Below are 57,671 nucleotides of genomic sequence, written 5' to 3' on the forward strand. Positions count from 1 at the left end.
GCGGCGCCGCGGCGGTGTGGATTGCGGGGCGGCGCCGGAGTGTGAAACAAGCCTTGAACAGTGTGCCTATTGTCTCACCAACACCCCACGGTGCCGCAAGTGGCGCGGGACTGGTTTGATGGATGACATGGGAATTGATGTGGTTCTTCTGGGATATGGCGCAATCGGCCGGGCTGTCCACCGGATGCTGGCGCCTCATGCGCAGGACGTGCGGGTGCTCGGGGTGCTTGACCGGGCCGCGCTGGAGGGCCGGACCGGAGCGACCCGCGTGGCCGGGCCCGACGGGCACTTGGTCCCGGTGATGGATCTGGAAACCGCCACGGAACGGGCCGATGTCATTGTTGAATGCGCCTCCCCGGCGGCGGTGCGCACCTATGGCCCCGGGATTCTCGGGGCGGGCACCGACCTGCTCGTCGCCTCCCTGGGGGCGCTTGTCGATGACCGGCTGCGCGCCACGTTACTGGAGGAAGGGCCCGGACGCTGCCACCTGTCCACCGGCGCCATCGGCGGGCTGGACCTCGTCCGGGCCTCGGCGGGGACCATCGAGCGCATCGCCCTGGGCACGCGCAAGGCGCCGGCGGCACTGTTGCACCCGGGACTGGCGGATGAACTGCGGGAATCGATTGCCGCGGCGGGGGCCGCGGGCGTGCCCCGCCACGTCTTTGGCGGTTCCGTGGCCGATGCCGTCCGGCATTTTCCCTCCAACATCAACGTTGCGGCGGCGCTGGGGCTGGCGGCCGGGGACATGGGCCTGGTCCGCGTTGACATCGTTGCCGATCCGGGCGCGACGCTGACCAGCCATGTGATCGAGATGCGCGGGCACGGCGGGAATTACAGGTTCGCGATCGAGAATTTCCCGGACCCTGCCAACCCCGCCACCAGCGTCCTGACCGCGCGCTCGATGGTCTCCGGCCTGCTTCGGTTGGGCGGGCGGGGGCCGCACTTCATCTAGCGGCCGCACCCCCGCACTCGCTCGCCTTGCGGGTTTCGGCTTCGTCATCGTGGTGGATCGCCGGCGCCCGGCGGGTCATCGACTTAGTGCCATGCTGCACCCGGGGCTAGGCTTGTGCCTGCATCTTCCCCCTCCACGGTCTAAGGACACAACACATGCGCGTTCACATTGCCACCGACCACGCAGGCCTCGAGCTCAGCGCCCACCTCATCGAACACCTCCGCGCCAAGGGCTACGAGATGGTCGACCACGGTCCCACCGCATACGACGCCGAGGACGACTACCCCTCCTTCTGCATCAATGCTGCCCTTGCCGTTGTTGCCGACCGGGCCGCCGGCCTGGACTCGCTGGGCATCGTGCTGGGCGGCTCGGGCAACGGAGAGCAGATCGCCGCCAACAAGGTCGTGGGCATCCGCGCCGCACTGGCCTGGAACCTCGACACTGCGCGCCTGGCCCGCGAACACAACGACGCCAACGTCGTGGCGGTCGGCGGTCGCCAGCACTCGTTGGTGGAAGCCACCGGCATCATCGAGGCCTTCTTGTCCGAGCCGTTTTCCAATGTCGAGCGCCACATTCGCCGCATCGGCAAGATCGCCACCTACGAAACCACCGGCGAGGTCGTGGCCTAACGTCGCCACGGAACACCACCATGCCCGAAGGCCACTCCGTACACCGACTCGCCCGCCAATTTGACGACGTCTTTGGCGGGCAAGTCCTTGCCGTCTCCTCCCCGCAGGGCCGCTTCGCACCAGCGGCCAGGCTGATCGACGCCCAACGACTCATCTCCTCCCACGCGCACGGCAAGCAGCTTTTCCTGGGTTTCGAAAACGACCTGGTGCTGCGGGTGCACCTGGGACTCTATGGCGCCTGGAGTTTTGGCGGGGACGAACACTTCTCCGGCGCCTCCTCGATCGGCGCCCCGCGCAAGGTGGGGGAGAGCGAGCAGGGGCCCGACGAAGAGGCGGGCCCCTATGCCGGCCCGCCCGAGCCGGTGGGCCAGGTGCGCGCTCGTCTGGTGTCCGAGCACGGCTGGGCGGACCTGCGCGGGCCCAGCGCCTGCGAGGTGCTCACCCGGGAACAGGTGCTGGCGGTGCGTGCCAAACTTGGGCCCGACCCTCTGGTGGCCGCCGCCGGCGAATTCAACCTGGCCAAGGGCAGGGGCTCCACGGAGGCGAACGAAGCCGCTGCGCGTGCGGCGCGCAAGGACTTCGTGGCGCGCCTGGCACGCAAGAGAACCCCGATCGGAACCACCCTGATGGACCAAGGCGTGCTGGCGGGGGTGGGCAACATCTACCGCGCCGAAACACTCTTTCGCACCCGGATCGACCCGTATCTGCCCAGCAACGAGCTGTCCTCACGAAAGGCCGGGATCCTGTGGGACGACATCGTCTCGATCATGGGCGATGGGGTCCGCGACGGAAAAATCATCACCACCCGGGCCGAACACCGCGACGAGTCCGGACCGCTGTGGCCGGAGAACGCCTACTACACCTACCAGCGGCAGGGACGCGGGTGCCGCATCTGCAGCGCCACCATTTCGCTGGCCGAGGTCGCGGCACGCAAGCTCTACTGGTGCCCGGGCTGCCAGCCGCCGGCACGGTCCCGGAACTGAACGGCTCGGCGGACATGGCCCCGTCCGATTCGCGAACAAGCGGATTGACAAGGATCTGTGCAGTTTCGGACCCTGATTTGCGCAGCGTGGAATGGTGGTGCTAAGGTTTTATCCGTTGCCACCGACGAGGTGGGCAAATGCGGGGATGTAGCTTAGTGGTAAAGCCTCAGTCTTCCAAACTGATGATGCGGGTTCGATTCCCGTCATCCCCTCCAATGTGATGTCGCGGGACATGGTTCATATATGTCCCGCGACATCGTTCGTTAAGATGGGTCTCCGGTTTTTGCCGGGGACTTTTTCTTTTTCCCTTGGATGTCCCGCGACATCGTTCCTTAGGTTTGGTCTTCGGTTTCTTCCGGGGGCTTTTTCTTTTTGCCTTGGTAGTCCTTGGTGGCGTCCAGGGCATACTCGCCGAGAATTATTCCGCTGCCGGTTTCGAACACGGTGGCGTCGTTGTCGGCCACGAGAATCGTGACGCTCTTCCCGATGCCTTCCCGGCCCAGGCCCAGGTGCAGCAGCCTGCCGTGGTGGCGCAGGGAGACCTTGCCGGTGGCATCGATCCTGTCGGTTCGCACGCGGTAGTGCTGCCCCGCGTGGTGGCCCTGCGGGATGGCCTTTGGCCTGGCCGTGTAGGCCTGGTCCGGGGTTCGCCTCTCCAGCGCTCGGTGGGGCCGCTCGGTGTTGTAGATCCGGGCGAAGAGCTCCAGGTCCGTGTTGAGCTGCTCCAGCGTCCCCGCGGGGTCCCGGGTGGCCAGCCAGCGCTTGAGCGTCTGGTGGAACCGCTCGATCTTCCCCTGGGTTTGCGGGTGGTTGGGCATGCCGTTCTTCTGCACGATCCCCAGGTCCCGCAGCGTCCGCTCAAAGCCGTTTAGCCCGCCCCGGCCCCCGGCGAACCGGGCGGTGTAGACCAGGCCGTTGTCGGTCAGCGTGGAACCCGGGAATCCATGGGTGTCGGCGGTCTGCAGGAACGCTTCGAGCACCACGGGCCCGGTCACCGGCCGGTGGGCCGTGCAATAGAGCAGGAAGCGGGAGTGGTCGTCCAGGAAGTTCAGGATCTCCACGTCGCTGCCGTCGGCCAGCGTCCAGTGGGTGAAGTCGGATTGCCAGGTCTCGTTGGGTTGCTCGGCCTCGAAGCGGTGCCAAGAAGCGCGCGGGCGCTTGCGTGGCTGGTCCGCCACCAGGGACTCGGCGCGCAGGATGCGGTGGATGGTGGAGGCCGCCGGCACCGCGAGGCCTTCCCGGCGCAGGTGCCAGGCGATGGTCTGGGCCCCGGAGTCAAGACCCCTGGCCGTCAGCTCGCGGCGCAGGGCCAGGATGCGTTCCTGCACGGCGCCAGTGGTGGTTTGGGGGCTGGAGAGCGGGCGCCTGGATCGTGGTTCCAGCCCCTCGTCCCCCTGAGCGCGGTGCCGGCGCATCAATTCGTAGACCCAGCGCCGGCTGACCCCGAAGTGCTCGGCTGCCTGCGCGGGGGTGAGGCGACCCTGGACGATGGACTGGATGATGAGGTTGTTTTTTCCCATGGTCCATCGTCTCCGCGTATGAACGATGTCGCGAGAGATGGGCGGGGATTATTGGTAGACCCATGTCGCGCCACAGCGGCCCACCACCAGAATGGGCTTCATGTCCCGCGACACCGCTGCACTGTCACTGTGCACGATGTCCCGCGACATGTGGGAACGATGTCCTCGCTTCAGACACCGTCATCCCCTCCAATAAAGAGTGATTTGGTTCCCCGGGAACCAGGTCGCTCTTTTTCTTTCCCCGAGCAATGGGGTCCCGCCCCCAGTGCCGAATTGTGACGTCGGTCCCTTTTCGCCCGGCGGGGCGGCGACACGTAGGTTTTTTGGTTTCCCCCCAGGCATCGCGACCCCCGAAAACTGTGGCGATCCGGGGCTTTTCCCCATGCGAAAGCACGAATTTTGTTTTCCCGCGTTTGCTTGTATGGTTGTTCCGCGCCGTCGACGAAATCCAAACTTCTGGTTGACGGGCCGATTAGTGAAAACTTGTTTATTTTGCATAGACTGTTTCAGCACTTATCGGGGTGTAGCTCAGCTTGGCTAGAGCGCGCGCTTTGGGAGCGTGAGGTCGCAGGTTCGAATCCTGTCACCCCGACTCTGTACCTTCAACCCCGTAACGGTTACCGTTACGGGGTTGAAGTCCAGCTCAGACCAAACATCACACACCAGGAGTACACCGCTGTGAAGAGCGCCGTCGAAACCCTCACCCCCACCCGGGTCAAGCTCACCGTTGAAGTTCCCTATGATGAACTGAAGCCGCGCATTGCTGAGGCCTACAAGACCATCGCCAAGCAGATCCAGGTTCCCGGCTTCCGCGCCGGAAAAGTCCCGTCCCGCTTGATTGATCAGCGCGTTGGCCGTGGCTACGTCCTGGAAACTGCCATCAACGAAGGCATGAACACCTACTACCAGCAGGCCGTCACCGAGAACGAAATCGTTCCGCTCTCGCGCCCCGAGGTCGAAATCACCGAGCAGCCTTCCGCCGAGGTTGCAGGCGAAGGCCAGCTGGCCTTCCAGGTCGAGATCGACATCCGTCCGAGCATCGAACTGCCGGACTACAAGGGCCTGGAAGTCACCGTTGAAGCCGCCGAAGCCGGTGACGCCGACATCGAGAAGGCACTGGATGACCTGCGCGGCCGCTTCGGCACGCTCAAGACCATCGAGCGCCCGGCAGCCGACCAGGACTTCATCACACTGGACCTGACCGCATCGGTCGAGGGCGAAGAGGTCGACTCGGCCACCGGCCTGTCCTACCAGGTTGGCTCCGGCACCATGCTCGAGGGCATGGACGAGGCAGTCACCGGCCTGTCCGCAGGCGAAGACGCCACGTTCGTCACCAAGCTGGCCGGTGGCGAGCACGCAGGTGCCGACGCACAGGTCAAGGTCACCGTCACCGCCGTCAAGGAGCGCGAGCTTCCCGAGGCCAACGACGACTTTGCCCAGCTGGCTTCCGAATTCGACACCATGGCCGAGCTGCGCGAGTCCCTCGCCAAGGATGCCGCCGAGTCCAAGGTCATGGACCAGGGGGTTGCTGCCCGCGACCTCGTCCTGGACAAGCTCATGGAGCTCGTCGAGGTTCCGGTTCCGGAATCCGTCATCACCGAGCAGGTCGAGCAGCACTTCGAGCAGGGCGCCCACAACGAGGGTGAAGAGCACGACACCGAAGAGCACCGCACCGAGGTTCGCGAGAACACCGCCAAGGCCTTCAAGAACGAGATCGTGCTCGACGCCGTCGCCGAAGCAGAGAAGATTGGCGTTGCCCAGTCCGAACTGATCGACTACATCGTCCAGACCGCCGGCCAGTACGGCATGGACCCGAACCAGTTCGCCCAGATGCTCGACGGCGCCGGCCAGGTCCCGATGCTGGTTGGCGAAGTCCGCCGCCGCAAGGCCCTTGCCAAGGTCCTGGAGCTGGCTGTTGTCACCGACAGCAACGGCAGCGTCGTTGACCTGAGCGACTTCGTGCGCCCGGCAGGCGAAGAAGAAGAGGGCTCCGCATCGTCGGCCTCCTCGGCTTCCTCCGCCTCCTCGGCATCGGCAGCATCCGCCAAGTAGCGCGGCGCCGCTGACGCGGCATTGGATTCCCAGGCGCGGAGCCACCTGCAAAAGGTGGCTCCGCGCCTGCTTTTAACCCCTCTTTTAAGCCCACGGCGATGGCTGCCCCGCGCACCATGCGCCGACAGCGAACAGCTGCCCCTGCGCCGCCAAAGTCGCTGGCCAAGGCAGTAATGTTCAAGGAAGTAAAGAGCCAGTGGCCCGACGGACAGAACATCGGGGCACGGCATCACGGAGAGGTATCAGAACATGTCCAGTGACTCCCGCACTCCCACGATGGCTTCGGTAGATCCGGCCAATCGCGAGGACTACATCTACAATCGACTCCTCAAGGAGCGGATCATCTGGCTCGGCTCGGAAGTCCGAGACGACAACGCCAATGCGATCTGCTCGCAGTTGCTCCTGCTCTCCGCGGAAGACCCGGAGAAGGACATCTACCTGTACATCAACTCCCCGGGTGGTTCCATCACCGCGGGCATGGCGATCTACGACACCATGCAGTACATCCCCAACGATGTCGTCACCGTGGCCACCGGCCTGGCAGCTTCCATGGGCCAGTTCCTGCTGTCCTCGGGCACCCCGGGCAAGCGCTACGCCACCCCGAATGCCCGCATCCTGATGCACCAGCCGTCCGGCGGCATTGGCGGCACCGCTTCGGACATCCGCATCCAGGCCGAGCTGATCCTTCACATGAAGAAGATCATGAGCGAGCTGACCGCTGCGCAGACCGGCCAGACCGTCGACACCATTCTGAAGGACAACGAGCGCGACAAGTGGTTCACCGCCACAGACGGCCTCGAATACGGCTTCTTTGACCACATCGCCCAGTCCTCCGGCATCGTCTCCGGTGGCGGCGGGGTCGCGAAGTAACGCGACGGAACCCGGCAGACCTAACTGATTTCCCAGGAGATACGATGAATTTCACCCCGAATGCCACCTCCGGCGAAATGCCGTCGGCACGCTACATCCTCCCGCAGTTCGAGGAGCGGACCCCCTACGGGTTCAAGCGCCAGGACCCGTACGCGAAGCTGTTCGAAGACCGCATCATTTTCCTTGGTGCCCAGGTCGACGACGCTTCCGCCGACGACGTCATGGCCCAGCTGCTCGTCCTGGAGTCCATGGACCCCGAGCGCGACATCACCCTGTACATCAACTCGCCCGGCGGCTCGTTCACGGCGATGACGGCGATCTATGACACGATGCAGTTCGTGCGCCCCGAGGTGCAGACCGTGTGCCTGGGCCAGGCAGCCAGTGCCGCTGCGGTGCTGCTTGCCGGCGGCACCCCGGGCAAGCGCCTGGCGCTTCCCAACGCACGGGTGCTGATCCACCAGCCCGCCATGGGCGGCGGCGAACGCGGCACCGCGTCGGACCTGCAGATCCAGGCCGAAGAAGTCATGCGCATGCGCGCCTGGCTCGAGACGACCCTGGCCGGGCACAGCAACAAGACCGCAGAAGAGGTCGGCAACGACATCGAGCGCGACCTCTACATGACCGCGGCCGAGGCCAAGGTTTACGGATTGATCGACGAGGTCCTGACCCCGCGCAAGATCAAGTCCCAGGGCAGCATCGCCCACTAAGGCGGGACACGGCGAACGGGCTGCTGTTGCGGGGCGCGAAATAAGCGCACCACGGGCCGCCCGTTCGCCCATTCTGTCGGCACTCTGTCATAGAGTTAAGGCAGTTCAGCATTTCCGGTTCTCTCGGGCCGGTCTTACCGGTACCAGATAAGGGGACCAAATCGATGGCACGCATGGGTGAAGGGTCTGATCTGCTCAAGTGTTCCTTCTGTGGCAAGAGCCAGAAGCAGGTTCGCAAGCTGATCGCCGGCCATGGCGTCTACATCTGCACCGAGTGCATTGAACTCTGCAACGAGATCATCGAGGAAGAGCTCGCCGAGGTCGAAGAGGGCGTCGACTTCGAATTGCCCAAGCCGAAGGAAATCTTCGACTCCCTGCAGGAATACGTCATCGGCCAAGAGGGCGCCAAGCGCTCGTTGGCGGTGGCCGTCTACAACCACTACAAGCGCATCCAGGGCGGCGCTGCAGCCAAGTCCGTTGCGGCGCTTTCGGACTCGAACTCCCTCGACGAGGTCGAGGTGGCCAAGTCCAACATCCTGCTGATCGGGCCCACCGGCTGCGGCAAGACCTACCTGGCCCAGACGCTGGCCCGCCGGCTAAACGTCCCCTTCGCCGTCGCCGATGCCACCTCGCTCACCGAGGCCGGATACGTCGGCGAGGACGTCGAAAACATCCTGCTCAAGCTTATCCAGGCAGCGGACTATGACGTCAAGAAGGCCGAACAGGGCATCATCTACATCGACGAGATCGATAAGATCTCCCGCAAGAGCGAAAATCCCTCAATCACCCGGGACGTCTCGGGCGAAGGGGTCCAGCAGGCACTGCTGAAGATCCTCGAGGGCACCGTTGCGGCGGTTCCGCCGCAAGGCGGCCGCAAGCATCCGCACCAGGAATTCATCCAACTGGACACCACCAACGTGCTGTTCATCGTTGCGGGCGCCTTCGCAGGTCTCGAGGAGATCATCTCCTCGCGCGCAGGACGCAAGGGGATCGGCTTCGGCGCACCGCTGTCGGCGTTGAAGTCCGAGGCTGCGTCATATGCCGACGTCCGCCCGGAAGACTTGTTGAAGTTCGGCCTCATCCCGGAATTCATCGGCCGGCTGCCGGTGATCAGCACGGTGGAAAAGCTGGACCGGGAGTCCCTTATCAAGATCCTGTCGGAGCCCAAGAATGCGCTGATCAAGCAATACCAAAAGATGTTCCGCATGGACGGTGTTGAGCTGACCTTTGAGCTGGGCGCCTTGGAAGCCATCGCAGACCTCGCGCTTGCCCGGGACACCGGTGCCCGCGGGCTGCGCGCAATCCTGGAGGAAACCCTCAGCGCCACCATGTTCGAAATGCCGAGCCGCGACGATGTCGTCGAGGTCGTCATCACCAGCGACGTGGTGCTCAACGGGGCGGATCCGTCACTGATTTCCGCGCAGGTCGCCGACAAACGCGGCAAAAAGTCCGCTTAGTACTTGACTTGTTCACTCCGGGCTCCGCACCAACGCGATGTCCCGGACCTTGAACCCTTGCCATTGATTTAAAGGAGATGCACGTTGTCCGAGAAGACTCACGTTGATTTTTGGTTTGACCCGGCCTGCCCCTTTGCCTGGGCGACGTCCCGCTGGGTCCTCGAGGTTGAGAAGGTGCGTGACATCGAGGTTGCTTGGCATGTGATGTCGCTTTCGGTGCTCAACGACGGTCGCGAGGGCCTGAGCGACGATTACCGCGATTTCGTGGCCAAGGGCTGGGGCCCGGTCCGCGTGCTCATCGCCGCCGCCCAGAAGCACGGCGACGCGGTGCTCGGCGATCTCTACACCGCCATGGGCGAGATGCTGCACCACGAAAAGGTTGCGGACTACAGCGAGGTCATTTCCCGCGCACTGGCCAAGGCCGGGCTGGAACCGGAATTGGCCGATGCGGCGAACGGGACCGAGTTTGACGAGGCACTGAAGTCGAGCCACGAAGACGGGATCTCCCGAGTCGGCCAGGACGTCGGCACGCCCGTCATGGCGCTAAACGGCACCGCATTCTTCGGTCCGGTCATTACGCGGGTTCCCTCCGGCGAAGAGGCCGGCAAGATCTTCGATGCCGCCGTCGGCCTGGCGTCGTACCCGTACTTCTTCGAAATCAAGCGCAGCCGCACCGAGAGCCCGCAGTTCGACGTCGAAGCCAACTGACCTGAAAATCCTGTCAATGGCCCCAAGGACCAATGTTTTCAGCAGGGGACCGGAGCAAACCTCAAAGTTTGCCCCAGTCCCTTGCCGGTCTCCGGGGCAGGGCGTATAAAAGTAATACGCATCACTACCGGAATGATGCTGAACAAAAACCGAATTCGCGGTGACGAGCTATTGGAATCTCTTCTAGCTCGGCTGCAGCAGCGAAGCAGCAAGACCCACGCAACGAGGATTTTGTTCGGTTCTCTAAATCAACGCTGTACGAGAACCAACACCGAGTCGAAGCCCCTCCGACATTAGTTTGTCAGCCGAAGGGGCTTCCCCTCTGTCTGCCGCCAGGTGCGATGTCGGAGGAGGGGACGGTCCCGGATGAAAGGACGAGGGCGCCGTGCCCCACCCGCGGGGTGGGGCACGGCGCCCTCGTTGCCGGGACCCCGGCACATGGAAGCTAGGCCTGCACGGTGTCCTCGGCCGGTGCCAGCACCACGTCGCTGACCGTCAGGTCCCCGTCGGCGGCAACCAAGGTCATGTCCTTGGCGTTACCGGCGGCCAACAGGTCGCCCAGTCCGCTGCGCAACAATTCCAGGGTGGCCTCGGGCGCGGAAATCACGCCGGAGAGCACCTCGGTGCGCTGCTTGACCTTGGCCTCGGACTTTGCCTTTCGGATGCCCGAGAGAGCCTCGCCGACGATCGGCAGCACTGCGGTGTTGGCGCCTTCGACGGCGCCGACCAGATGGGCGGAACCGGGCCATGGGGCGCGGTGGACAGATCCGGCACGCCACCAACCCCAGACCTCTTCGGTGGCGAAGGGCAAGAACGGGGCAAAGAGGCGCAGCACCGAATCCAGCGTGGTGGCCAGGGTGGCAAGCACCGATGCCTGTTCCGCGTCGCCGCGGGCACCGTAGGCACGGTCCTTGATCAGCTCCACGTAGTCGTCGGTGAACGACCAGAAGAACGACTCGGTGATGTCCAGTGCACGCGCGTAGTCGTAGGCATCGAAGGCGCGGGAGGCGTCGTCGATGACCTGGGACAGGCGGGCGAGCAGGGACTTGTCCAGCCCGTTGGTGATGACCGAGGCGTCGCCGGCGATGACGTTCGCTTCGGTGGCGCCCAGGTTCAGCACGAACTTGGAAGCGTTGAGGATCTTGATCGCCAGGCGGCGGCCGATCTTCATCTGGTTGATCTCGTACGCGGTGTCCGCGCCCAGCTTGGCGCTGGCCGCCCAGTAGCGAACGGCGTCGGAGCCGTAGTCGTTGAGCACGTCGGTGGGGACCACCACGTTGCCCTTGGACTTGGACATCTTCTTGCGGTCCGGATCCAGGATCCAGCCCGAGATCGCCGCGTGCTTCCACGGGGCCACGTCGTGCAGCGCGTCGGCGCGCACTGCGGAGGAGAAGAGCCATGTGCGGATGATGTCGTGGCCCTGCGGGCGCAGGTCGAACGGGAAGACCTTGTTGAAGAAGTCCGTATCGCGGGACCAGCGGCCCACGATCTGCGGGGTCAGCGAGCTGGTGGCCCAGGTGTCGAGCACGTCGGCGTCTCCCACGAAGCCGCCGGCTTCGTTGCGCTGGGATTCCTCGTAGCCCGGTGCCACGTCCGCGGCCGGGTCGACCGGCAGCATTTCGTCGGTGGGCAGGATCGGGTTCTCGTAGTCGGGTTCCCCGGCCGCATCCAGCGGGTACCAGACCGGCACCGGCACGCCGAAGAAGCGCTGGCGGGAGACCAGCCAGTCGCCGTTCAGGCCCGAGATCCAGTTCTCGTAGCGCGAGCGCATGAAGGCTGGGTGGAACTCGATCTGCTCGCCGCGCTTGATGAGGCGCTCGCGGCGTTCCTCGTCGCGCCCGCCGTTGCGGATGTACCACTGGCGGGAGGAAACGATTTCCAGGGGCTTGTCGCCCTTTTCGAAGAAGTTCACCGGGTGGCTGATCTTCTTCGGCTCGCCGTCGAGCAGGTTGGCGGCGATGAGCAGCTCGACGACGCCCTCCTTGGCGGAGAACACCGTCTTGCCGGCGATCGCGGCGTATGCCGTACGTCCGGCCTCGGTGGTGATCCACTCCGGGGTCTCGGCGATGACGCGGCCGTCGCGGCCGATGATGGCCCGGGTCGGCAGCTGCAGTTCGCGCCACCAGGTCACGTCGTTCAGGTCGCCGAAGGTGCAGACCATCGCGATGCCCGAGCCCTTGTCCATCTTGGCAAGTGCGTGCGGGAAAACCGTAACCGGAACGTCGAAAAGCGGGGAGGTGACGGTCTTGCCGAAGAGCGGCTTGTAGCGCTCGTCGTCGGGGTTTGCCACCAGGCCGGCGCAGGCAGCCAGCAGCTCGGGACGGGTGGTCTCGATGAAGACCTGGGTGCCGTCCTCGGCGGTGAACGGGTAGCGGTAGTAGGCGCCGGGCACTTCCCGGTCCTCCAGTTCCGCCTGGGCCACCGCGGTGCGGAAGGTGACGTCCCACAGGGTGGGTGCCTCGGCCATGTAGGCGTCGCCCTTGGCCAAGTTGGCCAGGAAGCCGCGCTGCGAGACGGAACGCGACACGTCATCGATGGTGCGGTAGGTCAGGTCCCAGTCCACGGACAGGCCCAGGGTGGAGAAGAGGTGCTCGAAGACCTTCTCATCCTCGACCGCGAGTTCCTCGCAGAGTTCGATGAAGTTCTTGCGGCTCACGACGTCCCAGTCGCGCTGGTTCTTCGCCGGGGTCGCCGGGGGACGGTAGCCCTCCACGTGGGCGTACGTCGGGTCGCAGCGCACACCGTAGTAGTTCTGCACACGGCGCTCGGTGGGCAGGCCGTTGTCGTCCCAGCCCATCGGGTAGAACACGTTCTTGCCGCGCATACGCTGGTAACGGGCCAGCACGTCGGTCTGCGTGTAGGAGAACATGTGCCCCACGTGCAGCGAGCCCGAGGCCGTCGGCGGGGGAGTGTCGATCGAGTAGACCTGCTCGCGCGTGGTCTCTGCGTTGAATTTGTAGGTGCCCTGCTCGCGCCAGCGGGCGCCAAGGCGTTCCTCCAGGCCCTCAAGAGCGGGCTTGTCCGGAACGGAAACGATGACGGGCGTGTCTGTGCCCAAGGTGTCTTCTGCCATGGGCCCCATTCTTCCATGAGCCCGGGCATTACCCCCAGTCGACCGCGGTTGATGCACGCCACAGGCACACCACAGGCACACCGGGCGGCGCCCCCGGCGATGCGGTGTGCGCCACCTGCGACGTCGGGGCGGGGTTCAGGGTGCGAACCAGAGGGTGGTTTCCCCCGGGACCAGCCCGGACAGCACGGGCAGCGCACCGCTGGTGACGACGATCCTGGCCGGGTCCAGGCCATCGGGCAGGTCCGTCGGAGCGGTGCCGAAGTTGGTCAGCACCTCCCAGCCGTTGGGCCGGCGGTAGTGCGCGAGTGCGGCATCGGGTGCAGACACCCAGTGGAGGGACTCGGTGGTTTGCAGCTTGCGGCGCCACGCCAGGGTGCTGCGGTAGAACTGAAGGGTGGAGCCCTCCGCCGCGTCCTGGGCGCTGACGGCATGCTCGGCAAACCAGGCAGGCTGGGGCAGCCACGGCGGGCCGCCGAAGCCCAGGTGCTCCTCCTGCGCGTTCCAGGGCAACGGCACGCGACAGCCGTCGCGGCCCTTGAGCGTCTTCCCGGTGCGGAACCACGTGGGATCCTGCAACGAGTCCAGGGGCAGGTCCGCCGCCTCAAAGAGACCCAGTTCCTCGCCCTGGTAGAGGTAGGCGGATCCCGGCAGGCCCAGCATGAACAGCGTTGCGGCCCGGGCCCGGCGCAGCCCGCGTGCCGGATCGGCGACAGGTTCCCTGCCGCCGGAGCGCAGCCACGCATCCTGGGCCGCCGCGTCGGTGCCGTCGGGCAGGGAATAGCGCGAGGCATGGCGCACCACGTCGTGGTTGGAGAACACCCAGGTGGAGGATGCCCCGGAGACCTCGGCCTCCTCGAGGCACCGCGCCACGATCTCGCGGAACTCCGTGGCCGCGAAGGGGGCCTGCAGCAAGTCGAAGTTGAAGGCCTGTCCGAGGCCGGTGGGCCGGGCGTAGCGCAGGCGCCGGTTGGTGAAGGGCACCCATGCCTCCGCCACCGCAATGCGCGGCGGGTCGTATTCGTTGAGCACCGAGCGCCAGCCCGCATAGATCTCGTGGACCTCGTCGCGGTCAAAGAGCACGTCGGTGCCGTCATCGACCAGGATCTCCAGCGAGGTCTTGGAGCGCAGCGGATGGGCCATGTCCTTGACCAAGGCGTGGGCAACATCGACGCGGAACCCGTCCACGCCGCGGTCCGCCCAGAAGCGCAGCGTGGTGTGGAAGTCCTCGCGGATCTCCGGGTTGTTCCAGTTCAAGTCCGGCTGCTCGGGAGCAAAGAGGTGCAGGTACCACTGGCCCGGCGCCCCGGCGTTTTCCCCGGTGGTTTCGGTGATCCGGGTCCAGGCGGGTCCGCCAAAGTGCGATGGCCAGTCCGAGGGCGGGAGTTCGCCGTTCTCGCCCAGCCCGTCACGGAAATGGTAGCGGGCGCGTTCGGGAGAGCCGGGTGCCGAGGCGAGGGCGGCGGTGAACCATTGATGGCGGTTGGAGCTGTGGTTGGGCACCACGTCGGCGATGACCTTGATGTTTGCCGCATGGGCAGCGGCGATCATGGCGTCGAAGTCCTCCAAGGTGCCCAGGCGTTCATCGACGTTCCGGTAGTCGTCTACGTCGTACCCGCCGTCGGCAAGGGCCGAGGGGTAGAACGGGGACAGCCAGATGGCGTCGATGCCCAGCTCGGCGAGGTAGCCCATGCGCGAAGTCACGCCGGGCAGGTCGCCCAGGCCGTCACCGGTGGCATCGGCAAAACTGCGCGGGTAGATCTGGTAGACGGCGGCCTGGCGCCACCATTGCGCGGCGGGCACGGGAACTGGAACATGGCTGTTCATGGGCGGGTGGATCCTCTCGGACTGCAGGTGGGCCGGGTCGGTGCCTTCAGTATGTCTGGACGGGGCGGGGAAGTCCCGTCATGGCGGCCCACGGGTCCCGCCTGTCGCCACGGACCGGGTCTTGAACGGCTGGAAGATGCGCTGCGGCGGTCCTACGCTGTTGGCATGGGTAACTTTCGATTGTTGCGCGCCTACGAACCCGCCGACGGCGGCTACCGGGTCCTGGTGGACAGGCTCTGGCCCCGCGGGCTGGGCAAGGAGCGGGCGGCGCTCGATGACTGGGCCAAGGACGCGGCACCCTCAACCGGGCTACGCGTCGCCTTCAGCCGCAAGGCCGAGCGGTTCACCGAGTTCACCGACCACTACCGCCACGAGTTGGAGGCCGGGGCCGCCGCCGAGGGTGCCCACCGCCTGCTGGGGATCGCCCGCAAGCACGAGGACGTGGTGCTGCTCTACGCCGCCCGCGACACCGTGCACAACCACGCGGTGGTGCTCCTGGACTTCCTGCGCGAGGCCCAACAGGGGACCGTGGACGCCCCGGGCGACGGGGCCTGAGGCGTTTGTCCCCCCCACCCCCCCGGTGCCACGAAGCGACATCGCTGTTGGGGCCGGGCCACCGTGCTGGATAGGCTTTGCTCATGTCATCACAGAATCAAGTCACCCAACATGCAGCCGTCGTCACCGGGGCCTCCAGCGGGATCGGCGAGGCAACCGTCCGCGCCCTTGCTGCCGCCGGATGGAAGGTGTTCGCCGTGGCCCGCCGCGCGGAGCGGCTTGCGGCGCTCGCCGAGGAAACCGGCGCGGTGCCCGTTCCCGCCGACGTGACCAACGACGCCCAGGTCGCCGGCCTGCTGGCAGCCGTGGAGGCCGGCGGCGGCATTGACACGCTGATCAACATCGCCGGCGGCGCCCGCGGCGCCGACTACCTGGCCGAGGCGAAGAACGAGGACTGGGACTTCATGCTCCAGGCCAACGTCATGGGCACCATGAAGGTCACCCGCGCGTTCCTGCCGATGCTCCGCGCCCACGGCGAGGGCACCGTGCTCAACCTGACCTCGACCGCCGGAATGGTCAGTTACGAGGGCGGCTCCGGCTACAACGCCGCCAAGGCCGCCCAGCGCGCGCTGACCCAGGCGCTGCGCCTGGAGGAAGTCGAGCACAATGTGCGGGTCATCGAGGTGCTGCCGGGCCTGGTGCACACCGAGGAGTTCGCGTTGCGCCGGATGGGCGGGGACCGCGAGCTGGCCCAAAAGCCCTACGCCGGGGTGGCCAAGCCGTTGCTGGCGGAGGACATCGCCGACATCGTCGCCTATGCCGTCAACGCCCCGCACCATGTGAACCTCGACGAGATCGTCGTCCGCCCGGTGGCGCAGGCAGCAGCCCACAAGCTGATCCGCGGCCAGGCGTGATCGGCCCCGCCGGCGGCCCCGGGCCGCGGCGGCTGCACATCGTGGCTTGTGCCCACGGCACCGACAACCCCGACGGGCGTCGGCTCATTAACGGCCTGCGCGGGGACTTGGCCGACGAGCTCGCGCTCCAGGGCATCGACGCTGTCGTCCACGAGGCCTACGTCGACGTGCAGGAACCCCGGCTCGAGGCGGTCCTGGCCGCACTGCCGCCCGGCGAGGACGCCATCGTGGCGCCCCTGCTGCTCTCCGAGGGCTTCCACAGCCGCGTTGACATCGCCGATGCGGCGGCCGCGCGCCCGCACACGGGCGTGAGCGCGCCGGTGGGCCCCGACCCGCGCCTGGCCGCGGTGCTGGCCCGCCGGCTGGCCGAGGCCGGGCACCAACCCGGGGACGCCGTGGTGCTTGCCGCGGCGGGCACCCGCATCGAGGCAGGACAGCGGCAGGCGGCGCGGATGGCGGAGCTGCTGGCCGCCGAACTGGGCCACCCGGTGGCCGTCGCCTTCGGCTCCGCCGCCACGCCGTCGGTGACCGAGGCGGTGGGCGCGGCACGGGCCGCGGGGGCGCCGCGGGTGGGCGTCGCCTCCTTCCTGCTGGCCCCCGGGTTCTTCCACGACCGACTGGCCGAAGCCGGCGCCGACTATGTGTCAACGGCGTTGCTCCCGGGCGTCACAATCGCGAAATGTGTCGCCGGAAGACTCGCTGAAGCCATCTCAGCGGGACCCGCCCACACCGAATAGGTCGCCGGGTTACGGCATGACGTTGCGGGTAGGAGGTCGTTGGCGGGCCCCCGCCGGCCCGCCCTAGTGTCGAAGCCATGACACAGGCAACCGACACCCAGGCAAGCACCCGGCCCGCCCGGCCGGCCCGCCCGGCGGCCAAGCCGCACGGACAGTGGAAGATCGACGGCACCACGCCGCTGAACGCCAACGAGGCGTTCAAGGCGGACGACAACGGGCTGAACGTGCGCGAGCGCATCGAAACCGTGTATGCCCGGGGCGGGTTTGATTCCATCGACGCCACCGACTTGCACGGCCGCTTCCGCTGGTGGGGCCTCTACACCCAGCGCAAGCCGGGCATCGATGGCGGGCGCACCGCCACCCTGGAGCCGCACGAGCTCGAGGACCGCTACTTCATGCTCCGCGTCCGGATCGACGGCGGAACCCTTTCCACTCGGCAGCTGCGCACCATCGGGGAGATCTCCCGCGACTTCGCCCGCGACACCGCCGACGTGACCGATCGGCAGAACATCCAGCTGCACTGGATCGACGTCGTGGACGTCCCGGAGATCTGGCGGCGGTTGGAGGCCGTGGGCCTGGACACCACCGAGGCCTGCGGGGACGTGCCGCGGGTCATCCTCGGCTCCCCGGTGGCGGGGATCGCGAAGGACGAGATCCTGGACCCGACCCCGGTGATCCGCGAGATCCGCGAACGCTTCATCGGCGACCCCGAACTGGCCAACCTGCCGCGCAAGTTCAAGACCGCCATCTCCGGGCACCCGTCCCAGGACGTGGTGCACGAGATCAACGACATCTCCCTCATCGCGGTCAACCACCCCGAGCACGGGCCGGGATATGACCTGTGGGTCGGCGGAGGCCTGTCCACCAACGCCCGGCTGGCCGAGCGGCTCGGCGCGTTTGTGCGCCCCGAAATCGCGGCCGAGGTGTGGCTGGGCGTGGTCTCGATCTTCCGCGACTACGGCTACCGGCGGCTGCGCAACAAGGCGCGGCTGAAGTTCCTGATGGCCGACTGGGGACCGGAAAAGTTCCGCAAGGTGCTCGAGGAGGAATACCTCGGCTACGCGCTGCCCGACGGGCAGGCACCGGACAAGCCGACCACCCCGGGGGACCACGTGGGCATCCACGAGCAGAAGGACGGGCGCTTCTTCATCGGCGCGAGTCCCAAGGCCGGCCGGCTCTCCGGGACGCTGCTGCTGGAATTGGCGGACCTGCTGGAGCGCCACGGTTCGGCGCGGCTGCGCACCACCCCGCACCAGAAGCTGCTCGCTCTGGACATCCCCGCCGAATCGGTGAGGGCCGCAGCCGCTGAACTCGATGCGCTGGGCCTGGCCACGGCGCCGAGCATCTTCCGCCGCTCCGCGATCGCCTGCACCGGCATCGAATTCTGCAAGCTGGCGATCGTTGACACCAAGGACACCACCATCGCCGCGGTCGCCGAACTCGAGGAGCGTTTCGCGCAGAAGTCGGCCGTGCGGCTGCCGCCTTCGCTGAGCCTGCACGTGAACGGCTGCCCCAACTCCTGCGCCCGCATCCAGACCGCCGACATCGGCCTCAAGGGCCAGCTGCTTCCCGACGGGCACGGCGGGCAGACCCCGGGCTTCCAGGTCCACCTGGGCGGGGGACTGGCCTCCACCGAACGCGGAGAGGCCGGCCTGGGACGCACCGTGCGCGGGCTCAAGGTCACCGCCGATCAGCTGCCCGACTACATCGAGCGGGTGCTGGAAAATTATTCGGCCGGCTCCGAGACGGGCGAATCCTTCGCGGCGTGGTCGCACCGTGCCGCGGACGAGGACGTCGAATGAGCACCGAGACCCACACCGTGGACCAACTCGCCGCCGACCGTGCCCTTGCCGAGTCAGGCGCCGCCGAACTGGGCTTCGACGCCTCGGCCACCGACGTCATCGCCTGGGTCAAGCGGAACTTCGACACCGCAGAGGTCGCCGTCGCCTGCTCCATGGCCGATGCCGTGCTGCCGTCGGTCGTCGCAGAGGCGCTGCCAGGTGTCGACGTGCTCTTCCTGGAGACGGGCTACCACTTCGCCGAAACCCACGCCGCGCGCAACGAGGTTGCAGCTTCGCTGGACGTGCGGATCATCGATGTGCTCCCGGTGCGCACAGTGGAAGAGCAGGACGCCGAGCACGGGTCCCGGCTGCACGAGCGCGACCCTGCCGCCTGCTGCCGGATGCGCAAGATGGAGCCGCTGGCCAGGACCCTGGCCGGCTACCGGCTCTGGTTCACCGGGGTCCGGCGCGACGAGGCACCCACCCGCACCAACACGCCGTTGGTCACCTGGGACGAGGCCCACGGGCTGATCAAGGTCAACCCGCTGGCCGGATGGAGCTTCGACGAGCTGATTTCCCACGCCACGGCCAACAGCGTGCCGGTGAACCTGCTGCTGTCCAACGGCTACCCGTCGATCGGATGCGCCCCCTGCACCCGGCCGGTGGCCGAGGGCGAGGACCCGCGCGCCGGCCGGTGGGCAGGGGTCGCCAAGACCGAATGCGGCATCCACCGGTGAGCCCGGCACCGCCTGCCCGGCCGGCACCGCCTGCCCGTCCCGAACGCACCACCACACCCCTCCCACCGACGAAGGAGCAAGAGATGAGCACCACCGCGCCCACCGCAGCCCCCGAGCGACCACGCACCGCCACCGCCACCGCGCCCGAGATCGACGTGCTCGACGCCCTTGAGGCTGAATCCATCCACATCCTGCGCGAGGTCGCCGCCGAGTTCGAGCGTCCCGCGATGCTCTTTTCCGGGGGCAAGGACTCCGTGGTGATGCTGCACCTGGCCACCAAGGCCTTCTGGCCAGGGGCCGTCCCGTTCCCGGTGCTGCACGTGGACACCGGACACAACTTCGAGGAGGTCATCGCGTTCCGCGACAGCACCGTGGAGCAGCTGGGCCTGCGCCTGGTGGTCGCCAGCGTGCAGGACTACATCGACGACGGGCGGCTCACCGAACGTGCCGACGGAACCCGCAACCCGCTGCAAACCACGCCGCTGCTGGACGCCATAGCCGCCAACCGCTTCGACGTGCTCTTCGGCGGCGGGCGCCGCGACGAGGACAAGGCCCGGGCCAAGGAACGCATCCTGTCGCTGCGCGACGAGTTCGGGCAGTGGGACCCGCGCAACCAGCGCCCCGAGCTGTGGAACCTGTACAACGGACGCCACACCCCGGGTGCGCACGTGCGGGCCTTCCCGATCAGCAACTGGACCGAACTGGACATCTGGCGCTACATCGAACGCGAGAACATCGCGTTGCCGCCGCTCTACTACGCCCACGAGCGCGAGGTCTTCGAGCACTCGGGCATGTGGCGGGCCGTCGGGGAATTCAGCCGGCCGGGCGACGACGTGGCCGTGACGCGGCGCACCGTGCGCTACCGCACCGTGGGGGACATGTCCTGCACCGGGGCGGTGCTCTCCGAGGCGTTCACCACCGCGGAGGTCATCGCCGAAGTGGCCACCACCACCATCACCGAACGCGGCGCCACCCGCGCCGACGACCGCATCTCCGAGGCGGCCATGGAAGACCGCAAGAAGGACGGGTATTTCTAAGATGAGCACCACCAACCTGGACACCAGCACCCTGGACACCGCCGCTTTGGACACCCTCGCACCGGCACTTGGCCGGCGCGGGCTCTTCCGCTTCGCCACGGCAGGATCCGTCGACGACGGCAAGTCGACGCTCGTTGGCCGGCTGCTGCACGACGCCAAGGCGGTGCTCGCCGACACCCTCGAGGCACTGGCCCGCACCTCCGCGGAGACCGGCTTCGGCGGAGGGGACGGCACCCTGGACCTGGCCCTGCTCACCGACGGGCTGCGCGCCGAACGCGAACAGGGCATCACCATCGACGTGGCCTACCGCTACTTCAGCACCGGGGAGCGCTCCTTCGTGCTGGCCGACTGCCCCGGACACGTGCAGTACACCCGCAACACCGTCACCGGGGCCTCCACCGCCGACGCCGCGATCGTGCTCATCGACGCCCGCAAGGGAGTGCTCGAACAGACCCGCCGGCACCTGGGCGTCATCGGCCTGCTGCGCGTGCCCAACGTGGTCGTCGCGGTGAACAAGATCGACTTGATCGGATACGACGGCCAGCGCTTCGCCGACATCGCCGCCGACGTGGCGCGGGTCGCCGCCGGGCTCGGCCTGCGCCCCCCGCACACCCTGCCGGTCTCCGCGCTGGTCGGGGACAATGTGGTGGAACGCTCGGCGCACACCGGCTGGTACACCGGGCCCACGCTGCTGGGGCTGCTCGAAACCCTGCCCACGCGCGACGAGGCGGACACCGCTGCCGAGGCCTTCCGCTTCCCGGTCCAGCTGGTGCTCCGGCCGCAGGGCGCGCTGGCCCCGGGGCTGGATGCCGCCGCCTTCCGCGACTACCGCGCCTACGCCGGGGCGATCGCCGCCGGCTCCATCGCCGTGGGGGACCCGGTCACCATCGCCACCCCGGGGCAGCCTCGCCGGGAAACGACCGTCATCGGAATCGACGCCGCCGGACGGGACTTGGCCTCCGCCACCGCACCGGCCTCGGTGGCGCTGCGGCTGAAAGATGAGCTGGACATCGCCCGCGGAGACACCATCGCCGCTGCCGGGACCCTGCCGGACTCCTCGGCGGACCTGTTCGCCGAGCTGTGCTGGCTCGCGCCCGCACCGCTGCGCCCCGGCACCACGGTGCTCATCAAGCACGGGACCGCGACGGTCCGCGCGAAGGTCACCGCCATCGAGGGACGGCTTGACCTGGAGGACTTCGGGCTCCTTCCCGCCGACGGGCTGGAACTGAACGACATCGGCTCCGTCGTGTTGCGGCTGGCTGCCGAACTGCCCACTGAGCCCTACGTGCGACACCACCGCACCGGGGCGTTCCTGGTCATCGACCCGCAGGACGGCAACACGCTCGCCGCCGGGCTCGTGGGCGAACGCCCCGCCGCCGGCTAACCCCGCCGCAGGCCAGTGCCAACCCCCACCCACACCCACAGAGAAGGACACCTCAGCCATGGAGAACATCCGGTACACCGCCGCCGGTCCGCACCGCGGGCCAGGACGGCGGGCGCTGCTCGCCGGCGGCACCGGGCTGCTGGGCCTGCTGGTGCTCGGGGCGGCGGCCACCACCACGGTGCCGCGGCCAGGGGCGGCCGGCAGCGTTCCCGCGGGGCCGGCCGGCGCCCTGCGGCTGGGGTTCTTCGCCAACCTGACGCACGCGCCGGCGCTGGTGGGCACCGCCATGGGGTTCTTCGCCGCCGAGCTCGAGGGATCCGGAACGCAGCTGGCCACCAGCGTGTTCGGGGCCGGTCCGGCGGCCGTCGAGGCGCTGAATGCCGGGGCCATCGACGCCGCCTACCTGGGGCCGAACCCCGCCATCGCCGCCTTCGCCGCCAGCGGCGGGCAGGGGGTGCGCGTGCTGGCCGGGGCCGCAGCCGGAGGCGCACAACTGGTGGTCCGCGCATCGCTGGCCAACGCCGCGGCGCTGCGCGGCACGACCCTGGCCACCCCGCAGCTGGGAGGCACCCAGGACGTCGCGCTGCGGACCTGGCTCGCCACCCAGGGACTGGAAACCGACCTGGCCGGCGGGGACGTGGGTATCACCCCGACGGCCAACGCCCAGACCCTCGAACTGTTCCGCGCCGGAAAGATCGACGGGGCGTGGCTGCCCGAACCCTGGGCCTCCCGGCTGGTGCTGGAGGCCGGGGCGAAGGTGCTCGTCGACGAGGCCGAACTGTGGGACGGTGCCGACACCGGGGCCCCCGGACTGTTCCCCACCACGGTGCTCGCGGTGTCCCCGGACTTCGCAACCCGCCACCCGGACACCGTCGACGCGTTGCTGCGCGGCCACCTGGCCGCCCTTGACTGGATCAACACCGCCAGGGAAACCGACGTGCTGGCCACCTTGAACGCCCGGATCGCCGAGACCGCCGGCGCCGCTTTGGCTCCCGCCGTGATCAAGCGCGCGCTGGGAAAACTCAGCTTCACCGCCGACCCGCTGGAAGGGGCCTACCCGCGCCTGCTGGGCAACGCTGTCGCAGCGGGCCTCGCCGAACCGGCGTCCCTGGACGGGCTCATCGACACCACCCCCCTGGCGCGGGCACGTGCCGCAACATCGACCGGGACGGAGGCGGGTGCATGAGCATCGTCATCGAGAACCTGTCCAAGGACTACGGCGCGGCCCCCGTGCTCTCCTCGATCACCACCACGATCGCCGACGGGGAGTTCGTGGCGATCCTCGGTGCCTCGGGGTGTGGGAAGTCCACGCTGCTGAACGTCATCGCCGGGCTTGAACCGCCCTCCGCCGGCTCCGTGAGCGTCCCGGCGGGAGGCGCGGCGTTCATGTTCCAGGACGCTGCCCTGCTGCCCTGGCTCACTGCCCGGGCCAACATCGAACTCGCCCTGGAGCTGCGCGGGGTGCCGCGCGCCGAGCGCCGGGAACGCGCGGGGGAGCTGCTGAGGCTGGTCCACCTGGGCGATGCCGGGGCCAAGCGCCCGCACGAGCTCTCCGGGGGCATGCGCCAGCGCGCCTCGCTGGCCCGCGCGCTGGGGCAGGACCGCCCGGTGCTGCTGATGGACGAACCGTTCGCCGCGCTCGATGCAATCACCCGGGACCTTTTGCACGAGGAACTTGAGCGGATCTGGCGCGCCCACCGGCGCACCGTGGTGTTCGTGACCCACAACGTGCGCGAGGCCGTGCGGCTGGGCCAGCGGGTCCTGCTGCTCTCCTCGCGGCCCGGACGGGTCGCCGCCGAGTGGGAGATCCCCGAGCACGTCCGCACCGATCCGGCCGAGCAGGCCGCCCTGACCCGCGACATCACGCAGAGGCTACGCGAGGAGATCCGCCACCATGCCCACTAGCATCACTTCCGCCACGGCCATCGCCCGCGAACGCGCCGCGGAACCGGCACCGCCCGAGGACATCGACGGTAGCGACGGCCCGGGCGGTAGCGACGGCCCGGGAGGCCCCGACAGCCTCGGCGAAATCGAGGCCGGCTTGGACAGGTTGCAGGACTCCGCCGCCACCTCGCGGCCCACCGTCGGCCGGATCCTGCTGCCCCTGGGCACCCTCGCCGGCCTGCTGGGCCTGTGGCAGCTGGCCGCTTGGTTCGGCTCCCCGCGCGCCGACCTCTTCCCCGGCCCGCTCGATGTGCTGGGCACCGCCGCGTCCCTGGCCGCCGACGGACGGCTGGTCGAGGCGGTGTTCACCTCGCTGCAGCGCGGGGTGCTCGGCTTCCTGCTGGCCCTGGCCATCGGGACGCCACTGGGGCTGCTGCTCTCGGCCTCCTCGACCTTGCGCCGCGGCCTGGGCCCGCTGGTCTCCGGCCTGCAGGTGCTGCCCAGTGTGGCCTGGGTGCCCGCCGCCATCATCTGGTTCGGGCTCACCGACGCCACTGTCTTCTTTGTGGTGCTGATGGGCGCCACGCCCTCGATCGTCAACGGGTTCCTCTCGGGCGTCGATACGGTCCCGCCGCAATACCGCCGGCTGGGCACCGTGCTGGGGGCCGGCCGCACCCAACAGCTGCTGCGGATCGTGCTGCCGGCTGCCCTGCCCGGCTACGTGGCGGGACTCAAGCAGGGCTGGGCGTTTTCCTGGCGTTCGCTGATGGCCGCCGAGATCATCGCCGTCGGCGGGTCCATCGGCTTCGGCCTGGGCTCGCTGCTGCAACAGGGTCGCGACCTGTCGCAGATGGCCGTGGTCGTCGCCGCGATCCTGGCGATCCTGGCCGTCGGCATCGCCGTCGAGCTGCTGGTCTTCGCCCCGCTGGAGCGCAGCCTGCTGCGCCGCCGGGGACTGGCCCCCGGAGCAGGACGATGAGCCACCCGCGGCCCCCGCGCCACACACCCACCACCTTCCACCACCGTCAGGAGTCGAGCATGTTCGAGCCAACCGCCCCTCGCGAGGCGCCCATCCATCCGCTGGCCCTGCGCCTTTCCGGCAAGGCAGTGCTCTGCGTCGGGGCCGGGGCGGTGTCCGAACGCCGGGTCAACCAGATGCTCGAGGCCGGGGCACAGGTCACCGTCATCGCCCCGGCGGCGGTTCCGGGGATCGAGGAGCTGGCCGACGCCGGTCGCCTCACCTGGCTGCGGCGCGGCTACGGGCCCGGGGACCTGGAGGGCATGTGGCTGGCCCACACCGCCACCGGGGACCGGGAGCTCGACGCGCGGGTTTCCGCCGACGCGGAAGGTCTGCGGATTTGGTGCGTCAACGCCTCGGACCACGCCGCCTCGAGCGCCTGGACCCCCGCCGTCGCCCGGACCGGGGAGGGGATCACCGTCGCGGTCACCGCCGGCGGAGACCCGCGCCGCGCCGCCGGGCTGCGCAACGCCATCGCGCTGGCGGCCGACACCGGGCTGCTGCCGCTGCGCCGGCGCCGCGCCGGCACCGGCTCCGTCGCCCTGGTCGGGGGAGGCCCCGGTGACCCGGGGCTGATCACCGTCACCGGGCGCCGGCTGCTGGCCGCCGCGGACGTGGTGGTCGCCGACCGGCTCGGTCCGCGCGACCTGCTGAAAGAGCTCGACCCTTCGGTGCGCATCATCGAGGTCGGCAAGGCCCCCGGGGACCACCTGGCCTCCCAGGACGAGATCAATGCGGTGCTGGTGCGCGAGGCGCGTGCCGGGAACCGGGTGGTCCGGCTCAAGGGAGGGGATCCGTTTGTGCTGGGCCGCGGCGGCGAGGAAGCGGCCCACTGCCGCGAAAACGGCATCGCCGTCGAGGTCGTGCCGGGGGTGACCAGTGCGGTCTCCGTCCCGGCCGCCGCCGGCATCCCCGTCACCCACCGCGGAGTGGCCGCCGGATTCTCGATGGCCACCGGGCACGACGAGCTCACCGAGCTGCCGGCCCGGCCGGACCACACCCTGGTCCTGCTGATGGGCGTGGCCCGGCTGGGGCGCAACACCGCCACGCTGCTGGGGCGCGGGCTGCGGCCCGACACCCCGGTCGCGGTCATCGAGCGCGGCTGGACCCCGGACCAGCGGGTCACCATCGACCGGCTCGACTCGATCGCCGCCACCGCCGAAGCCATCGGCGTGGCAAACCCCGCCGTGGTCGTCATCGGCGACGTGGTCCGGCTCAGCCCGCACGCCGCCGGCAGGCTGGCGCCGGCGGTTCCCGCACCCGGGCGGCAGCCGTTGCCCGTCGCCTGAGGATGCACCCGCACTTCAACCCCTTTCGCACCCACTTGGCAACCCCCTAGCAACCCCAGGAGAACCCATGACCGAGAAGAACACGCCGGCCGCCGCCGCGACACCGGACGCCTTCAGCTCACGCCCGCTGCGCGTCGCCATCATCGGGGCCGGCCCGGCAGGCGTCTATGCCGCCGACATCCTCACCAAGGCGGAGCGCGACTTCGAGGTCGCCATCGACCTCTTCGACCGCTACCCGGCGCCGTACGGGCTGATCCGCTACGGGGTCGCCCCGGACCACCCGCGCATCAAGGGCATCGTCAAGGCCCTGCACAAGGTGCTGGACCGCGGGGACATCCGCTTCTTCGGCAACGTCGACTACGGCACGGACCTGGACCTGGAGGAGCTGCGGGTGCATTACGACGCGGTCATCTTCGCCACCGGCGCCATCAACGACGCCGACCTGAACATCCCGGGCATCGAGCTACAGGGCTCTTACGGGGCTGCGGACTTCGTCTCCTGGTTCGACGGGCACCCCGACGTGCCGCGCACCTGGCCGCTGGAAGCCACCGAGATCGCCGTCATCGGCAACGGCAACGTGGCACTGGACGTCGCCCGGATGCTCTCCAAGCACGCGGAGGACCTTTTGGTCACCGAGATCCCGGAGAACGTGTACCGCGGCCTGGCCGAATCCCCGGTCACCGACGTGCACGTCTTCGGGCGCCGCGGCCCCGCCCAGGTCAAGTTCACCCCGCTGGAGCTGCGCGAGCTGAGCCACAGCCGCGACGTGGACATCGTGCTCTACCCCGAGGACTTCGAGTTCGATGCGGCCTCCGACGCACTGATCAAGTCCAACAACCAGGTCAAGACCATGGTCGGCACCCTCACCAACTGGCTCATCGAGCAGGAAGAGCGCGAGGAACGCGGCGAGGCCGGGGAGGCCGGGGAGGCCGGGGGGCGCGCCAGCCGCCGGCTGCACCTGCACTTCCTGCATTCCCCCGTGGAGATCGCCGGGGCGGACGGCAAGGTCGACGGCATCAGGTTCGAGCGCCAGGAGCTCGACGGGACCGGCCAGGCGCGGGGGACCGGCGAGCTCGTCGACTACCCGGTGCAGGCCGTCTACCGGGCCGTCGGCTACTTCGGCTCCGCGCTGCAGGACATCGAGTACGACGGACGCACCGGCACCATCCCCAACGACGGCGGCAAGGTCCTGGACGGCAGCGGCACCCAGGTGCCCGGGCTCTACGCGACCGGCTGGATCAAGCGCGGCCCGGTCGGGCTCATCGGCCACACCAAGGGCGACGCCGCCGAGACCATCGCCCACCTGCTGGCCGACCTCGCCGGATTGCCCGTGGCCGCGAACCCCGCCCCGGATGCCGTGACCGGCCTGCTGGATTCCAAGGGCGTCGAGTACACCAGCTGGGAAGGCTGGCTGGCACTGGATGCCCACGAGCAGGCGCTCGGCGCGGCCGCCGCCCCGGCGCCGACCCGCGAGGGGCCGGTGCCGCGCGAACGCGTCAAGGTCGTCGAGCGCGCTCAAATGGTCGCGGTCTCGCGCACGGCGGACGAAGCGGCCCGCTCCCGCGCCTGAGGCGGAGGAACCCCCGGTCGGCGGGCGTGCGGTGCCACACCCGCGCAACGCGGCCGGGGTGTTGCGTTCCCGGGTCGGGGCGGCCCCAAAACGTGGTGGTGCCCGGCTAGGCTACGAGGGACAAGCACGGCCGGGCGGCGCATGGCCGTCGGCCCGTTCACCACCAGGGGGAAAAACATCATGAGCATGCAGGTCAGCGGAAACAACCAGCCCGGAACGGGTGTCGCGGCACTGGGGAACTTCCCGCCCGGAACCCGGGTCTTTGTCTTCCGCGGGGGAGCGGCAACGTGGTTCGGCACGCAATTGCTGGGCATGGCCATCACCATCTTCACGTTGGGGATCTGCTACCCATTTGCGGTGGTGTTGGTGGAGCGCTGGCGGGCCAAGAACACCTTCCTGTTGGGCCGGCCGCTGCGGTTCGTTGGCACCGGGTGGGGAATCTTCGGGTTGTGGATCAAGTGGTTCCTGCTGATCCTCATCACCCTGGGCATCTATTCGTTCTGGGTGTACCCGCGACTGACCGTGTGGAAGATCGAAAACACCGTCTTGGACTAGCCTCAGGCACACCTTGCCCGCGGGCAGTCTGCCGCTCCGGACGGTGGGCGGCTCAGGCCGCTCGCTCGGCTTGGGCGGCGGGGTGGAAGATCCAATTGCGCCGCGGCAGCTGCAGCGGGTCCCGGGATTTGGGCAGGATCACGTGCGGGTGCCCGTTGATCATCTCGATCCGGAATTTACCGCTGTGGTACGCCTGGTGGCACATCGGGCAGAGCAAACAGCCTCGTGAGACATTGGTCAGCCCCCCTTGGTTCCATTCGTCGAGGTGGTGGGCCTCGCATCGGCCGATCCTCATGGTGCACCCAGGGTTGATGCATCCCTTGTCGCGCACGGCGATGGCCCGGCGCTGGGCGCGGTTGAAGTATCTTCGGCTGCGGCCGAGTTCCAGCGGAACCCCGTCACCGTTGAGGATGATCGGGGTGATCCCCGCGTTGCAGGCCAGGCGCCGGCAACTGGCCGCCGAGATGTCTTCGCCGCGGTCACTGACCCCCGCCGCCTCGAGCTGGCCCAGGAAGGTCTTCAGGTCGATGGTGACGTTCAGGGTGACGTTCGGTGCCAGCGGCATCTGCCCCTCCCCGACGCGCCCGTTCTCGGACCCGGGCTCGAGGGGGCTGGTGGCGATGCGCACCGAATCGAGGATGAGCTGGTGCAAGCGGCGGGCCCGCTGCCGGGTGAGCGCCTGTTCGACGGTTTCCCCGGGGCGCAATTCCATCCCCGGGTCCAGCTCCGGCGCCACACCGAGATCGGTGAATTCGGCAAGGGGACGTGCTTCCGGCGGAGTGCCGGGATCCACGGCCCAGTCGGGGATCGGCGGACCCGCCTCCTTTGCCGGCGCGGGAGCGGTGCCGGCCTTGGTCTTGGGGCTGTTGAGGATGTCCGCGGCGGTGGCCAGCAGTTCGTGGCCCTCGGCCGTGGTGATGACCTTGTACTCGTAGCCCTTGCGCGTATGGCCCAGGAAGTGCGCGCCGATGAACAGCTCCTCGATGTCTTCGCGACGGGCCGCGGCAACTTCGTCAAGGCGTTTGGCCTGGTCCTTGAGCAACTTCGCGGTGCCCTGGGCATTGCGGGTGCGGGCCGCTTCGGCCAGTTCCGCTTCCAGCCGCCGGGCGGTGGCCGCCCCGTCGCTGCCGGGTGCCAGGTCCGGGGCCAGGTGCTCGAACTTCTTGGCCAGCGTGGCCACGGCCTTGGGGTCGGCGGCGGCATCGGTAAGCACCCGGCCCAGCAAGGGGAACTTCGCGGGGACTTCCTTGCCGTTGAACCCGGTGTGCGGCAGCAGGTTTTCGGCGCTTTGCACTCGGTGCTGCGCCTGGAAGTGCGTGAGATTCAGCCGGGCCGCCAGGAAGTCGGCGTCGTCGCGGTACAGCGGCGTGCGCCCGGGCTTGGCGGGAACATCGCCCGGCAGTGCGGGGCCGGCGGCGAAGGCGGCGGGGTCCGCCAGCAATCCGTTGAGCGTTGCCAGCGGCTCCTCGCCGATGGTGTGCACCTGGGCATCCCCGGCGCAGGATGCGGCCAGCAGCTGGCCGTACCCTGCCTGCCGGTAGAGGTCCTCGGAGAGTTTCACGAAGGCGGCGGCCCGGACCGGGGACGCACCGATGCCCGACGCCGCCTGGTCCAGGGCCAGGCGCAGCACCGGAACCAGCACCGCGAGCACGCGCAACGCCTCGCCCCGGGCACCGGCGGCGGTCGCCGGGCCTTCCAGGGTGTCGGTCGGGCCCGGCAGCGCCGCCTTGACGGCGTCCAGGACCTCCGCAACGAGTGTTGGCGTGTTGGGCATGGTCCCAGCATGGACCCCGCCGGGGCACCGTGGGGCGCAATGCGCGGATCTGTGGATAACGGTGGCCGGCGACCGGAACCGGAGGGATTGAGCGCCGGGAGCCCGGGCGCGCTAGACTGGTGGCACTACGACGTCGACCCGGCAATCACCGGCGAGTCCTTGGAAGAACGGTGAACGCCCGGCATGCCGGGGAGACACCCGGTAGAACCAAGCGGGTAAGCCCGTCACAGCAGTCAACGAGCGGCCAGGAACGGTCCGGGAACACCCCGGGGCGAACCGGGCAAGCGGGGTGGTACCGCGAGGTGGAGTGACCAATTGCTCCGCCATCGTCCCTGTGTTGGAGAACGCCTAAGCGCACACGCGCCTTCGATCACCAGGACTGCCGCAGATGACCAGCTACCCCAAGGCCTCGACCGACCCGCATGGCACAACGCCATCCTCTCCCCGCTTCCCGGAGATCGAGGAACGGGTCCTTTCCTACTGGAAGAACGATGAGACCTTCCAGGCCTCCATCGACGCCCGCGATGCCGGTGTCGACGGGGCCAACGAGTTCGTCTTCTACGACGGCCCGCCCTTCGCCAACGGCCTGCCGCACTATGGGCACCTGCTCACCGGGTACGTCAAGGACCTGGTCGCCCGCTACCAGACGCAGCGCGGCTCGCGCGTGGAGCGCCGCTTCGGCTGGGACACCCACGGGCTGCCGGCCGAGCTCGAGGCCATGAAGCAGCTGGGCATGAGCGACAAGGCGCAGATCGAGGCCATGGGCATCGACAAGTTCAACGACGCCTGCCGCAGCTCGGTGATGAAGTACGCCGGCGAATGGCAGGACTACGTCACCCGCCAGGCACGCTGGGTCGACTTCGAGAACGACTACAAGACGCTGAACGTCGAGTACATGGAATCGGTCATCTGGGCCTTCAAGCAGCTGTCCGAGAAGGGCCTGACCTACAAGGGCTTCCGCGTGCTGCCGTATTGCTGGAAGGACGAGACCCCGCTGTCCAACCACGAGCTGCGCATGGACGACGACGTGTACAAGGACCGCCAGGACCAAACCGTCACCGTTTCCTTCCCGCTGCTCGCCGGCGACACGGAAATCTCCCGGGAGCTCGACGGAGTGCAGGCCCTGGCCTGGACCACCACCCCCTGGACGCTGCCGACCAACATGGCCCTGGCCGTGGGCCCCGACGTCGTCTACGTCGTGGTGCCCGCCGGCGAAAACGGCGTGAAGGCCTCGGACGCCAGCGGAAGCTTCCTGCTGGCCGAGGACCTGCTCGGCTCGTACGCCAAGGACCTGGGTTACGCGGACGCCGCCGCGGCCGCCGCCGCCATCACCGCCCGCCACTCCGGAAAGGACCTGGCCGGGATCAGGTACGCGCCGCTGTGGGACACGTTCGCCGACGCGGAGACCTGGGGCACGGCCAACGCCTGGCAGCTGCTGGTCGCCGACTACGTCACCACCACCGACGGCACCGGCATCGTCCACCAGGCCCCCGCCTACGGCGAGGAGGACCAGAAGATCTGCGAGTCCGCCGGCATCCCGGTGATCCTCTCCATCGACGAGGGCGCGAAGTTCCTGCCGGTGTTCAAGTCCGGCCCGCTGGCCGGCATCGTCGGCGTGCAGGTGTTCGAGGCCAACAAGGCCATCACCAACGTGCTCAAGGACGACGCGCGCCTGATAAAGCAGGCCTCCTACGTGCACTCCTACCCGCACTGCTGGCGCTGCCGCACCCCGCTGATCTACCGCGCCATCTCCTCCTGGTACGTCCAGGTCACCGCGGTGAAGGACCGGATGCTGGAGCTGAACCAGCAGATCAACTGGATCCCGGAGAACGTGAAGGACGGCCAGTTCGGCAAGTGGCTGGCCAACGCGCGGGACTGGTCGATCAGCCGCAACCGCTACTGGGGATCCCCGATCCCGGTGTGGGAATGCGACGGCGCCGAGTGCACCCACAGCGAGGTCCACGGCTCCCTGGAAGAGATCAAGGCGGCCTTCGGGCGCCTGCCGCTGAACAACGAGGGGCAGCCTGATTTGCACCGCCCGTTCATCGACGATCTGGTTCGCGAGCACGAGGGCTGCGCCGACAACGGCACGCTGCGCCGCGTGGAAGACGTGCTGGATGTGTGGTTCGACTCCGGGTCGATGCCCTACGCCCAGGCGCACTACCCGTTCGAGAACAAGGACTGGTTCGACACCCACCACCCGGCGGACTTCATCGTCGAGTACATCGGGCAGACCCGCGGCTGGTTCTACACCATGCACGTGCTCTCCACCGCGCTCTTTGACCGTCCCGCGTACAAGAACGTGATCAGCCACGGCATCGTGCTGGGCAGCGACGGGCAGAAGATGTCCAAGTCGCTGAAGAACTACCCGGACGTCAACGAGGTACTGGACCGCGACGGCTCCGACGCGATGCGCTGGTTCCTGATGGCCTCCCCGATCCTGCGCGGCGGCAACCTGGTCGTCACCGAACAGGGCATCCGCGAGGGCGTGCGCCAGGTCCTGCTGCCGATGTGGAACGTCTGGCACTTCTTCTCCCTGTACACCAACGCGGCCAACGGCGGCGCGGGCTACGAGGCGAAGATCGCCCACAGCTCCGAGGATCCGCTGGATGCGTACATGCTCGCTGCCACCGGCGACCTGGTCCGCGAGGTCACCAAGTCGCTGGATGCCTACGACATCTCCGAGGCCGCCGAGCAGATCCGTCGCTACATGGACACGCTGACCAACTGGTACGTGCGCCGGTCCCGCCAGCGCTTCTTCGACGAGGACACCCGGGCCTTTGACACCCTGTACACCGCACTGGAGACACTGACCCGCGTCGCGGCCCCGCTGCTGCCGCTGGCGGCCGAGGAAATCTGGCGCGGGCTCACCGGCGGCCGCTCGGTGCACCTGGCGCAGTGGCCCGATGCGGAGCTCTTCGTCCGCAACGATGATCTGGTCGCCGCGATGGAGACCACCCGCAAGATCGCCTCGGTCGGCTCCTCGCTGCGCAAGGCCGCGAACCTGCGCGTGCGCCTGCCGCTGGCGGGCATGAGCGTCGCGGTGCCGAACGTCGCCGCGCTCGAAGGCACCTTCGCCGGCATCATCAAGGACGAGCTGAACCTGCGCTCGCTCACGCTCATCGACGCCGCCGACGCCAACGCCGCCGAGTACGGCATCAGCCAGCGCCTGGTCGTCAACGCGCGCGCCGCGGGCCCGCGCCTGGGCAAGAACGTGCAGGTGGCCATCAAGGGCGCCAAGTCCGGGGACTGGTCGGTGGACGACGACGGAACCGTCACCGCCGGGGGACTGGGCCTGGAGGAACACGAGTACACGCTCGAAACCGTCGTGGAGGCCTCCGAAGGCGAAAACTCCATCGCCGCGGCCGTGCTGCCCGGCGGCGGCTTCCTGGTGCTCGACACGCAAGTCACCCCGGAACTCGCGGCGGAGGGAACGGCGCGGGACATGATCCGCGCCATCCAGTCCGCCCGCAAGGACGCCGACCTGCTGGTCGGGGACCGCATCCGCACCGAGATCACCGCCGACGCCGCCACCGTGGCGGCGCTGCACGCCAACGCCGAGCTCATCAAGGGCGAAACGCTCAGCCTCGGGCTCGTCCTGGTGACCGCATCCGACGGGGAAGCCCCCGTGGTCAGCGTCGAAACCGTGGCCGCGGCCGAAGCCGCCGAGAACGAAATGGGACCCAACACATGAGCAACACCTTTGACAGGTTCTCCGTGGAGAGCGTGTACGCCGAGCTTTTGGCGCGCGCCCCGGAAAACAAGATCGAGCCGCGCATGGAGCCCATGCGCCGGGCCATGGAGATCCTGGGGGAGCCGAACAAGGCCTTCCCGATCATCCACGTCACCGGCACCAACGGGAAGACCTCCACGGCGCGGATGATCGAGTCCCTGCTGCGCGCCCACGACCTGCGCACCGGGCGCTACTCCTCCCCGCACCTTAATTCGGTCACCGAGCGCATCGCGATCGACGGCGAATCGGTGGACGATGCGACCTTCGTGCGGATCTGGGACGAGATCCGCCCCTACCTGCAGATCGTCGACGACGAGCTCACCGCCAAGGGCGAAAACCGGCTGACGTACTTCGAGGCCGTCACCATCCTGGGCTTCGCGATCTTCGCCGACACCCCGGTGGATGTGGCGATCATCGAGGTGGGCCTGGGCGGCATCACCGACGCCACCAACGTGGGCGACGGGCAGGTCTCCGTGGTGACCCCGATCTCACTTGACCACACCGAGCTGCTGGGCGACACCGTCGAGCTGATCGCCACCGAGAAGGCGGGCATCATCAAGCCCGGCGGCTTCCTGGTCTCCTCCGCGCAACCGGCAGCCGCCGCCCAGGTGCTGTTGGAGAAGGCCCGCGAACTCGAAACGCCCTACCGCTTCGAGGGCGTGGAGTTCGGCGTCGAGAACCGCACGGTCGCCGTCGGCGGCCAGCAGCTGGACATCCAGGGCCTGGCCGGGCGCTACCCGGGCATCCTGCTGCCGCTGCACGGCGAGCACCAGGCGCAGAACGCCGCCGTCGCCCTGGCCGCGGTGGAGGCGTTCATCGGCGGCGGGGAAACCGCGCTGAACCACGATTTGGTGATGGAGGGCTTCGGGGCCGCCACCAGCCCCGGGCGCCTGGAAGTCATCCGCAAGGCCCCGACCGTGCTGCTGGACGCCGGGCACAACCCCGACGGCATCCGCGCCTCCGCGGCCGCGGTGAAGGAGTCCTTCGGCTTCACCAAGCTGGTGCTGGTCATCGGGATCCTGGCCGAGAAGGACGCACCGGCCATGCTCGCGCAGCTGCGCGAGTCCTATCTGGACCTCACCGAGGACATCTGCATCACCCAGTCCAATTCCCCGCGCGCCATCCCCGCCGGGGAACTGGCGGGAATGGCGCTGGAGGCCGGGTTCAACGAGGAGGACCTCTTCGTCACCGAGCGCCTGGACGACGCCCTGGAATGGGCGGTGGGACGCTCCGAGGCCGGCGAGGACTTCGGCGGCGGCGTGCTGGTGACCGGGTCCATCACCTTGGTGGGCGAGGCCCGCATGCTGCTGGGAGGGGAGTAGGAACATGGCGAAAATGACCAAGGCGCAACGTGAATGGCGCCCGGGACAGCCCAAGAAGCCCCGCTCAACCCGTGTGATGTTCGCCTCCACCGTGCTGACGCTCGAGGCGTTCCTGGCGATCTTCGTCGCACTCACACTCTTCGGGCTCAAGCGCGCTGAATGGTCACCGGCACTGGTGCTCGGTGCCGGTGCCGCGGTCGCGCTGGTGTGCCTGCTCACCTGCGCGCTGCTCAAGAAACCGCTGGGATTCGCCATCGGCTGGGCGCTGCAGCTGCTGTTCATCTTTACCGGGTTCCTGCTGACTTCGATGTTCTTCATCGGGGCCGCGTTCGCCCTGACCTGGTGGTACGCAGTCACCAAGGGCAGGGCCATGGACCTGGAGACGGCCCGCCGTGCCCGCGAGCAGGCCGCCTGGGATGCGGCGCACCCGCAGGAAGGTCCCGGCGCGGAGCCGGCCCAACCGTAGAATCAATACCGACGACAACTTGCACCACCACGACAAAAGGAGCCGCACCCATGGCCATTGAACGCACCCTGATCCTCATCAAGCCCGACGGCGTCAAGCGCCAGCTGACCGGCCAGATCCTTTCCCGCATCGAGGCCAAGGGCTACGTGATCGCCGAGCTCAAGCAGGTGGCCGCAACCCGCGAACTGCTCGAGGCACACTACGAGGAGCACGTGGGCAAGCCGTTCTACGAGCCGCTGGTCGAGTTCATGCTCTCCGGCCCCTTGGTGGCGGTCATCGCCGAGGGCCACAACGTGATCCCCGGCTTCCGCTCGCTGGCCGGCACCACCGACCCGACCACCGCCGCCCCGGGCACCATCCGCGGCGACCTGGGCCGCGACTGGGGCCTGAAGGTCCAGCAGAACCTGGTCCACGGCTCGGACTCGGTCGAATCGGCCACCCGCGAAATCGGCATCTGGTTCTCCTAACCTCCGGACCACCCCCCAAGCCGTACGAAAGAGGGCCCGTCGTTTCCACGCGAGTGGAAACGACGGGCCCTCCCGTCTTGTCCTCGGCAGGTCGTGATCGGGTCTAGGCCGCCGGCCTGGCCCGGATCCTGCCCAGCAGCATGTCGATGCCCAAGGCCAATGCTGCCCCGATTGCGTAGGCCACCAGGTCCAGGGGCGCGAAGCCGGTGCCCAGCACCAGCCGGATGGGCCCGAAGACCCGCGCCAGATCCGCCGGAATCGCGGTGAGCTGCAGCAACTCAATGAGTACGCAAAGAACCAGGGCGATGGAGGCGTTGGACCAGCGGGCAGCCTGTGGGCGCAGTACCGTGAGCAGTACGTACACCAGCACCGCGTAGAGCACCCCGCCGGCGAGGTCTGCGGCCAGGCCGGTGCCTCCGAAACGCGAGGCCAGTCCCACGACAATGACCGGGAGCACCCAGGCCGCCGCCGCCAGCCGCCGGGTCCTGGCCCCTCGGTGTTCGCCGGTGTGCGTCCTAGGCGCCGACAAAGGCACCGGGGAAGCGCAGGACGACGGTTGCAGCGGTGATGAGAAGCAGCACGATGACAGCGACCCAGGTCCATTCGCCCGCCACGCGCCGCAGCGCCGAAGGAGCGGGAAGCACGCCGTGGGCGATGTTGCGCGCCGTGGTGTAGAGGAACATCGGGATCATCATCGCCCAGACGACCATGCAGTAAGGGCACAGGGCGTTGATCTCGTAGAGGGCCTGGGACCAGAGCCACACGATGAAGACCATTGCCAGGGTGACGCCCACCTGCACGCCGACCCAGTACCAGCGCGCGAAGCGCGCCCCGGCGAGCAATGCCATGCCGATGGTGATCACGATGCCGAAGCCCACGATGCCCAGGAAGGGATTGGGAAAGCCCAGCAGGGCTGCCTGGGTCGACTTCATGACGGTGCCGCAGGAAACCCACGGATTGAAGTCGCAGCTGGTCACGTAGTCGGGGTCCTTGTACAGGGCGATGCGCTCGAGCACCAGGATCCCCGAGGCGACCCAGGCGACCGCGCCGGTGAGCACCAGGAACAGGCCAAAGGGCCGTGCGCGGGCCATGCGCGGCACGGCGTCCGGTTCGCGTTGCGGTGCTGCTGCTTCGGACAAACTCATGGGGGTGCTCCCTCGTGGCGGTTCGTGTTTTCCCCGTTTGCCGCCACCCGGAAGGTGGCGTGGGCGCCCGGTCGGGCCGGTGTTCGCCGGCGGCCCTAGCTGAAGTCTAGTGGCCCCCGGCGGTGCCGTTCATGCCCCGCGCCGGGGTTGGCACAAGGGGCGGGGCAAAGCGCGGCAGCCCTCTTGCCGCGCCGAAACCCCTCGGCGGCGTGCTTCGGCGTGTCGATGTGAGACAATTGCAGTGGTTGTTCGTGGATCCACAGTCTGCTTTCAACCCAACGACAGGCTTTCAAGCCCGATTGCGATGCATCTGCTGCGAAGAGACCGCCTATACGAAGGTCTTCAGCGAATACCGCGATATGGTCGCCGCAACGTAAAGCGGCTTGCTTGGAAAAGCGCCGTTGGTCTTGCACGGATGCCGCGCCCCGCAACGGTGGGCGCACCCGGTCAAGGCAAATCCAAGGATTTCCGCTGGGACACGCGGCCACAAGGCCCGGTCCGGCGAACCAACCAGGGGAGACGCGCTATCTGTGGGAGCAGTCGACCCGCCGAGGAGCACTCTTTTAACATGGCATTGAATCGCGACGAATCAAAGGCAGCAATGGGCCAGGGGCCAAAGGGCCGCAGCCGTACCTCCCGCCCCCCGCGCGGCAACTTCAACGAACCGTCACCGCCGCCCCCGCGCCGGGCCATGACCCTGGCCGAGCTCAACGACGCAGCGGCCGCACCGACGCGCAAGGTGCGCGCCAACGTTTCCCCGCGCGCAACCACCGCACGCCGCGCCCCTGCCACCCGGAACGCCCCGGCCAAGGCCGCCACCGTTGAGTCGGTCGTTGCCGAGGCAACCGCCAAGGCGCAGATCCCGGCACCCGTGGCCGAGGCGGCCAAGGCTCCTGCACGCCGCGGCCCGCGCCGCGCAACCTCCGGGGTCACCTCCCCGGGAGCAGCCGCAACCGAGGCCCCGGCCGTCATCGAGGCACCTGCCGCGCAGGCCGCAGCCGAGGCCCAGACCGAATCCATAGGCGAGAAGACCGAGGCACCTGCCGCGGAGGAAACCGCACCCAAGGCAGCCGCCAAGCGCCCTGCCCGGGGACGCGGCCGCAAGGCAACCGCCCCGGCCTCGAACACCGAGGCCCCTGCCGCCGACGAAGCCCCCGAGGCCCCTGTCACCGAGGCCCCGGCCGAAGCCACCGCGGAACAGGCCGAAGACGCCGAGCCCGCCAAGGCCACCCGTCGCCGCCCGGCCCGTGGTGGCCGCGGAGCCCGCGCCACCCAGGAGCCGGAAGCCGCGGATGCCGCCGCGGTCCAGGCCCCGGCCGCAGCCGAAGCCAGGATTGTCGAAGCCGATGAAGACGAGTCAGCAGCCGCGGAAGCCGAGCCGGCGACCATCTCCGATCCGTTCGCCATCCCCGAATCCGCGCTGTCGCTGATCTTCCAGGCACCGAGCATCCCGGTTGCCGCCAAGGCAACCGACGAGGACGAGCTCGAGGAACCTTCCGGCCGCCGCACCCGCAACGAGGCAGCCCACGCCGATTCCGATGAGGAAAACGCGGACGGCTCAGGCGTGTCCTCCCGCCGTCGCCGTCGCCGTCGCCGCGGCGAGGCCGACCTGGAATTGGCCGGGGGCTCGGAGAGCGATCCGCCCAACACCGTCACCCGGGTCCGTGCCCCGCGCACCACCCTGGAACCGGTGGTCTCCAACAAGGTCACGGCCGTGCGCGGATCCACCCGCCTGGAAGCCAAGCGCCAGCGCCGCCGCGACTCCCGCGAGTCCGGCCGTCGCCGCCAGGTCATCACCGAGGCCGAGTTCCTGGCCCGCCGCGAATCCGTCGACCGCCAGATGGTAGTGCGCCAGCGCGAGGACCGCATCCAGATCGGCGTCCTCGAGGACGGCATCCTGGCCGAGCACTTCGTCTCCAAGACCCAGCAGGACTCCCTGATCGGCAACGTGTATGTCGGCAAGGTGCAGAACGTGCTGCCTTCCATGGAAGCCGCCTTCGTCGACATCGGACGCGGACGCAATGCCGTGCTCTACGCCGGCGAGGTCAATTGGGACGTCGCGGGCCTGGACGGCCAGCCGCGCCGCATCGAACACGCCCTGAAGTCAGGGGACACCGTCCTGGTGCAGGTCACCAAGGACCCGGTCGGCCACAAGGGCGCCCGCCTCACCAGCCAGATTTCCCTTCCGGGCCGCTACCTGGTCTACGTTCCGGGCGGCTCGATGACGGGCATCTCGCGCAAGCTTCCCGACGTGGAGCGCAACCGCCTGAAGAAGATCCTCAAGGACCACCTGCCGGAAAACGCTGGCGTCATCGTGCGCACCGCCGCCGAGGGCGCCTCCGAGGAAGAGTTGATGAACGACATCAACCGCCTGCGCGCCCAGTGGGAAGGCATCGAGGCCGCCTCGACGTCCACCAAGACGCTGGCACCGGAACTGCTCTACGGGGAACCGGACCTGACCATCAAGGTCGTCCGCGACGTCTTCAACGAGGACTTCACCAAGCTGATCGTCTCCGGCGAGGAAGCCTGGGACACCATCGAGGCCTACGTGACCTACGTGGCCCCGGACCTGGTGTCGCGCCTGGAGAAGTGGGAATCCGACGAGGACATCTTCGGCGCCTTCCGCATGGACGAGCAGATCCACAAGGCCCTGGACCGCAAGGTCTTCCTGCCCTCGGGCGGTTCGCTGGTCATTGACCGCACCGAGGCCATGACGGTTGTCGACGTGAACACCGGCAAGTACACCGGCTCGGGCGGAAACCTCGAGGAAACCGTCACCAAGAACAACCTGGAGGCGGCCGAGGAGGTCGTTCGCCAGCTGCGCCTGCGCGACATCGGCGGCATCATCGTCATCGACTTCATCGACATGGTGCTCGAGTCCAACCGCGACCTGGTGCTCCGCCGCCTGGTCGAGTGCCTGGGCCGCGACCGCACCAAGCACCAGGTTGCCGAGGTCACCTCACTTGGCCTGGTGCAGATGACGCGCAAGCGCATGGGCACCGGACTGCTGGAGGTCTTCGGTGAGAACTGCGAGGCCTGTGCAGGCCGCGGCGTGATCACCCACGACGAGCCGGTCGAGCACCGCCGCTCCTTCAACTCGGCAGGTGAGCCGCAAAGTGCCGGCAGCCGCGCCGACCAGAAGCCCTCGCGGGCCGAACGCCGCCGCCGCAACCGCGGCCCGGAATCCGAGGCGCAGGCCGAGGACCAGGGTGCCGCAACCGCGCACGCCGAGACCAGGGAGCCTGAGGTCGACGAGGCCAAGGCAACTGCCACGCGCAACGCCTTTGCCACGATCGCCGCGGCCGCACATGCAGCCCACGAACACGACGATGCCGAGGCCGCCGAGAGCGGTGCCACGCTGACCGTGGCGGGGGAGTCGGTCACGGTTCCCGCTGCGCGCCGCAACCGCCGTGCAGCCTCCTCCGAGGCCGCTGCGCCGTCGCTGACGTTGGAGAACCTGGAAGCCGCGCTTCCCGACAACTCCCCGGCCGAGGCGCCCGCCGAGACCGAGGAGGGCGAGTCCGCGCAAACGCGTCCGGCACGCACCCGTACCCGCCGCAAGGCCCGTTCCAAGGCTCCCGAGTCGAACGCACCAGCCGCCGGCGAACAGCCGGAGGTTGCTGCCGCGCCGGTGATCTCGGGCGTGGCCGGGCAGGCGTCCGACGATGCGCCTTCCGAGGCGCCGTCGGCAACGGCAACCAAAAAGACTTCGGGCATCGAGCCGGTGGCGCGCGTCAAGCGCAGCCGCCGTGCAACGAGCCCGCAGGGTGGATCCGACACCGCAGTTTCTGTGGCATCGGACACGCTGGCGGCATCGGGTACCTCCCATGTCGCTTCGCTCGCTGACCCATCCAAGGCCCCACAGCCGCGAATCGCCGCCAATGCGCCGATTATGCTGGGTGTCGGGGTGCCGGTCAAAGAGTTGAAAGAGTAGGGATCTTGACGACTCGCGGGGCAGGCTGTATTTGCCCCTGCAGCGCTTTTTAGCGTAGTCTAGATCCTCGGTGCGAACGCCAGCTATCGGATTCTTCCGCTCGGCGTGCCAGCACAGCGCAATCCCCGGTTTCTTTTGGGGTAGTGATGCGCAGCAAGACAGATTGAACGTCGAGTAGAAGTGAGTACCCACGTGGTGTACGCAATTGTCCGCGCTGGCGGCCGCCAGGAAAAGGTTTCTGTTGGAGACCTCGTTACCCTTGACCGCCTGAAGGCTGCCCCAGGCGCCTCCATTGAATTGCCAGCCCTGTTGCTGGTTGACGGCGAGAAGGTAACTTCGGCAGTCGATGAGCTTGCCAAGGTCAAGGTGACCGCCGAGGTCATTGAGAACCTTCGCGGCCAGAAGATTGTCATCCAGAAGTTCAAGAACAAGACCGGTTACAAGAAGCGCCAGGGCTTCCGCTCTATGCTGACCAAGGTCAAGGTCACCTCGATCGCTTAATTGCGGTTGATTCCAAGAATTCTCATTACCTGAAGGTAGGCATTTTCAATGGCACATAAGAAGGGCGCGAGTTCCACTCGCAACGGTCGCGATTCCAACGCCCAGTACCTTGGCGTCAAGCGCTTCGGTGGTCAGGTCGTTTCGGCCGGCGAAATCATCGTTCGCCAGCGTGGCACCCACTTCCACCCGGGCGCCGGCGTGGGACGTGGCAAGGACGACACCCTGTTCGCACTTGAAGCCGGGGCTGTCGAATTCGGCACCCGTCGCGGCCGTAAAGTCGTGAACATCGTTACCGCTGGCTAATTAGCGCGTAACCGCATTCATTACACTGTAGAGGGTGGGCCGCACGGCTCACCCTCTATGTGTTTTTCCAAAACCCCCAGCGTTTTCCGCACCACGCCCCTCGGGCGGGCAGCGGAAGACGCCACCCCTTTTTTTGCTAGGAGCTTTCAACCGTGGCAGCCTTTATCGACCGAGTGGTCCTCCATGTCTCCGGTGGTTCCGGTGGGCACGGCTGTGTCTCCATCAAACGCGAAAAGTTCAAGCCCCTGGGCGGACCCGATGGCGGCAGCGGCGGCAACGGCGGTGACGTGATCCTGCGCGTTGACGCCCAGACCACCACCCTGCTGTCCTACCACCACTCGCCCCACCGCCACGCCGGCAACGGCGAAGGCGGCAAGGGCGACCTGCGCCCCGGCAAGAACGGCGAGACCTTGGTCCTGCCCGTGCCCGAGGGCACCGTGGTGAAGAACCGCGACGGTGACATTCTCGCCGACCTCATCGGTGACGGATCCGAATACATTGTTGCCTCCGGCGGCCTGGGCGGCCTGGGCAACGCAGGGCTCTCCAGCCAGCGCCGCAAGGCCCCCGGTTTCGCGTTGCTGGGCACCCCCGGCACCGCCGCCGAGGTCATCCTCGAACTCAAGTCCGTCGCCGACGTCGCCCTGGTGGGCTACCCCTCGGCCGGCAAGTCCTCGCTGATCGCCGCGCTCTCCGCCGCACGGCCCAAGATCGCCGACTACCCCTTCACCACCCTGGTCCCGAACCTTGGCGTGGTCCAGGCCGGGGAAGTCCGCTACACCGTGGCCGACGTGCCGGGCCTGATCCCGGGTGCCTCGCAGGGCCGCGGCCTGGGTCTTGAATTCCTGCGCCACGTCGAGCGTTGCGCCGCCCTGGTGCACGTGCTCGACTGCGGCGCCCTGGAAACGGACCGCGACCCGGTCGCAGACCTGGAGACCATCCAGGCCGAACTCGACGCATACGAGGTCGACTCCTCCTTTGCCGGGGCCGATGGCCAGATCATCCCGCTGAACGAGCGCCCGCGCCTGATCGCCCTGAACAAGGTCGACATGCCCGACGGACGCGACATGGCCGAATTCGTGCGCCCGGAACTGGAGAAGCGCGGCTACCGCGTCTTCGAGGTCTCGGCGATGAGCCGCGAGGGATTGCGCGACCTCTCCTTCGCCATGGCCGAACTCGTCACCGAGGCCCGCGCCAAGATCGAGGCCGCCCCGTTGCCCGTGCCCGTTGAGGTGTTGCGCCCGCGGGCCACCAAGGCCAGCAAGGCAGGGTTCGTCATCCGCAAGGAGGAGCGCAACCTCGAGCCGCTCTTCCGCGTGATCGGTGAAAAGCCCGAGCGCTGGATCATGCAGACCGACTTCCGCAACGACGAGGCCGTTGGCTACCTCGCCGACCGCCTGGCCAAGCTCGGCGTCGAAAACCAGCTCTACAAGCTCGGCGCCAAGCCCGGCGATGCCGTGGTGATTGGCTCCGAGGCCGACGCCGTGGTCTTCGACTGGGAGCCGACGATGGCCGCCGGCGCCGAGCTGCTGGGCTCGCGCCGCGGACAAGACGAGCGCCTCTCCGAGTTCGGTGCGCGTCCCTCCCGCGAGGAGAAGAAGGCACTGCACGAGCAGCGCAAGGGCGCCAAGGCGGCGGCCCGCGAGGACCTGGAAGCCGAGCGCAAGGCCGGAATCTGGACGGAGTCTGTCAACTACAAGCACCAGCTACCCAAGTCCGGGGAGTAAAACAGCACCGTGCGCGCCACAAACCATCCCTCGGGCATCACCCAGCGCCAGGACCTGCCGCGTGCCTCGCGCATCGTGGTCAAGGTCGGTTCCTCGTCCCTGACCACGCTGGCCGGGGGGATCTCCGAGGAAGCGTTAAGCTCCCTCGTCGACCGACTCGCGGCAGTCAACACCGCGGGAACCGAGCTGATCCTGGTGTCCTCCGGAGCCATCGCCGCCGGTCTGGCGCCCCTGGACCTGGGGCGCCGCCCACGCGACCTGGCCACCCAGCAGGCTGCCGCCTCGGTGGGCCAGGGGCTGCTCATGGCCAGATACACCCAGGCGTTTTCCGCCCACGGCGTCACTGTCGGCCAGGTGCTGCTCACTGCCGACGACCTGATCCGCCGCCAGCAGTACGCCAATGCGTTCCGGGCGCTGAACCGGCTGCTGGCGCTGGGCGTCGTGCCGATTGTCAACGAAAACGACACGGTCGCCACCCATGAGATCCGCTTCGGCGACAATGACAGGCTCGCCGCCCTGGTGGCGCACCTGGTCAAGGCCGACGCGCTGCTGCTGCTTTCCGACGTCGACGCCGTCTACGACGCGCCGCCGAACGCCGGGGGAGTGCGAGTGTCCCGGGTCGATCGCGCCGAGGACCTGGCGAGCTTGCGCATCGGATCCACCGGGGGAGCCGGGCTGGGCACCGGGGGCATGGCCACGAAGGTCGAGGCCGCCACCATGAGCGCCGAATCGGGCATCCCCGCCCTGGTGACCTCCACCGCGAACGCGGCGGCGGCATTGGCCGGGGCGGACGTGGGAACCTGGTTCTCCGCCCGCGGCGGTCGGCGCTCCACCCGGATGCTGTGGCTCGCGCACCTGGCCACCACCCAGGGACGGCTGCTGCTGGATCCCGGTGCCGTGCGTGCCGTCGCCTCCGGTGTCGCCTCGCTGCTTCCTGCAGGGATCACCGGGATCAACGGCTCCTTCGAGGCCGGGGACGCGGTGGAAATCACCGACGCCGCCGGACAGGTCATTGCCCGCGGACTGGTGAACTTCTCTTCGGCCGAATTGCCGCAGATGCTCGGCCGCTCCACCCGGGAACTCGGCGAGGACCTGGGCAGTCAATTCGAACGTGCGGTGGTGCACGTCGACGACCTCGTCGTTGTCTAGCCGATCCACCGCGAAAGCCGCCGCCCGCCACCATGCTTAACATGGGGGCGGGCTTCGTCGCATCCACCGTAGAATAGGTGATCATGAGCCAGAACATCGACGCATCGCAGAATCTTTCCTCCGTGGACGGGGCCGCCGCCGGCATCCAGGATGCACGGGTTGCCGTGGGCAAGCTGGCCGACCGGGCCCGCTCCGCATCGCGCGTGCTGGCCCGCGCCGACCGCAATTGGAAGGACCGGGCGCTGCTGGCCATTGCCGCATCGCTGGATACCCACCGCGCAGCCGTGATCAAGGCCAACGCCAAGGACATCGCCGCGGGACGGGCCAACGGGACCTCCGACGCGCTGCTGGACCGGCTCAAGCTCAGCGACCAGCGCGTGGACGCACTGATCGCCGCGCTCGAGGAACTGGCCGGGCTGCCGGATCCCGTGGGCACCGTGCTGCGCGGCCAGACCCTGCCCAACGGGCTGCGGCTGCGCCAGGTCCACGTCCCGATGGGCGTTATCGGCGCGATCTACGAGGCGCGCCCCAACGTCACCGTTGACATTGCCGGGCTCGCCCTGAAGAGCGGAAACGCAGTGCTGCTGCGCGGTGGCAGCGCAGCGGCGCACTCCAACGTGGCGCTGCTGGCCTTGATCCGCGACGCCCTGGAATCGGTCGGGCTGCCCGCCGACGCCGTGGCCTCGGTGGATGCCTGGGGCCGCGACGGCGCCGACGCCATGATGGGTGCCCGCGGCCAGATCGACGTGTTGATCCCGCGCGGCGGCCGCGAGCTGATCCAGCGCGTGGTCACCACCGCCAGCGTCCCGGTCATCGAGACCGGCGAGGGAAACGTGCACATCTACCTCGACGAATCGGCCGATGCCGCCATGGCCGTGCCGATCCTGCTCAACGCCAAGACCCAGCGCCCCTCGGTGTGCAACACCGTCGAGACACTGCTGCTCAATGCCAATGCCAAGGCGTCCGGCGAGGTCCTCGCCGCCCTGCACAAGGCCGGTGTGCGCCTGCACGTCGATGCGCGCGCCAAGGTGCTTGCCGGTTCGACCCCCACGATCGATGCGCAGGAGTCCGACTGGGACACCGAGTACATGGACCTGGACCTGGCCGTTGCCGTGGTCGATGACTTGGGTGGTGCCATCAAGCACATCCGCAGGCACAGCACCGGGCACACCGAGGCGATCCTGACCAACAATCTTTCCCACGCCGAGCGCTTCATTGCCGAGGTTGATTCGGCCGCGGTGATCGTCAACGCCTCCACCCGCTTCACCGACGGCGGGCAGCTGGGCCTGGGCGCCGAGGTCGGCATTTCCACGCAGAAGATGCATGCGCGCGGCCCCATGGGACTGCGCGAGCTCACCACCACCAAGTGGATTGTGCAAGGCGATGGGCATGTTCGTTCGTAGCCGCGTGCCAAGGTGGGTACGATAGAGGCTAACGAGTCATAAAAGTTACAAGACAGTGCCGTGCACGCATGTGCGCGTCCGGCACGCAACAACCTGGAGAAACATGTTTACCCAGTCCCTGAATGCGGCCATTGCCGCTGCCGAAAGCACCGGTGGAGGCATGTCCACCGAAACGCAGGCCCTGATTGTCGGAGGCAGCATCTTCGTGATCTTCATGCTGCTGCTGTTGATCGCCATGTCGTACTCCAACGTCGCGAACCGCCACGACGTCAAGGCCGAGCCCGAGGACACGCACCGCACGCACGCCAACAAGCACGGCCATCACTAGCCGTCTCGAGGCCGAACGAACGGACCGCCCATTTCGCCTGGGCGTCATGGGCGGCACGTTCGATCCGATTCACCACGGCCACCTCGTGGCCGCCAGTGAAGTCGCAGCCGTCTTCGACCTTGACGAGGTCGTATTCGTTCCCACCGGGGAGCCCTGGCAGAAACTTGACCGCGACGTGGCTCCGGCCGAGCATCGCTACCTGATGACGGTGATCGCCACTGCGGCGAACCCCCGCTTCACGGTGAGCCGGGTGGACATCGACCGTCCCGGCCCCACGTACACGATCGACACGTTGCGGGACCTGCGCGCACAGCGTCCCGACGCGGAGTTGTTCTTCATCACCGGCGCGGACGCCATGGCCCAGATCCTGGGCTGGAAGGACGCCGAGGAGCTCTGGCAGCTGGCCCACTTCGTGGGGGTCACCAGGCCGGGCCACGAATTGCCGGTGCTGGACCGCAACGACGTCTCGTTGATGGAAGTGCCGGCCATGGCGATTTCCTCGACGGATTGCCGGGAACGGGTGCGGACCGGACATCCGGTGTGGTACCTGGTGCCCGACGGCGTGGTGCAGTACATCGCCAAGTACAAGTTGTACAACGACAAGAACAACGCAGTAAGCAACGGCCAGGACTAGAGACGGCCGGGAATGGACAAGATGAGCGACGAGACCGGGCCCGCGCTCAGCAGGCGAGCCCTGCGGGAGCAGCGACGTGCCGAGGCCGAAGCGAAGCTTGCCCAAGAGCAGGCGTCGGGCCAGCCGCCCGCGAGCCCTGCCGGCAAGACGGCGACCGCCCAGCCTTCCGCTCCCGCCTCCCCGGCGGCGACGACTCCTGCGCCTGCGCCGAAATCCCCTGCGCCGTCGGCCAAGGCTCCCGCCCCGGCGGCCAAGACCCCGGCACCTGCAGCGAAGACGCCTGTACCCAAGGCTCCCGCACCGGCCGTCAAGAGCCCTGCACCGGCCGCCAAGCCCGCGGCGAAACCGTCAAGTACGACACCGGCCGCCGCCACCCCCGCACCTCAGCCGGTGCCGCAGCCCGAAGAACCCGTTCGCAGCCGCCGCGCCGCCGCCGGGGAAGTCGATGCCGTTTCGCAACGCACCGAACGAACATCCCTGCAGCGCGCCCGCGACCGCGAAGCCCTGCGCACCCGCCGCCGGCTGGAGCAGGAAGTCTCCGAGCTTTCCCCCAAGGATCCGTCGCCGGGCGACGATCCCGCGCCGTTGACCCGCAAGCAGATGCGCCTCCAGGCGCTCGGCACCGCCAAGGACACGGGTTCCGTCGCCAAACCGGGCACCGCGACCGGGGTTCCTGAATCCCGGCCCCAGGATGATGCCGCTTCCAAGCCCGCGGACGCCAAGCCGGCGGATGCCAAGCAAACGCCCGCCAAGCCTGCGGCGTCCGGGCCTGCAGCCGCCAAGCCTGCAGCCGCTACGAAGCCTCCGGTCAAGACACCCGCGAAGCCCGCCGCTGCAAAACCATCCGTTGGCCCCCCGGTTCCTTCTCCCGGAACGGCGCCGCAGATGAGTGTGGAGGACGCGCTTGCGCTTCGTCGGCGCTCCGGTGGGGCTGCCCCAAGCGAGCCGTTGCTGATCCAGCCCGAAGAGGACCTGGGCGAAGTGGACCTGGAGGTCCTGGCACAGCAGCGCGAACTTGCCGCCCGCGCTGCCATCATTTCCCGCCGCGCAGCAGAACGCCAGCGCATGCAGGAAGAAAACACCCAGCGTGCCGGTGCCCGCCGCTCGGACCCCTTTACCGGGGCGATGAACCACCTCCGCGAAGAGGACATCGAAAAGAAGCTGGTCAACACCGGCGTCTCGGGTCCGCTGACGCGCGGCTACAACATTGCCATGACCGACCAGGGCACCATCGTCGAGGGCCGCCAGGCCCCCGCGGCCCCGGCCACAAAGACTCCGGCTTCAGCGCCCCACGCGCAGAAGCCGACGACCCCGGCAGCGAAAGCCCCGGCGGTCACACCTGCGCACAAGCCAAAGGCTGCTACTCCGGCCCAGGCACCGGCTCGCGACTCCACGTCGCCCGCCGCTTCACAAGCTGCCGCAGCAGCACCGGCACGGACGGCGGCGGCGAAGCCCGCTGCCTCCGCACCCGCCGGCCCCAAGGCCCCCGTGGCCCCGGGCGCCGGCAAGGCAGTGGAAGCACCCGATACCAAGGATGCCCCTGCCGAAAATGTTGGGCCTTCGCTGGCTCGCCCACCCGTGCGTGCCGTGCGCGCGCAGGGGCTTGAGCCACTGGATGTGCAGACCGCCGGAATGCGCCGTGCCAACAACATGTTCTTGATGGTCATCGCGGCTTTGTCCGTTGGAGGCGCGGCACTCGTTGCCGGTCTCATCATGTTCCTGAACTCAAACTAGCGCCCACCGCGTCGCACCCAATTCTCAAGGAGAACCCCATGAGCGCCCACGAACATTCCATCGACCTGGTGCAGACAGCTGCCCTTGCAGCAGCCGAGAAGCAGGCAGAAAACCTCGTCGCATTGGACGTTTCCGAACGCCTCGGCGTCACCGATGCATTCCTGATTGCCTCGGCTGCCTCAGAGCGGCAGGTGAATTCGATCGTCGACGAGATCGAAGACAAGCTCGCCGAGAAGTTCGAGATCCGTCCGGTTCGCCGCGAAGGCCGCGGCCAAGGCCGCTGGGTCCTGCTTGACTACTCGGATGTCGTCATCCACGTCCAGCACAACGAAGACCGCGTTTTCTATGCCCTGGAGCGCCTCTGGGGCGACTGCCCGGTCATTGAACTGCCGACCACCGGCGAACCTGCCACCGACATGTCGCACGTCGAAACGCTCCCGGATTCGCTCTAGGCCCCTCGATTTGCGCCACACGTTTTGTGTGGCCTATGATGGTTGAGTTGCCCGCAAGGGCGGCTCTCATTTGGGGGTATGGCGCAGTTGGTAGCGCGTCTGCATGGCATGCAGAAGGTCAGGGGTTCGAATCCCCTTACCTCCACCAAAATGTATGAATGAAAAGGTCTCCGGCTTCGGTCGGGGGCCTTTTCGTTTCCCTGAGGCCCAGTCGCGCCGGGCCGCGGTTCCGGGCTGGGAAGCGCGAAGGCGCTCCGCTCGTTGCGGGGCATGTTCGGAGAGGGGCTTCGTTTCCTGCCAGATGGTGCCGGGGAACTGGCATGTGCTGACCTTTGTAAAACGATCAACAAGCCTTAGGCATTGTGAATGACGCTACAAGTCTGTAAGTTTGTGTCATGATTGTCATCACCATAGACCAGCGTAGGTCCCGCTCGGGGCCGGACAAGGTCGAATCCCTGCTGCGCCGACTGGACAGCGAGTACAACGCGGTGCGGGGATTCGAGAGAACGGCGGGCGATGAGCTGCAAGGAGTGCTCGACGACGGTGTCATGGCCGTTGCCTTGGCCCTGGACGTTGCACACACGGGGGAGTGGAGCGTGGGAATCGGTGTGGGGTCGGTGCAGACCCCGCTGCCCCGGGAAACCCGGGCAGGACGAGGGCAGGCCTTTGAATATGCGCGGGATGCGGTTGAGCGGGCAAAGAATTCAAGTGGCGCCCTGGCGCTGTCGGGTCCCGGGCCGGAAGCGGAACGGATCGAGGCCGAACTGCAGCTCCTCGCGCTGGTTAACGCGCGACGAACCAAAACGTCGGCCGAGGCCGGCACACTGGTATCACAGGGCCTGACCCAGCAGCAGGTCGCTGCGCGCCTAGAGATCTCGCAGCAGGCCGTTTCGGCCCGTCTGGCTTCGGGGCTCTGGTATGAGACCACCAGGCTCACCGATTTGGCGGGTCGGGCGCTGGCAGACTATTCGATGACGATGGAAGGCGGGCAGAATTCATGAGCTGGATTGCCTGGGCCTTACTGGTCAGTGTTATTCCGTTGGGCATACCTAGATACTTCGCGGATTCCGGCTTTCGCTGGCCGTTGAAGCAGTCGACGACCAGCTACCTGCTCGTGGCCGTGCTTGGCCTGGCAGGTCTTGCCGCTGCGATCGGCGACCACCTTCCCGCAGCATCCTCCATCCCCCATGAACTTGTGGTCGTGGCCAGTGTTGCGGCTGCAACCCTCGGTGGAGGGCCAGTCACCGAAACGGTCTTCCGGCTTGCGGCGTTCAAAAGGGAGGCAGGGGACGACGCTTCCGAAGAGGTGGAGCCGAGTCCGCTGCGCGGAGGCATGTGGATCGGGTTGCTGGAACGCGCGGCAATAGCCTCGACCCTGTGGGCCTCCTGGCCGGAGGGCCTGGCGGTCGTTCTGGCAGTGAAGGGATTGGGGCGATTTTCCGAGCTTAAGCAACACGCGGCCGCGGAGCAGTTCATTCTGGGAACCTTCGTCAGTGTTTTGTGGGCATGCGCGGCAGTTGGCGTGGGTCGGATCATCAGTCTCTAGGCCAGGGACCGTGGGATGTACTGCTGCGTGGCGTATGCGGACAGACGGACGAGTTCTGCGGACGCATTAGAATGATGGGCATGAGTGACGTATTGCCATCGTGCCCGCAGTGTTCAAGCCCCTATACATACGAAATGGGCGCGCTGCTGGTTTGCCCCGAGTGCGCCCACGAATGGTCGGTCGAAGCTGACGCAGTGGACGAGCCGAAGGATGCTGTTATCAAGGATTCCGTCGGCAAGGTACTTTCCGACGGCGATACCGTCACCATCGTCAAGGACCTGAAGGTCAAGGGGCAAGCCCAGTCCATCAAGGTCGGCACCAAGGTGCGCAACATCCGTCTGGTCAACGGCGTCGACGGCCACGACATCGACTGCAAGGTCGATGGGTTCGGGCCCATGCAGCTCAAGTCATCCGTCGTAAAAAAGGTCTAATACGCCGCCATTAGCCTAGCGCCACCCCTCCCGTGTTGGAGGGGTGGCGCCTTCTTTTGGGCAGCATGTGTATCTGGCGACCTGTCAAGAAGCCGACATCGCCGAACCAATCGGAAGGCACGACGGCAATACCCCGAGGCGTCATGGTGCTCGCGAACTCCGTCGCAAATCAGGCCAGTGGAGTTGTCGGTGCATATAGCCCTGTGGCGGCCAGGTCGGTAATCCCTAAAAGCATCCCCGTCTTGTTGGCCACGGAGTGGTGGACCGACTGGATCGCGGCGCCGCGTTCGCGGGCCAGGCCATTGGGTGTTTCTGGATGAGGGGAATCCGTGAAAAGGCATAGAGCTCCAGTGACTGGAAGCGTATCGTAGCGACACAGGGACCAAGGCTCCAGGCAATGAGGAGACCGCCATGAAAAGCCAACGACAAAATCCCTTCACCATCATCATTGGAGCTGGCCACTGCGGATTGGCCATGGCACACGAACTGGCGGTGAAAGGCGAAGAATTCGTGGTGCTTGAAGCAGGGCAGACCCCGGGGAACAGCTGGAGTTCCCGGTGGGAATCTCTGGAATTGTTCACACCTGCGGAACATGATGGGTTGCCCGGCAAGAGGTTTCCGGCAGCACGCGGAACATTTCCCACCGCCAGGGCCGTTTCCGAGTACTTGCGGACCTACGCCGCGTCCTTCCAGCTGCCGATCCAGACCTCGACAACAGCCCGCCGCCTGGAAGTGGGCCTCGGCGGCGTATTTCGTGTACAAACCGATAGGGGCTTGTTCGAGGCCGGCCGGGTGGTCGTGGCCACGGGGGTGCACCAGGTGCCCCGGATTCCTCCGCTGTCGACACAAATCTCTGCAGATGCAATGCAACTGCATTCGAGCGAATACCGGAACCCTGCCCAGATCCCGGATGGCCCCGTGGCAGTGGTTGGATTCGGGACCTCCGGTGCCCAGATCGCCTGCGAGCTGGCTCCTAGCCACCGGGTAACCATTTCCGGAAGACCCACATCCCACGTCCCGGAAGCATTCATTCGATACGGCCCCGCGCTTTATTGGCTCCTGGTCCATAGACTGCTGACGCGATCGACTCCGGCCGGCCGAAAGGTCGCCCAGCGGATCCACCATCGAGGTGCGCCACTGATCCGGGTATCCACCCAGGACGTTGCAGCCGCAGGCGTGGCCGCTGTCGGGAGAATCGAAGCGGTCCGCGACGGGGTGATGCTGACCCAGGACGGGATCCCGGTCGAGGCGTCCACGATCATCTGGGCCACGGGATATCACCCGGACTATTCCTGGATCGACGGGCTCGGGACGGATGAGAACGGCTATCCATTCCACCGCCGGGGTGTCAGCACCGAGTTTCCCGGATTGGGTTTTCTCGGCATTCCCTTCCAGTATGGCCTGGCCTCCGGCATCATCGGCGGGGCGGGTCGCGATGCGCGCCACCTGGCGCGTCGGTTGGATCCCGCCCCTGCGGTTGCGAACAAAATGGGGTTCGTGCCAGATGCGGAAGGGACGGCGAACGGGTAAGGCCGGGCACTGGCGGGACATGCTATGTTGGCGTTGGTGCACTGGCCATCCGCATGATGCGCCCTGCCTTCGACGCTCCTCATCGTGAAAGACTTTCCCCCTCCATGACACAGCCGCTGAACTCCTCCAACCCTGCCGCCGTCCAGGCCAACTCCATCGACGATTTCAAGCAAAATCTTGCCTCTGTCAGATCCCGGATCGATGCCGCGGCGCGGAAGGCCGGGCGGGACCCCGCCTCGATCCGGTTGTTGCCGGTTAGCAAGACCGTGCCGGAGGACCGCCTTCGCCTGGCTATCGCGGCGGGAATGAACTTCCTGGGCGAAAACAAGGTCCAGGAGGTGGCTCGCAAGGCGGAGCTCCTGGCCGACATTCCGGGACTGAAGTTCTCCGTCATTGGAAGCCTGCAAACCAACAAGGCAAAATTCGTGGCGAAGTATGCAGACGAATTCCAGGCGCTCGACAACCTTCGCCAGGCCGAAGCCCTGCAGCGCCGGCTCGAAGTCGAGGACCGCCAGCTCGATGTCTTTGTCCAAGTCAATACGTCCGACGAGGAAAGCAAGTCGGGACTTGCGCCCGACGACGTTCGAGAATTCGTGAATCAGCTGCCCCGGTTTGACCGGCTCCACGTCAAGGGCCTGATGACGCTCGCATTGTTCAGTGACGACAGCGAAGCGGTTCGGGCATGTTTCGTGCGACTGCGGGAACTCCGGGACTCACTGCGCGAAAGCGCGCCCGCCGAAATGTCCATCGAGGAACTGTCCATGGGCATGAGTGGCGACTTTGAGTTGGCCATTGCAGAGGGTGCCACAGTGGTGCGTGTGGGGCAGGGAATCTTCGGCGCTCGGGCAATGCCCGTCGCCGGCTAGCTGCCCGAGCAGGCCGAACCTCTCAGGTTTCGGCGGGATCTGGTGGAACAATCCGCGGGAAATGTTTCGATCGCCGTGGCAACGGTCGGGAATTTGACTTGAATCAGGGCCGGTGGAGACGGAACCCCGGATTCGCCGGGAGCGCGACTGCGGTGGGCGGTTTATCTTTTGCCAGCACCCGGAACCAAGGTTCCAGTCATGCGCAACTCAACGCTGGATGCTGCACAGGTAGGCCTCCTGTCCTTTCCACATCACGCGTCTCCGTGCCGCCGCGCGAATGGATGGCGGGGGTCGGGCGTCCATCAGGTTGGCCGCCGTCTGAGGGGCAAATTTTCGTCATGGGTGCGGCTCTCGACCCGATGCAGTCTTTGTGGGGGAGAGTGCGGCGTTTGGCGGCTCGATGTACCACCAGTAGTGCTAGCGTTCATGCTGTCGGGCCATATCTAGTGGTTTGGCGCCATGTACTCGACACGCCGTGCTGAAGGACACGCCAGTTCTTTAATCTGTGGTTGATTGCTCCACAGGTTGTGGATAGATTTTCGATTTCACTGGATTCATGCGGTTTAACGCCCACTCTTTATCCACAAGGCTTGTGGACAGGCTTGAGGTCGAATGACAGGGGTGTAATACATCATGTTGGGGTCTAACGCCCCGACCCCTACTAGATGTAGTATTGAATTAGCTGGTGAGGCCTAGTGCGCGAACCTCCGGAAGACGGAGAAATGTACGAATCCCCGCCTCCTGAGGGCTCAGTCGCCGTCGGAGCAAAACGTTCGTATGTCTCTTCCCGCGGGGAATGCGCATAGGGACCCAGCCACTTCACATACACAGATTTTTGCACGAGGGGATTTACGGATATGACCGTCACGGTTTACACGAAGCCAGCATGCGTACAGTGCAACGCAACCTACCGAGCTCTTGATAAGAAGGGCATCGTCTACCAGAGCGTTGACATTTCGCAGGATCCCGCTGCCCTGGAGCGCGTACGCGCCCTGGGCTACATGCAGGCACCGGTCGTCATCACCGATGCCGACCACTGGTCGGGCTTCCGACCGGACAAGATTGATGAGCTGGCCCAGGATTTGAGCTCCTCCGTGGCCTAACCAACCACCTCCAGCCTTACCGATTCCAGTGATTTCGAGGCGATCAAGATGCCTGCTTCATCGTTGGCCACACCGCCAATGCATGATCACGCCGTTCCGGCAGAGGTACTTACCAACAACAAATTGATCTATTTCTCCTCGGCCTCGGGTTATACCCACCGATTCGTGGAGAAACTCGATCTGGAATGCGCTCGCATTCCGTTGCTGAACCACGAACCGCACTTGGTGGCGGCTGAGCCGTATGTGCTACTGCTTCCCACCTATGGCGGTGAAAAGGGCGAAAGATCAATACCCCCGCAAGTCGTCAAGTTCCTCAACGATGAGCGCAACCGAAACCTATTACGAGGCGTAATTGGTGCCGGAAACACAAACTTTGGAACCACATATTGCTTGGCCGCAATCAAGATCGCAGCCAAATGCAACGTTCCGCTTCTATATAAATTTGAGCTCATGGGCACTCCAGAAGATGTGACCCGGGTTCGCGAAGGATTGGAAGTCTTTTGGACACGAAAGTCGCAGTACCTGAAATGAAGCAGGATTCTAAGGAATTGCCGGCCGCTTTTCAGGGCCTGGGTTATCACGAGCTGAACGCCATGCTGAACCTTTACGGGGCAGATGGGCGCATCCAGTTCGAGGCCGACCGTGCAGCGGCACGCCAGTACTTCCTGGAGCACGTGAACAACAACACCGTGTTCTTCCACGACCTGGACGAGAAGCTCGAATATCTGGTCAAGCACGAGTACTACGAGCGCGAGACGCTCGACCAGTACACGATGAACTTCATCCGCGACCTCTACCGCGGTGCCTACGCCAAGAAGTTCCGCTTCGAGACCTTCCTGGGTGCCTTCAAGTTCTACACTTCGTACACGCTGAAGACCTTTGACGGCAAGCGTTACCTGGAGCGCTACGAGGACCGCGTGTGCATGGTTGCCCTGCACCTGGCCCGCGGCAACGAGGAAATGGCAGTCGCCCTGGTCAACGAGATCATCGAGGGACGCTTCCAGCCCGCCACCCCGACGTTCCTGAACGCCGGCAAGGCCCAGCGCGGCGAACTCGTCTCCTGCTTCCTGCTGCGCATTGAAGACAACATGGAGTCGATCTCCCGCGGCATCAACTCCTCGCTGCAGCTGTCCAAGCGCGGCGGCGGCGTTGCCCTCTCGCTGACCAACGTCCGCGAGCACGGCGCCCCGATCAAGCAGATCGAGAACCAGTCCTCCGGTGTCATCCCCGTGATGAAGCTCCTCGAAGACAGCTTCTCCTACGCCAACCAGCTGGGCGCACGCCAGGGTGCCGGTGCCGTGTATCTCAACGCGCACCACCCCGACATCCTGCGCTTCCTGGACACCAAGCGCGAAAACGCCGATGAGAAGATCCGCATCAAGACCCTCTCCCTGGGCGTCGTGGTTCCGGACATCACCTTCGACCTGGCCCGCAAGAACGAGGACATGTACCTCTTCTCGCCCTACGACGTCGAGCGCGTCTACGGCGTGCCGTTCAGCGACATCTTCGTCACCGAGAAGTACTACGAGATGGTCGACGATGCTCGCATCAAGAAGACCAAGATCAATGCACGCGAGTTCTTCCAGACCCTGGCGGAGATCCAGTTCGAGTCCGGCTACCCGTACATCATGTTCGAGGACACCGTAAACCGCGCCAACCCGATCAAGGGCAAGATCTCGATGAGCAACCTGTGCTCGGAGATCCTGCAGGTTTCGACTCCCTCGGAGTACAACGAAGACCTCGGCTACAAGACCGTGGGCAAGGACATCTCCTGCAACCTCGGCTCGATGAACATAGCCAAGGCCATGGACGGCAAGGACCTCGGGGCATCGATCGAGACCGCGATCCGCGCGCTGTCCGCAGTCTCGGACATGTCCTACATCAACTCGGTGCCCTCGATCGCCCAGGGCAACGCCAAGACCCACGCCATCGGCCTGGGCCAGATGAACCTGCACGGCTACCTGGCCCGCGAACGCGTCCACTACGGCTCCGAAGAGGGGTTGGACTTCACCAACATCTACTTCTACACCGTGGTGTTCCACGCGCTGCGTGCCTCGAACAAGCTCGCCATCGAGACCGGGGAGGCCTTCGACGGCTTCGCGGATTCGAAGTACGCCTCGGGCGAGTTCTTCGACAAGTACACCGAGCAGGAATGGGTCCCGGCCACCGAGCGTGTGCGCGAGCTCTTTGCCGGGATCGACATCCCGACGCAGGATGACTGGCGTGCGCTGAAGGCTTCCATCATGGAGCACGGCATCTACAACCAGAACCTGCAGGCCGTCCCGCCGACCGGCTCGATTTCCTACATCAACAACTCGACCTCCTCCATCCACCCGGTGGCGGCGAAGATCGAGATCCGCAAGGAAGGCAAGATCGGCCGCGTCTACTACCCGGCCCCTTACCTGGACAACGACAACCTGGAGTACTACCAGGACGCGTACGAAATCGGCTACGAGAAGATCATCGACACCTACGCGGTTGCCACGCAGCACGTGGACCAGGGCCTGTCCCTGACCCTGTTCTTCAAAGACACCGCCACCACGCGCGACATCAACAAGGCGCAGATCTACGCATGGAAGAAGGGCATCAAGACGCTCTACTACATCCGCCTGCGCCAGCTGGCACTCGAGGGAACCGAAGTCGATGGTTGCGTCAGCTGCATGCTCTAGTCGCAGCCGTTTCACCCCCGGTTGCCAGGTCGCGATAACCTGACAACCGAATGCGTACGACGGCGGGTTCACACCCGCCGTCGTACGCGCACCCGTTACAACCAAAAACTTAGCAAGAAGAGGGACGGAAATGACTGAGAAGCTGAAGCTGGCCAGCCACGTCGAAGCCATCAACTGGAACCGCATCCAGGACGACAAGGACGTCGAGGTGTGGAACCGACTGGTCAACAACTTCTGGCTGCCGGAGAAAATCCCGCTGTCCAACGACGTCCAGTCGTGGA

The 57,671-nt window shown here is 67.0% G+C and carries 50 protein-coding genes and 3 tRNA genes (1 of these 53 only partly in view); 47 read left to right on the plus strand and 6 right to left on the minus strand.

All coding sequences use genetic code 11. The features are described 5' to 3' along the window. The first annotated feature begins 127 nt into the window (after positions 1–127). The 4 genes from Q2T94_RS19970 (at position 128) to Q2T94_RS19985 (ending at position 2,779) form a co-directional block, all read left to right on the plus strand. Positions 128–952: an aspartate dehydrogenase domain-containing protein gene (locus tag Q2T94_RS19970; protein ID WP_302266305.1), complete on the plus strand. Its 825-nt coding sequence runs from the start codon at positions 128–130 to the stop codon at positions 950–952. A gap of 155 nt (positions 953–1,107) precedes the next feature. After that, positions 1,108–1,581, plus strand: a complete 474-nt coding sequence (locus tag Q2T94_RS19975) for a ribose-5-phosphate isomerase (protein WP_264269095.1) — start codon at positions 1,108–1,110, stop codon at positions 1,579–1,581. A 20-nt stretch (positions 1,582–1,601) separates the two neighbouring features. Beyond that, positions 1,602–2,564 (plus strand): Fpg/Nei family DNA glycosylase, encoded by a 963-nt coding sequence (locus tag Q2T94_RS19980; RefSeq protein ID WP_302266306.1) that lies wholly within the window; start codon positions 1,602–1,604, stop codon positions 2,562–2,564. 141 nt (positions 2,565–2,705) lie between these two features. Then, a tRNA-Gly gene (locus Q2T94_RS19985) sits at positions 2,706–2,779 on the plus strand. Between the two features lie 117 nt (positions 2,780–2,896). Here Q2T94_RS19985 and Q2T94_RS19990 read toward each other — a convergent pair. After that, positions 2,897–4,111: an IS481 family transposase gene (locus Q2T94_RS19990; protein ID WP_302266470.1), complete on the minus strand. Its 1,215-nt coding sequence runs from the start codon at positions 4,109–4,111 to the stop codon at positions 2,897–2,899. Positions 4,112–4,601: 490 nt separating this feature from the next. Here Q2T94_RS19990 and Q2T94_RS19995 point away from each other — a divergent pair. From Q2T94_RS19995 to Q2T94_RS20020, 6 genes are all read left to right on the plus strand, one after another. Further along, positions 4,602–4,676: transfer RNA gene (locus Q2T94_RS19995), tRNA-Pro, on the plus strand. An 86-nt stretch (positions 4,677–4,762) separates the two neighbouring features. After that, the gene (tig, locus tag Q2T94_RS20000; RefSeq protein WP_264269093.1) at positions 4,763–6,136 is read left to right on the plus strand and encodes a trigger factor; all 1,374 of its coding nucleotides are present in this window, start codon (positions 4,763–4,765) and stop codon (positions 6,134–6,136) included. Between the two features lie 276 nt (positions 6,137–6,412). Continuing rightward, a complete protein-coding gene (locus tag Q2T94_RS20005; RefSeq protein ID WP_264269204.1) occupies positions 6,413–7,006 on the plus strand; it encodes an ATP-dependent Clp protease proteolytic subunit in 594 nt (197 codons plus the stop codon). Positions 7,007–7,050: 44 nt separating this feature from the next. Beyond that, positions 7,051–7,713 carry an ATP-dependent Clp protease proteolytic subunit gene (locus Q2T94_RS20010; protein ID WP_264269092.1) on the plus strand — a complete coding sequence of 221 codons (663 nt, stop codon included), beginning with the start codon at positions 7,051–7,053 and terminating at the stop codon, positions 7,711–7,713. Between the two features lie 164 nt (positions 7,714–7,877). Further along, on the plus strand, positions 7,878–9,170 hold the full coding sequence (gene clpX, locus Q2T94_RS20015) for an ATP-dependent Clp protease ATP-binding subunit ClpX (protein ID WP_302266310.1): 1,293 nt from the start codon (positions 7,878–7,880) through the stop codon (positions 9,168–9,170). Positions 9,171–9,254: 84 nt separating this feature from the next. Further along, positions 9,255–9,878 carry a mycothiol-dependent nitroreductase Rv2466c family protein gene (locus Q2T94_RS20020; protein WP_302266312.1) on the plus strand — a complete coding sequence of 208 codons (624 nt, stop codon included), beginning with the start codon at positions 9,255–9,257 and terminating at the stop codon, positions 9,876–9,878. A gap of 445 nt (positions 9,879–10,323) precedes the next feature. On the opposite strand, the gene valS is transcribed toward Q2T94_RS20020, so the two are convergent. Both valS and Q2T94_RS20030 read right to left on the minus strand, forming a co-directional pair. Further along, positions 10,324–12,951: a valine--tRNA ligase gene (valS, locus tag Q2T94_RS20025; protein WP_302266314.1), complete on the minus strand. Its 2,628-nt coding sequence runs from the start codon at positions 12,949–12,951 to the stop codon at positions 10,324–10,326. 135 nt (positions 12,952–13,086) lie between these two features. Continuing rightward, positions 13,087–14,775 carry a glycoside hydrolase family 13 protein gene (locus tag Q2T94_RS20030; protein WP_302266315.1) on the minus strand — a complete coding sequence of 563 codons (1,689 nt, stop codon included), beginning with the start codon at positions 14,773–14,775 and terminating at the stop codon, positions 13,087–13,089. A 165-nt stretch (positions 14,776–14,940) separates the two neighbouring features. Here Q2T94_RS20030 and Q2T94_RS20035 point away from each other — a divergent pair, with 165 nt between their 5' ends. The 13 genes from Q2T94_RS20035 to Q2T94_RS20095 all read left to right on the plus strand — a co-directional run bounded on the left by Q2T94_RS20035 (position 14,941) and on the right by Q2T94_RS20095 (position 28,176). Then, complete coding sequence (locus tag Q2T94_RS20035) at positions 14,941–15,330, plus strand: DUF488 domain-containing protein (protein WP_264269087.1); 390 nt, start codon at positions 14,941–14,943, stop codon at positions 15,328–15,330. Between the two features lie 83 nt (positions 15,331–15,413). Next, complete coding sequence (locus Q2T94_RS20040) at positions 15,414–16,184, plus strand: SDR family oxidoreductase (RefSeq protein WP_302266317.1); 771 nt, start codon at positions 15,414–15,416, stop codon at positions 16,182–16,184. Next, positions 16,181–16,921 (plus strand): sirohydrochlorin chelatase, encoded by a 741-nt coding sequence (locus Q2T94_RS20045; protein WP_302266318.1) that lies wholly within the window; start codon positions 16,181–16,183, stop codon positions 16,919–16,921. Before Q2T94_RS20040 ends, Q2T94_RS20045 begins: the two co-directional genes overlap by 4 nt. Before the next feature lie 77 nt (positions 16,922–16,998). After that, positions 16,999–18,723: a nitrite/sulfite reductase gene (locus tag Q2T94_RS20050; RefSeq protein WP_302266320.1), complete on the plus strand. Its 1,725-nt coding sequence runs from the start codon at positions 16,999–17,001 to the stop codon at positions 18,721–18,723. After that, a complete protein-coding gene (locus tag Q2T94_RS20055; RefSeq protein WP_302266322.1) occupies positions 18,720–19,439 on the plus strand; it encodes a phosphoadenylyl-sulfate reductase in 720 nt (239 codons plus the stop codon). Before Q2T94_RS20050 ends, Q2T94_RS20055 begins: the two co-directional genes overlap by 4 nt. Before the next feature lie 83 nt (positions 19,440–19,522). Beyond that, positions 19,523–20,476, plus strand: coding sequence for a sulfate adenylyltransferase subunit CysD (gene cysD / locus Q2T94_RS20060; RefSeq protein WP_302266323.1), 954 nt, complete (start codon positions 19,523–19,525; stop codon positions 20,474–20,476). Between the two features lies 1 nt (position 20,477). Further along, complete coding sequence (locus Q2T94_RS20065; protein ID WP_302266324.1) at positions 20,478–21,860, plus strand: sulfate adenylyltransferase subunit 1; 1,383 nt, start codon at positions 20,478–20,480, stop codon at positions 21,858–21,860. Positions 21,861–21,918: 58 nt separating this feature from the next. Further along, complete coding sequence (locus Q2T94_RS20070) at positions 21,919–23,046, plus strand: ABC transporter substrate-binding protein (protein ID WP_302266325.1); 1,128 nt, start codon at positions 21,919–21,921, stop codon at positions 23,044–23,046. Continuing rightward, positions 23,043–23,765, plus strand: coding sequence for an ABC transporter ATP-binding protein (locus Q2T94_RS20075; protein ID WP_302266326.1), 723 nt, complete (start codon positions 23,043–23,045; stop codon positions 23,763–23,765). Before Q2T94_RS20070 ends, Q2T94_RS20075 begins: the two co-directional genes overlap by 4 nt. Further along, positions 23,755–24,723, plus strand: a complete 969-nt coding sequence (locus Q2T94_RS20080) for an ABC transporter permease (protein ID WP_302266327.1) — start codon at positions 23,755–23,757, stop codon at positions 24,721–24,723. Before Q2T94_RS20075 ends, Q2T94_RS20080 begins: the two co-directional genes overlap by 11 nt. Positions 24,724–24,782: 59 nt before the next feature. Beyond that, positions 24,783–26,051 (plus strand): uroporphyrinogen-III C-methyltransferase, encoded by a 1,269-nt coding sequence (gene cobA, locus Q2T94_RS20085; RefSeq protein WP_302266329.1) that lies wholly within the window; start codon positions 24,783–24,785, stop codon positions 26,049–26,051. Positions 26,052–26,118: 67 nt separating this feature from the next. Then, a complete protein-coding gene (locus Q2T94_RS20090) occupies positions 26,119–27,621 on the plus strand; it encodes an FAD-dependent oxidoreductase (RefSeq protein ID WP_302266330.1) in 1,503 nt (500 codons plus the stop codon). Positions 27,622–27,801: 180 nt separating this feature from the next. Further along, positions 27,802–28,176, plus strand: coding sequence for a DUF898 family protein (locus tag Q2T94_RS20095; protein WP_302266332.1), 375 nt, complete (start codon positions 27,802–27,804; stop codon positions 28,174–28,176). 52 nt (positions 28,177–28,228) lie between these two features. Here the strand turns inward: Q2T94_RS20095 and Q2T94_RS20100 are convergent, their stop codons facing one another. After that, positions 28,229–29,950: an HNH endonuclease signature motif containing protein gene (locus tag Q2T94_RS20100; protein WP_302266334.1), complete on the minus strand. Its 1,722-nt coding sequence runs from the start codon at positions 29,948–29,950 to the stop codon at positions 28,229–28,231. Positions 29,951–30,338: 388 nt separating this feature from the next. Between Q2T94_RS20100 and ileS the strand changes: the two genes are divergently transcribed. Genes ileS through ndk form a run of 4 tightly spaced genes read left to right on the plus strand, consistent with a single transcriptional unit; the run spans position 30,339 to position 35,938 of the window. Beyond that, entirely contained in the window at positions 30,339–33,644 is a 3,306-nt protein-coding gene (gene ileS, locus Q2T94_RS20105; RefSeq protein WP_302266335.1) for an isoleucine--tRNA ligase, read from the plus strand. Continuing rightward, positions 33,641–35,005, plus strand: coding sequence for a bifunctional folylpolyglutamate synthase/dihydrofolate synthase (locus tag Q2T94_RS20110; protein ID WP_302266336.1), 1,365 nt, complete (start codon positions 33,641–33,643; stop codon positions 35,003–35,005). The genes ileS and Q2T94_RS20110 overlap by 4 nt, the downstream gene beginning before the upstream one ends. A gap of 4 nt (positions 35,006–35,009) precedes the next feature. Next, entirely contained in the window at positions 35,010–35,471 is a 462-nt protein-coding gene (locus tag Q2T94_RS20115) for a DUF4233 domain-containing protein (RefSeq protein ID WP_264269070.1), read from the plus strand. 50 nt (positions 35,472–35,521) lie between these two features. Next, entirely contained in the window at positions 35,522–35,938 is a 417-nt protein-coding gene (gene ndk / locus Q2T94_RS20120) for a nucleoside-diphosphate kinase (RefSeq protein ID WP_264269069.1), read from the plus strand. 103 nt (positions 35,939–36,041) lie between these two features. On the opposite strand, the gene Q2T94_RS20125 is transcribed toward ndk, so the two are convergent. Together Q2T94_RS20125 and Q2T94_RS20130 are read right to left on the minus strand one after the other, a co-directional pair. Beyond that, on the minus strand, positions 36,042–36,395 hold the full coding sequence (locus tag Q2T94_RS20125) for a ribosomal maturation YjgA family protein (RefSeq protein WP_302266337.1): 354 nt from the start codon (positions 36,393–36,395) through the stop codon (positions 36,042–36,044). 58 nt (positions 36,396–36,453) lie between these two features. Next, the gene (locus Q2T94_RS20130) at positions 36,454–37,083 is read right to left on the minus strand and encodes a vitamin K epoxide reductase family protein (protein WP_302266338.1); all 630 of its coding nucleotides are present in this window, start codon (positions 37,081–37,083) and stop codon (positions 36,454–36,456) included. A gap of 568 nt (positions 37,084–37,651) precedes the next feature. Between Q2T94_RS20130 and Q2T94_RS20135 the strand changes: the two genes are divergently transcribed. The 20 genes from Q2T94_RS20135 to nrdF all read left to right on the plus strand — a co-directional run. After that, positions 37,652–41,017, plus strand: coding sequence for an Rne/Rng family ribonuclease (locus Q2T94_RS20135; RefSeq protein ID WP_302266340.1), 3,366 nt, complete (start codon positions 37,652–37,654; stop codon positions 41,015–41,017). A 192-nt stretch (positions 41,018–41,209) separates the two neighbouring features. Then, entirely contained in the window at positions 41,210–41,518 is a 309-nt protein-coding gene (rplU, locus tag Q2T94_RS20140) for a 50S ribosomal protein L21 (RefSeq protein ID WP_264269065.1), read from the plus strand. Positions 41,519–41,566: 48 nt separating this feature from the next. Further along, complete coding sequence (gene rpmA / locus Q2T94_RS20145) at positions 41,567–41,821, plus strand: 50S ribosomal protein L27 (RefSeq protein WP_217387816.1); 255 nt, start codon at positions 41,567–41,569, stop codon at positions 41,819–41,821. A 152-nt stretch (positions 41,822–41,973) separates the two neighbouring features. Further along, complete coding sequence (obgE, locus tag Q2T94_RS20150; RefSeq protein WP_264269064.1) at positions 41,974–43,545, plus strand: GTPase ObgE; 1,572 nt, start codon at positions 41,974–41,976, stop codon at positions 43,543–43,545. 9 nt (positions 43,546–43,554) lie between these two features. Further along, positions 43,555–44,694 carry a glutamate 5-kinase gene (proB, locus tag Q2T94_RS20155; RefSeq protein ID WP_264269063.1) on the plus strand — a complete coding sequence of 380 codons (1,140 nt, stop codon included), beginning with the start codon at positions 43,555–43,557 and terminating at the stop codon, positions 44,692–44,694. A gap of 83 nt (positions 44,695–44,777) precedes the next feature. Further along, on the plus strand, positions 44,778–46,097 hold the full coding sequence (locus Q2T94_RS20160; RefSeq protein WP_264269062.1) for a glutamate-5-semialdehyde dehydrogenase: 1,320 nt from the start codon (positions 44,778–44,780) through the stop codon (positions 46,095–46,097). Positions 46,098–46,200: 103 nt separating this feature from the next. Next, complete coding sequence (locus Q2T94_RS20165; protein ID WP_264269061.1) at positions 46,201–46,425, plus strand: hypothetical protein; 225 nt, start codon at positions 46,201–46,203, stop codon at positions 46,423–46,425. Then, a complete protein-coding gene (gene nadD / locus Q2T94_RS20170) occupies positions 46,418–47,059 on the plus strand; it encodes a nicotinate-nucleotide adenylyltransferase (RefSeq protein ID WP_264269203.1) in 642 nt (213 codons plus the stop codon). The genes Q2T94_RS20165 and nadD overlap by 8 nt, the downstream gene beginning before the upstream one ends. Before the next feature lie 12 nt (positions 47,060–47,071). After that, the gene (locus Q2T94_RS20175; RefSeq protein WP_302266341.1) at positions 47,072–48,793 is read left to right on the plus strand and encodes a hypothetical protein; all 1,722 of its coding nucleotides are present in this window, start codon (positions 47,072–47,074) and stop codon (positions 48,791–48,793) included. Between the two features lie 38 nt (positions 48,794–48,831). Beyond that, positions 48,832–49,245: a ribosome silencing factor gene (gene rsfS, locus Q2T94_RS20180; RefSeq protein WP_264269059.1), complete on the plus strand. Its 414-nt coding sequence runs from the start codon at positions 48,832–48,834 to the stop codon at positions 49,243–49,245. A 72-nt stretch (positions 49,246–49,317) separates the two neighbouring features. Beyond that, positions 49,318–49,393 (plus strand) — tRNA-Ala (locus Q2T94_RS20185). A 247-nt stretch (positions 49,394–49,640) separates the two neighbouring features. Then, positions 49,641–50,246: a hypothetical protein gene (locus Q2T94_RS20190; protein WP_302266342.1), complete on the plus strand. Its 606-nt coding sequence runs from the start codon at positions 49,641–49,643 to the stop codon at positions 50,244–50,246. Next, positions 50,243–50,791, plus strand: a complete 549-nt coding sequence (locus tag Q2T94_RS20195; protein ID WP_302266343.1) for a hypothetical protein — start codon at positions 50,243–50,245, stop codon at positions 50,789–50,791. The genes Q2T94_RS20190 and Q2T94_RS20195 overlap by 4 nt, the downstream gene beginning before the upstream one ends. Before the next feature lie 80 nt (positions 50,792–50,871). Next, complete coding sequence (locus Q2T94_RS20200; protein WP_264269056.1) at positions 50,872–51,222, plus strand: zinc ribbon domain-containing protein YjdM; 351 nt, start codon at positions 50,872–50,874, stop codon at positions 51,220–51,222. Between the two features lie 411 nt (positions 51,223–51,633). Beyond that, the gene (locus tag Q2T94_RS20205; RefSeq protein WP_302266344.1) at positions 51,634–52,752 is read left to right on the plus strand and encodes a flavin-containing monooxygenase; all 1,119 of its coding nucleotides are present in this window, start codon (positions 51,634–51,636) and stop codon (positions 52,750–52,752) included. Positions 52,753–52,856: 104 nt separating this feature from the next. After that, on the plus strand, positions 52,857–53,618 hold the full coding sequence (locus Q2T94_RS20210) for a YggS family pyridoxal phosphate-dependent enzyme (protein ID WP_302266345.1): 762 nt from the start codon (positions 52,857–52,859) through the stop codon (positions 53,616–53,618). Between the two features lie 857 nt (positions 53,619–54,475). Continuing rightward, on the plus strand, positions 54,476–54,721 hold the full coding sequence (gene nrdH, locus Q2T94_RS20215; RefSeq protein ID WP_217387827.1) for a glutaredoxin-like protein NrdH: 246 nt from the start codon (positions 54,476–54,478) through the stop codon (positions 54,719–54,721). A gap of 48 nt (positions 54,722–54,769) precedes the next feature. Continuing rightward, on the plus strand, positions 54,770–55,252 hold the full coding sequence (gene nrdI, locus Q2T94_RS20220) for a class Ib ribonucleoside-diphosphate reductase assembly flavoprotein NrdI (protein WP_264269053.1): 483 nt from the start codon (positions 54,770–54,772) through the stop codon (positions 55,250–55,252). After that, positions 55,249–57,390, plus strand: coding sequence for a class 1b ribonucleoside-diphosphate reductase subunit alpha (gene nrdE / locus Q2T94_RS20225; RefSeq protein WP_264269052.1), 2,142 nt, complete (start codon positions 55,249–55,251; stop codon positions 57,388–57,390). The genes nrdI and nrdE overlap by 4 nt, the downstream gene beginning before the upstream one ends. A gap of 130 nt (positions 57,391–57,520) precedes the next feature. Then, on the plus strand, positions 57,521–57,671 hold the beginning of the coding sequence (gene nrdF, locus Q2T94_RS20230; RefSeq protein ID WP_264269051.1) for a class 1b ribonucleoside-diphosphate reductase subunit beta. 824 nt of this gene lie beyond the right edge of the window; 151 of the gene's 975 nt are visible here — the first part of the coding sequence; the start codon lies at positions 57,521–57,523; its stop codon lies off the right edge, out of view.

The organism is Paeniglutamicibacter sulfureus (assembly GCF_030512175.1).
In the GTDB taxonomy this organism is placed as follows: Bacteria; Actinomycetota; Actinomycetes; order Actinomycetales; family Micrococcaceae; genus Paeniglutamicibacter; species Paeniglutamicibacter sulfureus.

What these genes read in the sequence shown, in the direction of transcription:
- Q2T94_RS19970 (WP_302266305.1), top strand. Translation starts at nt 128, where the DNA reads ATGGGAATTGATGTGGTTCTTCTGGGATATGGCGCAATCGGCCGGGCT.
- Q2T94_RS19975 (WP_264269095.1), top strand. Translation starts at nt 1,108, where the DNA reads ATGCGCGTTCACATTGCCACCGACCACGCAGGCCTCGAGCTCAGCGCC.
- Q2T94_RS19980 (WP_302266306.1), top strand. Translation starts at nt 1,602, where the DNA reads ATGCCCGAAGGCCACTCCGTACACCGACTCGCCCGCCAATTTGACGAC.
- Q2T94_RS20005 (WP_264269204.1), top strand. Translation starts at nt 6,413, where the DNA reads ATGGCTTCGGTAGATCCGGCCAATCGCGAGGACTACATCTACAATCGA.
- Q2T94_RS20010 (WP_264269092.1), top strand. Translation starts at nt 7,051, where the DNA reads ATGAATTTCACCCCGAATGCCACCTCCGGCGAAATGCCGTCGGCACGC.
- clpX (WP_302266310.1), top strand. Translation starts at nt 7,878, where the DNA reads ATGGCACGCATGGGTGAAGGGTCTGATCTGCTCAAGTGTTCCTTCTGT.
- valS (WP_302266314.1), bottom strand. Translation starts at nt 12,951, where the DNA reads ATGGCAGAAGACACCTTGGGCACAGACACGCCCGTCATCGTTTCCGTT.
- Q2T94_RS20030 (WP_302266315.1), bottom strand. Translation starts at nt 14,775, where the DNA reads ATGAACAGCCATGTTCCAGTTCCCGTGCCCGCCGCGCAATGGTGGCGC.
- Q2T94_RS20035 (WP_264269087.1), top strand. Translation starts at nt 14,941, where the DNA reads ATGGGTAACTTTCGATTGTTGCGCGCCTACGAACCCGCCGACGGCGGC.
- Q2T94_RS20040 (WP_302266317.1), top strand. Translation starts at nt 15,414, where the DNA reads ATGTCATCACAGAATCAAGTCACCCAACATGCAGCCGTCGTCACCGGG.
- Q2T94_RS20050 (WP_302266320.1), top strand. Translation starts at nt 16,999, where the DNA reads ATGACACAGGCAACCGACACCCAGGCAAGCACCCGGCCCGCCCGGCCG.
- Q2T94_RS20055 (WP_302266322.1), top strand. Translation starts at nt 18,720, where the DNA reads ATGAGCACCGAGACCCACACCGTGGACCAACTCGCCGCCGACCGTGCC.
- cysD (WP_302266323.1), top strand. Translation starts at nt 19,523, where the DNA reads ATGAGCACCACCGCGCCCACCGCAGCCCCCGAGCGACCACGCACCGCC.
- Q2T94_RS20065 (WP_302266324.1), top strand. Translation starts at nt 20,478, where the DNA reads ATGAGCACCACCAACCTGGACACCAGCACCCTGGACACCGCCGCTTTG.
- Q2T94_RS20070 (WP_302266325.1), top strand. Translation starts at nt 21,919, where the DNA reads ATGGAGAACATCCGGTACACCGCCGCCGGTCCGCACCGCGGGCCAGGA.
- Q2T94_RS20075 (WP_302266326.1), top strand. Translation starts at nt 23,043, where the DNA reads ATGAGCATCGTCATCGAGAACCTGTCCAAGGACTACGGCGCGGCCCCC.
- Q2T94_RS20080 (WP_302266327.1), top strand. Translation starts at nt 23,755, where the DNA reads ATGCCCACTAGCATCACTTCCGCCACGGCCATCGCCCGCGAACGCGCC.
- cobA (WP_302266329.1), top strand. Translation starts at nt 24,783, where the DNA reads ATGTTCGAGCCAACCGCCCCTCGCGAGGCGCCCATCCATCCGCTGGCC.
- Q2T94_RS20090 (WP_302266330.1), top strand. Translation starts at nt 26,119, where the DNA reads ATGACCGAGAAGAACACGCCGGCCGCCGCCGCGACACCGGACGCCTTC.
- Q2T94_RS20095 (WP_302266332.1), top strand. Translation starts at nt 27,802, where the DNA reads ATGAGCATGCAGGTCAGCGGAAACAACCAGCCCGGAACGGGTGTCGCG.
- Q2T94_RS20100 (WP_302266334.1), bottom strand. Translation starts at nt 29,950, where the DNA reads ATGCCCAACACGCCAACACTCGTTGCGGAGGTCCTGGACGCCGTCAAG.
- ileS (WP_302266335.1), top strand. Translation starts at nt 30,339, where the DNA reads ATGACCAGCTACCCCAAGGCCTCGACCGACCCGCATGGCACAACGCCA.
- Q2T94_RS20110 (WP_302266336.1), top strand. Translation starts at nt 33,641, where the DNA reads ATGAGCAACACCTTTGACAGGTTCTCCGTGGAGAGCGTGTACGCCGAG.
- Q2T94_RS20115 (WP_264269070.1), top strand. Translation starts at nt 35,010, where the DNA reads ATGGCGAAAATGACCAAGGCGCAACGTGAATGGCGCCCGGGACAGCCC.
- ndk (WP_264269069.1), top strand. Translation starts at nt 35,522, where the DNA reads ATGGCCATTGAACGCACCCTGATCCTCATCAAGCCCGACGGCGTCAAG.
- Q2T94_RS20130 (WP_302266338.1), bottom strand. Translation starts at nt 37,083, where the DNA reads ATGAGTTTGTCCGAAGCAGCAGCACCGCAACGCGAACCGGACGCCGTG.
- Q2T94_RS20135 (WP_302266340.1), top strand. Translation starts at nt 37,652, where the DNA reads ATGGCATTGAATCGCGACGAATCAAAGGCAGCAATGGGCCAGGGGCCA.
- rpmA (WP_217387816.1), top strand. Translation starts at nt 41,567, where the DNA reads ATGGCACATAAGAAGGGCGCGAGTTCCACTCGCAACGGTCGCGATTCC.
- Q2T94_RS20160 (WP_264269062.1), top strand. Translation starts at nt 44,778, where the DNA reads ATGAGCCAGAACATCGACGCATCGCAGAATCTTTCCTCCGTGGACGGG.
- Q2T94_RS20165 (WP_264269061.1), top strand. Translation starts at nt 46,201, where the DNA reads ATGTTTACCCAGTCCCTGAATGCGGCCATTGCCGCTGCCGAAAGCACC.
- Q2T94_RS20175 (WP_302266341.1), top strand. Translation starts at nt 47,072, where the DNA reads ATGGACAAGATGAGCGACGAGACCGGGCCCGCGCTCAGCAGGCGAGCC.
- rsfS (WP_264269059.1), top strand. Translation starts at nt 48,832, where the DNA reads ATGAGCGCCCACGAACATTCCATCGACCTGGTGCAGACAGCTGCCCTT.
- Q2T94_RS20190 (WP_302266342.1), top strand. Translation starts at nt 49,641, where the DNA reads ATGATTGTCATCACCATAGACCAGCGTAGGTCCCGCTCGGGGCCGGAC.
- Q2T94_RS20195 (WP_302266343.1), top strand. Translation starts at nt 50,243, where the DNA reads ATGAGCTGGATTGCCTGGGCCTTACTGGTCAGTGTTATTCCGTTGGGC.
- Q2T94_RS20200 (WP_264269056.1), top strand. Translation starts at nt 50,872, where the DNA reads ATGAGTGACGTATTGCCATCGTGCCCGCAGTGTTCAAGCCCCTATACA.
- Q2T94_RS20205 (WP_302266344.1), top strand. Translation starts at nt 51,634, where the DNA reads ATGAAAAGCCAACGACAAAATCCCTTCACCATCATCATTGGAGCTGGC.
- Q2T94_RS20210 (WP_302266345.1), top strand. Translation starts at nt 52,857, where the DNA reads ATGACACAGCCGCTGAACTCCTCCAACCCTGCCGCCGTCCAGGCCAAC.
- nrdH (WP_217387827.1), top strand. Translation starts at nt 54,476, where the DNA reads ATGACCGTCACGGTTTACACGAAGCCAGCATGCGTACAGTGCAACGCA.
- nrdI (WP_264269053.1), top strand. Translation starts at nt 54,770, where the DNA reads ATGCCTGCTTCATCGTTGGCCACACCGCCAATGCATGATCACGCCGTT.
- nrdE (WP_264269052.1), top strand. Translation starts at nt 55,249, where the DNA reads ATGAAGCAGGATTCTAAGGAATTGCCGGCCGCTTTTCAGGGCCTGGGT.